This window comes from Caulobacter segnis ATCC 21756, assembly GCF_000092285.1.
Taxonomy (GTDB): domain Bacteria; phylum Pseudomonadota; class Alphaproteobacteria; order Caulobacterales; family Caulobacteraceae; genus Caulobacter; species Caulobacter segnis.
Genome location: NC_014100.1, coordinates 4,054,257 through 4,111,775 on the forward strand (window position 1 = coordinate 4,054,257; position 57,519 = coordinate 4,111,775).

46 protein-coding genes (2 of these 46 running past the window's edge) are annotated in these 57,519 nt (G+C 67.8%); 15 read left to right on the top strand and 31 right to left on the bottom strand.

The genetic code is table 11. The features are described 5' to 3' along the window. From CSEG_RS18565 to rpmB, 3 genes are all read right to left on the bottom strand, one after another. A protein-coding gene (locus CSEG_RS18565; RefSeq protein WP_013080771.1) for a nicotinate phosphoribosyltransferase crosses the window boundary here: on the bottom strand, positions 1 to 303 show its start. It extends 1,086 nt beyond the left edge of the window; only the first 303 of its 1,389 coding nucleotides appear in the window; its start codon is at positions 301 to 303; the stop codon falls past the left edge of the window. Between the two features lie 68 nt (positions 304 to 371). Continuing rightward, positions 372 to 1,412, bottom strand: coding sequence for a bifunctional nicotinamide-nucleotide adenylyltransferase/Nudix hydroxylase (locus tag CSEG_RS18570; protein ID WP_013080772.1), 1,041 nt, complete (start codon positions 1,410 to 1,412; stop codon positions 372 to 374). Between the two features lie 187 nt (positions 1,413 to 1,599). After that, positions 1,600 to 1,899 carry a 50S ribosomal protein L28 gene (gene rpmB, locus CSEG_RS18575; RefSeq protein WP_010918547.1) on the bottom strand — a complete coding sequence of 100 codons (300 nt, stop codon included), beginning with the start codon at positions 1,897 to 1,899 and terminating at the stop codon, positions 1,600 to 1,602. Between the two features lie 252 nt (positions 1,900 to 2,151). On the opposite strand from rpmB, the gene CSEG_RS18580 reads away from it, so the two are divergent. Then, positions 2,152 to 2,610: a DUF3617 domain-containing protein gene (locus CSEG_RS18580; RefSeq protein ID WP_013080774.1), complete on the top strand. Its 459-nt coding sequence runs from the start codon at positions 2,152 to 2,154 to the stop codon at positions 2,608 to 2,610. A gap of 305 nt (positions 2,611 to 2,915) precedes the next feature. On the opposite strand, the gene CSEG_RS18585 is transcribed toward CSEG_RS18580, so the two are convergent. After that, positions 2,916 to 3,539, bottom strand: coding sequence for a methylated-DNA--[protein]-cysteine S-methyltransferase (locus CSEG_RS18585; protein WP_013080775.1), 624 nt, complete (start codon positions 3,537 to 3,539; stop codon positions 2,916 to 2,918). A 79-nt stretch (positions 3,540 to 3,618) separates the two neighbouring features. On the opposite strand from CSEG_RS18585, the gene CSEG_RS18590 reads away from it, so the two are divergent. From CSEG_RS18590 to CSEG_RS18605, 4 genes are all read left to right on the top strand, one after another. After that, positions 3,619 to 5,265, top strand: coding sequence for an amidohydrolase (locus CSEG_RS18590; RefSeq protein WP_013080776.1), 1,647 nt, complete (start codon positions 3,619 to 3,621; stop codon positions 5,263 to 5,265). 130 nt (positions 5,266 to 5,395) lie between these two features. Next, a complete protein-coding gene (locus CSEG_RS18595) occupies positions 5,396 to 5,758 on the top strand; it encodes a CZB domain-containing protein (RefSeq protein WP_083778426.1) in 363 nt (120 codons plus the stop codon). 67 nt (positions 5,759 to 5,825) lie between these two features. After that, entirely contained in the window at positions 5,826 to 8,384 is a 2,559-nt protein-coding gene (locus tag CSEG_RS18600; RefSeq protein ID WP_013080777.1) for a helicase-related protein, read from the top strand. Next, positions 8,381 to 8,674: an RNA-binding S4 domain-containing protein gene (locus CSEG_RS18605; protein WP_013080778.1), complete on the top strand. Its 294-nt coding sequence runs from the start codon at positions 8,381 to 8,383 to the stop codon at positions 8,672 to 8,674. Before CSEG_RS18600 ends, CSEG_RS18605 begins: the two co-directional genes overlap by 4 nt. Positions 8,675 to 8,799: 125 nt before the next feature. Here the strand turns inward: CSEG_RS18605 and CSEG_RS18610 are convergent, their stop codons facing one another. Continuing rightward, the gene (locus CSEG_RS18610) at positions 8,800 to 10,875 is read right to left on the bottom strand and encodes a putative bifunctional diguanylate cyclase/phosphodiesterase (RefSeq protein ID WP_013080779.1); all 2,076 of its coding nucleotides are present in this window, start codon (positions 10,873 to 10,875) and stop codon (positions 8,800 to 8,802) included. A 227-nt stretch (positions 10,876 to 11,102) separates the two neighbouring features. Between CSEG_RS18610 and fdxA the strand changes: the two genes are divergently transcribed. The 4 genes from fdxA to CSEG_RS18630 all read left to right on the top strand — a co-directional run bounded on the left by fdxA (position 11,103) and on the right by CSEG_RS18630 (position 15,145). Next, positions 11,103 to 11,444 (top strand): ferredoxin FdxA, encoded by a 342-nt coding sequence (gene fdxA / locus CSEG_RS18615; protein ID WP_013080780.1) that lies wholly within the window; start codon positions 11,103 to 11,105, stop codon positions 11,442 to 11,444. A 350-nt stretch (positions 11,445 to 11,794) separates the two neighbouring features. Further along, positions 11,795 to 12,298 carry a CarD family transcriptional regulator gene (locus tag CSEG_RS18620; protein ID WP_013080781.1) on the top strand — a complete coding sequence of 168 codons (504 nt, stop codon included), beginning with the start codon at positions 11,795 to 11,797 and terminating at the stop codon, positions 12,296 to 12,298. 188 nt (positions 12,299 to 12,486) lie between these two features. Further along, positions 12,487 to 13,818, top strand: a complete 1,332-nt coding sequence (locus CSEG_RS18625) for a serine hydrolase domain-containing protein (RefSeq protein WP_013080782.1) — start codon at positions 12,487 to 12,489, stop codon at positions 13,816 to 13,818. Positions 13,819 to 13,855: 37 nt separating this feature from the next. Continuing rightward, the gene (locus CSEG_RS18630; protein WP_013080783.1) at positions 13,856 to 15,145 is read left to right on the top strand and encodes a DUF5690 family protein; all 1,290 of its coding nucleotides are present in this window, start codon (positions 13,856 to 13,858) and stop codon (positions 15,143 to 15,145) included. 125 nt (positions 15,146 to 15,270) lie between these two features. Here CSEG_RS18630 and CSEG_RS18635 read toward each other — a convergent pair whose 3' ends face one another. From CSEG_RS18635 to CSEG_RS18655, 5 genes are all read right to left on the bottom strand, one after another. Beyond that, positions 15,271 to 15,639: a hypothetical protein gene (locus CSEG_RS18635; protein WP_013080784.1), complete on the bottom strand. Its 369-nt coding sequence runs from the start codon at positions 15,637 to 15,639 to the stop codon at positions 15,271 to 15,273. Positions 15,640 to 15,833: 194 nt separating this feature from the next. Beyond that, positions 15,834 to 16,037, bottom strand: a complete 204-nt coding sequence (locus CSEG_RS18640; protein ID WP_013080785.1) for a hypothetical protein — start codon at positions 16,035 to 16,037, stop codon at positions 15,834 to 15,836. A gap of 230 nt (positions 16,038 to 16,267) precedes the next feature. Further along, entirely contained in the window at positions 16,268 to 17,875 is a 1,608-nt protein-coding gene (locus tag CSEG_RS18645) for an adenylate/guanylate cyclase domain-containing protein (RefSeq protein WP_013080786.1), read from the bottom strand. A 131-nt stretch (positions 17,876 to 18,006) separates the two neighbouring features. Further along, positions 18,007 to 18,417 (bottom strand): hypothetical protein, encoded by a 411-nt coding sequence (locus CSEG_RS18650; protein ID WP_013080787.1) that lies wholly within the window; start codon positions 18,415 to 18,417, stop codon positions 18,007 to 18,009. Further along, positions 18,410 to 20,470 carry a toll/interleukin-1 receptor domain-containing protein gene (locus CSEG_RS18655; protein ID WP_013080788.1) on the bottom strand — a complete coding sequence of 687 codons (2,061 nt, stop codon included), beginning with the start codon at positions 20,468 to 20,470 and terminating at the stop codon, positions 18,410 to 18,412. The genes CSEG_RS18650 and CSEG_RS18655 overlap by 8 nt, the downstream gene beginning before the upstream one ends. A 35-nt stretch (positions 20,471 to 20,505) precedes the next feature. Here CSEG_RS18655 and CSEG_RS18660 point away from each other — a divergent pair, with 35 nt between their 5' ends. Continuing rightward, a complete protein-coding gene (locus CSEG_RS18660) occupies positions 20,506 to 21,252 on the top strand; it encodes a Crp/Fnr family transcriptional regulator (protein WP_013080789.1) in 747 nt (248 codons plus the stop codon). A 30-nt stretch (positions 21,253 to 21,282) separates the two neighbouring features. Here the strand turns inward: CSEG_RS18660 and CSEG_RS18665 are convergent, their stop codons facing one another. From CSEG_RS18665 to cyoA, 7 genes are read right to left on the bottom strand one after another with little or no spacing between them, the layout of a single operon-like run. Continuing rightward, positions 21,283 to 21,813, bottom strand: coding sequence for a response regulator transcription factor (locus CSEG_RS18665; protein WP_013080790.1), 531 nt, complete (start codon positions 21,811 to 21,813; stop codon positions 21,283 to 21,285). Continuing rightward, a complete protein-coding gene (locus CSEG_RS18670) occupies positions 21,806 to 23,155 on the bottom strand; it encodes an ATP-binding protein (protein ID WP_013080791.1) in 1,350 nt (449 codons plus the stop codon). The genes CSEG_RS18665 and CSEG_RS18670 overlap by 8 nt, the downstream gene beginning before the upstream one ends. Continuing rightward, complete coding sequence (locus tag CSEG_RS18675; protein ID WP_013080792.1) at positions 23,152 to 23,889, bottom strand: SURF1 family protein; 738 nt, start codon at positions 23,887 to 23,889, stop codon at positions 23,152 to 23,154. Before CSEG_RS18675 ends, CSEG_RS18670 begins: the two co-directional genes overlap by 4 nt. Beyond that, entirely contained in the window at positions 23,886 to 24,275 is a 390-nt protein-coding gene (gene cyoD / locus CSEG_RS18680) for a cytochrome o ubiquinol oxidase subunit IV (protein ID WP_013080793.1), read from the bottom strand. The genes CSEG_RS18675 and cyoD overlap by 4 nt, the downstream gene beginning before the upstream one ends. Beyond that, positions 24,272 to 24,898, bottom strand: coding sequence for a cytochrome o ubiquinol oxidase subunit III (cyoC, locus tag CSEG_RS18685; protein ID WP_013080794.1), 627 nt, complete (start codon positions 24,896 to 24,898; stop codon positions 24,272 to 24,274). Before cyoC ends, cyoD begins: the two co-directional genes overlap by 4 nt. 2 nt (positions 24,899 to 24,900) lie before the next feature. Further along, positions 24,901 to 26,898: a cytochrome o ubiquinol oxidase subunit I gene (gene cyoB / locus CSEG_RS18690; protein ID WP_013080795.1), complete on the bottom strand. Its 1,998-nt coding sequence runs from the start codon at positions 26,896 to 26,898 to the stop codon at positions 24,901 to 24,903. A gap of 18 nt (positions 26,899 to 26,916) precedes the next feature. Continuing rightward, positions 26,917 to 27,978 carry a ubiquinol oxidase subunit II gene (gene cyoA / locus CSEG_RS18695; protein WP_013080796.1) on the bottom strand — a complete coding sequence of 354 codons (1,062 nt, stop codon included), beginning with the start codon at positions 27,976 to 27,978 and terminating at the stop codon, positions 26,917 to 26,919. 229 nt (positions 27,979 to 28,207) lie between these two features. Here cyoA and CSEG_RS18700 point away from each other — a divergent pair, with 229 nt between their 5' ends. Continuing rightward, positions 28,208 to 29,548, top strand: a complete 1,341-nt coding sequence (locus tag CSEG_RS18700; protein ID WP_013080797.1) for an MFS transporter — start codon at positions 28,208 to 28,210, stop codon at positions 29,546 to 29,548. Here CSEG_RS18700 and CSEG_RS18705 read toward each other — a convergent pair. The 3 genes from CSEG_RS18705 to CSEG_RS18715 all read right to left on the bottom strand — a co-directional run bounded on the left by CSEG_RS18705 (position 29,545) and on the right by CSEG_RS18715 (position 35,921). Beyond that, positions 29,545 to 31,095, bottom strand: coding sequence for a tryptophan halogenase family protein (locus CSEG_RS18705; RefSeq protein ID WP_013080798.1), 1,551 nt, complete (start codon positions 31,093 to 31,095; stop codon positions 29,545 to 29,547). The two genes, CSEG_RS18700 and CSEG_RS18705, sit on opposite strands and share 4 nt — an antisense overlap. 11 nt (positions 31,096 to 31,106) lie before the next feature. Then, entirely contained in the window at positions 31,107 to 32,642 is a 1,536-nt protein-coding gene (locus CSEG_RS18710) for a tryptophan halogenase family protein (protein WP_013080799.1), read from the bottom strand. A gap of 156 nt (positions 32,643 to 32,798) precedes the next feature. Continuing rightward, a complete protein-coding gene (locus CSEG_RS18715) occupies positions 32,799 to 35,921 on the bottom strand; it encodes a TonB-dependent receptor (RefSeq protein ID WP_083778427.1) in 3,123 nt (1,040 codons plus the stop codon). 635 nt (positions 35,922 to 36,556) lie between these two features. Here CSEG_RS18715 and CSEG_RS18720 point away from each other — a divergent pair. Together CSEG_RS18720 and CSEG_RS18725 are read left to right on the top strand one after the other, a co-directional pair. Further along, positions 36,557 to 37,600, top strand: coding sequence for a LacI family DNA-binding transcriptional regulator (locus CSEG_RS18720; RefSeq protein ID WP_013080801.1), 1,044 nt, complete (start codon positions 36,557 to 36,559; stop codon positions 37,598 to 37,600). 63 nt (positions 37,601 to 37,663) lie between these two features. After that, positions 37,664 to 39,940 carry a beta-glucosidase family protein gene (locus tag CSEG_RS18725; protein ID WP_013080802.1) on the top strand — a complete coding sequence of 759 codons (2,277 nt, stop codon included), beginning with the start codon at positions 37,664 to 37,666 and terminating at the stop codon, positions 39,938 to 39,940. Between the two features lie 103 nt (positions 39,941 to 40,043). Here CSEG_RS18725 and nagE read toward each other — a convergent pair whose 3' ends face one another. From nagE to CSEG_RS18745, 4 genes are all read right to left on the bottom strand, one after another. Beyond that, complete coding sequence (gene nagE / locus CSEG_RS18730) at positions 40,044 to 41,792, bottom strand: N-acetylglucosamine-specific PTS transporter subunit IIBC (RefSeq protein ID WP_013080227.1); 1,749 nt, start codon at positions 41,790 to 41,792, stop codon at positions 40,044 to 40,046. A 5-nt stretch (positions 41,793 to 41,797) separates the two neighbouring features. After that, complete coding sequence (gene ptsP, locus CSEG_RS18735) at positions 41,798 to 44,350, bottom strand: phosphoenolpyruvate--protein phosphotransferase (RefSeq protein WP_013080803.1); 2,553 nt, start codon at positions 44,348 to 44,350, stop codon at positions 41,798 to 41,800. Between the two features lie 22 nt (positions 44,351 to 44,372). Beyond that, positions 44,373 to 46,646, bottom strand: a complete 2,274-nt coding sequence (locus CSEG_RS18740; protein WP_013080804.1) for a beta-N-acetylhexosaminidase — start codon at positions 46,644 to 46,646, stop codon at positions 44,373 to 44,375. A 144-nt stretch (positions 46,647 to 46,790) separates the two neighbouring features. Further along, positions 46,791 to 49,457: a TonB-dependent receptor gene (locus CSEG_RS18745; RefSeq protein ID WP_013080805.1), complete on the bottom strand. Its 2,667-nt coding sequence runs from the start codon at positions 49,455 to 49,457 to the stop codon at positions 46,791 to 46,793. 256 nt (positions 49,458 to 49,713) lie between these two features. Here CSEG_RS18745 and CSEG_RS18750 point away from each other — a divergent pair, with 256 nt between their 5' ends. Together CSEG_RS18750 and nagA are read left to right on the top strand one after the other, a co-directional pair. Further along, positions 49,714 to 50,457, top strand: coding sequence for a GntR family transcriptional regulator (locus CSEG_RS18750; RefSeq protein ID WP_013080806.1), 744 nt, complete (start codon positions 49,714 to 49,716; stop codon positions 50,455 to 50,457). Continuing rightward, complete coding sequence (nagA, locus tag CSEG_RS18755) at positions 50,457 to 51,593, top strand: N-acetylglucosamine-6-phosphate deacetylase (RefSeq protein ID WP_013080807.1); 1,137 nt, start codon at positions 50,457 to 50,459, stop codon at positions 51,591 to 51,593. Before CSEG_RS18750 ends, nagA begins: the two co-directional genes overlap by 1 nt. 68 nt (positions 51,594 to 51,661) lie before the next feature. Here the strand turns inward: nagA and CSEG_RS18760 are convergent, their stop codons facing one another. The 7 genes from CSEG_RS18760 to CSEG_RS18790 form a co-directional block, all read right to left on the bottom strand. Further along, positions 51,662 to 54,490 (bottom strand): TonB-dependent receptor, encoded by a 2,829-nt coding sequence (locus CSEG_RS18760; RefSeq protein ID WP_013080808.1) that lies wholly within the window; start codon positions 54,488 to 54,490, stop codon positions 51,662 to 51,664. A 261-nt stretch (positions 54,491 to 54,751) separates the two neighbouring features. Next, entirely contained in the window at positions 54,752 to 55,222 is a 471-nt protein-coding gene (locus tag CSEG_RS18765; RefSeq protein WP_013080809.1) for a hypothetical protein, read from the bottom strand. Next, complete coding sequence (locus CSEG_RS18770; RefSeq protein ID WP_013080810.1) at positions 55,219 to 55,821, bottom strand: response regulator; 603 nt, start codon at positions 55,819 to 55,821, stop codon at positions 55,219 to 55,221. The genes CSEG_RS18765 and CSEG_RS18770 overlap by 4 nt, the downstream gene beginning before the upstream one ends. A gap of 5 nt (positions 55,822 to 55,826) precedes the next feature. Continuing rightward, positions 55,827 to 56,207 carry a hypothetical protein gene (locus CSEG_RS18775; RefSeq protein WP_013080811.1) on the bottom strand — a complete coding sequence of 127 codons (381 nt, stop codon included), beginning with the start codon at positions 56,205 to 56,207 and terminating at the stop codon, positions 55,827 to 55,829. 4 nt (positions 56,208 to 56,211) lie between these two features. Next, positions 56,212 to 56,781 carry a chemotaxis protein CheD gene (locus CSEG_RS18780; RefSeq protein WP_013080812.1) on the bottom strand — a complete coding sequence of 190 codons (570 nt, stop codon included), beginning with the start codon at positions 56,779 to 56,781 and terminating at the stop codon, positions 56,212 to 56,214. Beyond that, positions 56,778 to 57,167, bottom strand: a complete 390-nt coding sequence (locus CSEG_RS18785; RefSeq protein WP_007675655.1) for a response regulator — start codon at positions 57,165 to 57,167, stop codon at positions 56,778 to 56,780. Before CSEG_RS18785 ends, CSEG_RS18780 begins: the two co-directional genes overlap by 4 nt. A 4-nt stretch (positions 57,168 to 57,171) precedes the next feature. Then, a protein-coding gene (locus tag CSEG_RS18790; RefSeq protein ID WP_013080813.1) for a protein-glutamate methylesterase/protein-glutamine glutaminase crosses the window boundary here: on the bottom strand, positions 57,172 to 57,519 show its 3' portion. The gene runs 681 nt beyond the window's last position; only the last 348 of its 1,029 coding nucleotides appear in the window; the start codon falls outside the window, past its right edge; its stop codon occupies positions 57,172 to 57,174.

The window sequence follows — 57,519 nt, forward strand, 5'->3', positions numbered from 1 at the left end:
GGGCACGGCGCGGATGCGCACCGGCAGGCGTCCGCCGTGGACATCGACGATCCGGCGCCAGCCGGCCTCGTTGAATGGCTCGCCGTGGACGGCCAGAAGCGCAGCGGCCTCGTCGACCATCTCGTGGGTGACCGGCCTGCCCAGCCGGCTCTTGAGGATCGCCTGCAGGCCGAAGAAGACCGTCCGGTCATAGCGCCCGCCCCGGCTTTCCACATACGAGAAGGCCGCGGTCGTGTTGGGCGGGTATTGCAGCCAGTGGCTGGCTTTGTAGCTGTCGGTGTCCAGGATCAGGTTGTCGAACATCGCGGAAGCTCCTTCGCGCGGACCAAGGCCGCGCCGTCTGTCGGCGCGGAGAAACAGGCGGGGACGGCTCAGGCGCCGCCGACGAAATGCTCAAGGATGTGGAAGTGGTCTTCGAAGAACTGCTCCTCCATCAGCAATGCTTCGCCCAGCGGGATCCAGCGAACCCGATCGGCGTCATCGGCCGCGCGAATCTTGGGCAGGTCGCCGGTCGGGAAGTCGAAGTAGAAGGCGTGGGTGATCGTGCGGCCGCGCAAGGAGCGCCCTGGATAGTCAAAGACCTGCTGGCCCTTGATCGATCCGCGCAACACCGCGGGCGGAACCTTCAGGCGCGTCTCTTCCTGCAGCTCGCGGATCGCCGCGTCCCGCACGGTCTCGCCCTGCTCGACGAAGCCGCCCGGCAAAGCCCACAGCCCCTTGCCCGGCTCGGCGCGGCGGCGGACCAGAAGCACGTGGCCTGAGTGCACGACCACTGCGTCGGCGGTGACGAAGGTGGGCGGATAGGGCGCGGCGGCCCAGCTCTGGCGATAGGCCCGCATGAAGGCGTCCTCGCGCGCGAGCTGGGCGTAGGCGGGCGAGCCGGCGCGGAAGGCCTCCAGCATGCCGAACACCCCGGGCGGCGTGTTGGCCTCCACCAGGCGCAGGGCGCCGGCCTCGCCGGAGAACAACCAGGCGCGCAGCTCGGTGGCCGAGAGCACGTCGGTGTGCTGGACATCGACCAGCGGCCATTGCGGGAAGGCGGCGAGATACGCGCCGGTCGCGCCGTCCTTGTCTCGACCGATCAGCCCGACCGTGGCGTCGGGCGCGGCTCCGTCGGCCTCCAGCACCTCTGCGACCAGTCGCTGGACGTCGGCCACCCAGACGGTTTCGTTGTAGAGCCGGTCACGGAGCGGCCGGATCAGCAGACGCTCGGCCTGGTCTTCCGCCGCGGCGCGGATCATCACGGCGCGCTCGCCGACATTGAAGGGATTGCGGGTGGTGCGGGGCTGCCCGGCGCTGCCGATCAGGACAATGACCTTGCCCGCCAGCCGCAGCGCATGCCGCAGCACGCTGAGATGGCCGTTGTGGAACGGCTGGAAACGCCCGATCAGGACGAGATAGTCGTAGCGCATGAGGCTCCCTCACGCTGGGTTGCGTCGCCGGTCTATCCAGCGACACCCTTATGCTAGTTTTGAGCATAAGTGCCGTCAACCGGAAATCGCGACACCCCGACCACGACGAAAAGCCCGCCGGGAATGATCCCGGCGGGCTTTCAAATCGTCAGCCTAGAAGGGCCGTCAGCCTTAGCGGCCTAGAGCCTTAAGCAGCCTGAGCGGCGGCCTTGGCCTTGGCCTTCACCTGGGCCTTGATCTTCAGGGCGCGCGGCGACAGCTGCTCGTCCTTGGCGCCCAGCAGGAAGGTGTCCAGGCCGCCCTTGAAGTCCAGGGTGCGCAGGGCCGCGTTGCTGATGCGCAGCTTGAAGCTCTGGCCCAGCGACTCCGACTGGAGCGTGGCGGGCGACAGGGCCGGCAGGAAGCGGCGCTTGGTCTTGATGTTCGAGTGGCTCACATTGTGGCCGACCATCGGACCGATACCGGTAAGTTCGCAACGGCGCGACATGGTGGTTACCTTGGCTTGGGCGAAGCCCCGCCCCTTGAGAAGAGCCTGGCCCGCTAAGATATGAATTCGGACACGCGATCCGGACGAGCTGGCCGCGCGAGAGCGGGCGATATAGGCGAAGGCCGCCCCCTGAGTCAAGGCGGGCCTGGCCGTTTGTTGACGCTCGCGAGGGAACCCACCGCCTCACGTCCGCCTTCAAGCACGGTTCATCTGGCTCTCTATATATGGGGCCGTATGAAGGAGACACGCCGTATGCGTTCGAGCGCCCTCGCCGCTTCCGTTCTGGCCCTGGCGGCCGCCACCCCTCTGGCCGCGTCCAGCCAGGTCCGCCAAGCCACGACCGCCCCGGCGGCGCGAACGATTCTGCCCGGTCACTGGGAATACGACTATCGGGTCGGCCCGATCCCGGCCGGCAGCGAGAGCAAATGCCTCAAGCCCGCCGACGTCGAGCAGTTCTCGCGCGGCATCTGCACCCGCAAGTACCGCTGCGACTACACGACCAACGTCGTCTCCAACGGCAAGATCAAGCTGAAGGGCACTTGGACCGATAAGAAGGACCGCGTGGCGCCGGTGACGGCCGACGGCTCGTACACGCCCGAGAGCTTCACGCTGAACATCCACATGAAGACGATCAACGGCCTGCCGCTAGCGGGCGTGATGACCGCCAAGCGCGTCTCGGCCGAATGCCCCGCCGAACAGGCGACGAAGTAGCCGTATGGCAAAGCTTCGTTTGTGGTTAACGCGAATTGAGATACAATAGATTGTAGGGAACAAACACTGAATCGGCGAACGTCGCTGATTCGGTCATGATTCGTTTCGCCCCTGTTCGGCTAAGGGTTAGCCGGCGTTAAGGGGTGGGCGACGGCGAGCATTTCCCTTCACCGCATCAGCGCACGACCTTCCCTCTCCCCTCGCGGGAGAGGGTGGCCCGCGAAGCGGGTCGGGTGAGGGTTTGAAGATGGCGTCAGCCGTGGCGATGGGCTCCAGCCACTCAAGCCGATGAGATTATAGCCCCCTCATCCGTCGCTTTCGGCGACACCTTCTCCCGCAAGGGGAGAAGGAACTCGCGCCCCCCGCGGCGGCGCGACCGAGAACTCCAGGTCGAACAGGGTCGGGACCGCGTCGGTCTTGGCCTTTTCCAGCGTCAGCAGCCGGGCCTTGGTGGTCGAGCCGCCGGGCGCCGAGAACCCGCCGATGCCGCCCGAAGCGGACAGCACCCGGTGACAGGGCACCACGATCGGCCAGGGGTTCTCGCCGAGCGCCTTGCCTACGGCCCGGGCCGCGCCCGGCTCGCCCATGGCCTTGGCGACCTCGCCATAGGTCGAGGTCTCGCCCGGCGCGATGGCCCGGGCGATCTCGTAGACTCGCAGATTGAAGGCGGACTGGCCGCCGAGATCCAACGGCACGTCGGCCAGATCGTCGCGCCCGCCCGACAGCAGGTCGCGGATCCGATCGATCACCGCCTCGACCTCGGGCGGAGGCTCGGACTCGACGGCCTCGGGGAAACGCCGCCGCAGCCGCGCCCAGGCCGCGCCGGGCGTGCTCTCGGGCAACTGCAAGCCGATCAGGCCGCTCGCCCCCCAAGCGAGGCCGCAGCGCCCGATGCTGGTGTCGAAAAGGGCGAAACCCTGGGTCGGCATGGGGAAAAAGTAGCAGGCCTGTTGCCGCTGGCGAAGAACCGCCCATACGATTTCCGAGATTTGCCGTCGGAGATCGCCCTTGCGCCGCCTCGCTCTCGCCGCCCTGCTCGCCGTGACGTCACTTTCGACGATCCCCTTCTCCATGGCATGGGCCGGCGACCTCCTGATCCACGGCGGCCCGATCCACACCGGCGTCGACGCCGCGCCGACCGCCCAGGCGGTGCTGATCCGGGACGACAAGATCCTGTTCGTCGGCGACCTGGCCGCCGCCAAGGCCAAGGCGGCCAAGGACGTCCGCGACATCGACCTGAAGGGCGCGGCCGCCTATCCGGGCTTCGTCGACGCCCACGCGCACCTGACCGGCATCGGCCTGCGCGAGCTGACGCTCAATCTCGACCAGGTGAAGTCGGTGGCCGAGCTGGTCGCCGCCGTGAAGGCCTACGCCGCCGCCCATCCCGAAGGCGCGATCTACGGCCGCGGCTGGATCGAGACCCACTGGCCCGAGAAGCGCTTCCCGACCAAGGCCGATCTCGACGCCGCCGCGCCGGGCCGGATCGTGGTGCTGGGCCGCTCGGACGGCCACGCCAGCGTCGCCTCCAGCGCCGCTCTCGCCAAGGCCGGGATCACCGCGGCGACCCCCGCCCCGGCCGGCGGCCAGATCCTGAAGGGCGCCGACGGCCAGCCCGACGGCATGCTGATCGACCACGCCCAAAGCCTGGTGAAGGACGTCATCCCGCCCCCCAGCGAAACCCTCAAGCGCGAAGCCCTACGCAAGGCTGGCCAGCTCTACGCCTCGCGCGGGTGGACGGGCCTTGGGAACATGAGCGTCATGGCCGACGACCTGGCCTTGCTGCGCGACGAGGCCGCCAAGGGCGCCTTCCACATCCGGGTCGACAACTACATGGACCCCAGCGGCGCGGCCGAGGTCCTGGCCAAGGGACCGCAGACCGACGCCACGGGCCTGATCCGCGTACGCGGGATCAAGCTCTACATGGACGGCGCCCTGGGCTCGCGCGGCGCGGCGCTCCTTGAACCCTACAGCGATGCTGAGGGGCTTGGCCTGCAGCTGACCCAACGCGACCAGGGCCTGGCCCTGATGAAGAAGGCCAAGGCGGTCAGCGCTCAGGTCGCCATGCACGCCATCGGCGACCGCGGTAACCGCATGACCCTGGACTGGTTCGAGGAAGCCCTGGCGGGGGATACGAAGGCCCGCTGGCGCATCGAGCACGCCCAGATCGTCGCCGACACCGACCTGCCGCGTTTCGCCAAGCTGGGCGTCATCGCCTCGATGCAGCCCAGCCACGCGATCGGCGACCTCTATTTCGCCCCGGCGCGCCTGGGCAAGGATCGCCTGCACGAAGGCTATCGCTGGAACGACTTCCTGAAGGCCGGCGTGGTGGTCGCGGCGGGGTCCGACGCCCCCGTCGAGGTGGGCGATCCGCGCATCGAATTCTACGCCGCTGTTTACCGTCATTCGCTGGACGGGTTCGCCAACGCCGACTGGCATCTGGAAGAGGCCGTGACCCGCGCCGAGGCGCTGAAGATGCTGACCCTGGCGCCGGCCTACGCCGCCTTCCGCGAGAAGGAGCTGGGCACGCTGGAAGCCGGAAAAAAGGCGGACCTGACGGCCTTCGACCAGGACCTGATGACCATCGAACCCAAGGCGATCCTGACCGCTCAGCCGGTGCTCACGGTGGTGGACGGAAAGGTGGCGTTCGCGCGCTGAAGCGCTTCATCCACAGGCGCGCGAAAAAGGTTCACATCCGGGGTGGGAATTAAGGATCCCTGGTTACGCGGTAGAAACCAGGGTTTTCCAAAAAGTGCGGACCGATGTGAGCCAACCCTAGGGTTTAGCGATGGACCTTACCGAAGAAGCGCACGCGCACGCCCGGATCTATGACGAGCTGGTCGACGCCGTTGCCGACAAGCGCCAAGTCGACGCCGCCAAGCTGCGCGCCGACCGTCAATGCACCACGGGCCAGTGGCTGCATGGACCGCTCCAGCAGCGCTGGGCCGGCAACCACACCTATCTGAACTGCGTAGAAGCCCACCGCGAGTTCCACCAGGCCGCTTTCGAGGTGGCTGAGCTGATCAACCGCGGCGAATACGCCGAGGCCAATCGCCGGCTACGCAACGGCAATCGCCTGTCGATGGCCACCTCGGGCCTGAACACCGCCTTCCGCCGCCTGCGCGTGGCGCTGGATACGGTTACGGCCTAGCCGATCTTTGGAAGGGCGGCGCTCGCTGGCGCTTGCCCCTCCACGATTCCCGCCCCACTTTCGCTCCATGAGTGACCGTTCGACCGGCCTGGCCCCTTCGAAGCTGACCGCGGTCCTGGGGCCCACCAACACCGGCAAGACGCACCTGGCCGTCGAGCGGATGCTGGGTCACGCCTCGGGCATGATCGGCCTGCCGCTGCGCCTGCTGGCGCGGGAGATTTACGACCGTGTCGTCAAGCTGCGCGGCAAAGCCAGCGTCGCCCTGATCACCGGCGAGGAGAAGATCGTCCCGGCCCGCGCGGCCTATTTCGTCTGCACGGTCGAGGCCATGCCGCTGGCGCGGGAGGTCGAGTTCCTGGCCGTCGACGAGATCCAGCTGTGCGCCGATCCCGAGCGCGGCCATATCTTCACCCACCGCCTGCTGCACGCACGCGGCAAGTTCGAGACGATGTTCCTGGGCGCCGGGACCATGGCCCCGCTGGTCCGCCGCCTGCTGCCCGACGCCGAGATCGTCAGCCGCGAGCGGTTCTCCAACCTCTCCTACGCCGGCTCCAAGAAGCTGACCCGCCTGCCTCGGCGTACGGCGATCGTCGCCTTCTCCACCGATGCGGTCTACGCGATCGCCGAGCTGATCCGGCGCCAAAGGGGTGGCGCGGCCGTGGTCATGGGCTCTCTGTCCCCCCGCACCCGCAACGCTCAGGTGGCGCTTTATCAGTCCGGCGAGGTCGACTTCCTGGTCGCCACCGACGCGATCGGCATGGGCCTGAACATGGACGTCGACCACGTCGCCTTCGCCGGCCTGCGCAAGTTCGACGGCAAGCGGACCCGCTGGCTCTACCCGCAGGAGGTCGGCCAGATCGCCGGCCGCGCCGGCCGCTACACCCGCGACGGCACCTTCGGCGTCACCAGCGACTGCGAGGAGATCGACGAGGACCTGGTCGAGGCCGTGGAGAGCCACACCTTCGAGCCGATCGTCGCCGCCGAGTGGCGCAACGCCCGTCTCGACTTTAGCTCCCTGCCGGGCCTGCTGCGCTCCCTGGCCGAGACGCCTCAGCGCGGGGGACTCAAGCTGTCCGACGAGGCGCTGGACGAGCGCACCCTGCGCGCCCTCGCCAAGGACGAAGACGTCATCAAGCGCTGCAAGGCCGACCGCTCGGCCCTGATCCGCCTGTGGGAAGTCTGCCAGACGCCGGACTTCCGCAAGACCACCGATGACGACCACCAGCGCATGGCGCGCACCCTGTTCGACGACTTGACCACGGGCCGCAAGCGCCTGCCGGAAGACTGGGTCAACGCCCAGTTCAAGGCGCTGGACCGCACCGACGGCGAGATCGACAGCCTGGCCGCGCGCCTGTCGGGCGTGCGCACGCTCAGCTACATCGCCAACCGCCCGGACTGGGTGGCCAATCCCGCCCACTGGCAGGGCCTGACCCGTCAGCTCGAGGACCGCATCAGCGACACCCTGCACGAGAAGCTGATGGCCCGGTTCATCGACCGCCGCACCAGCGCGCTGATGAAACAGTTGGGCGAGCGCGAGACGCTCTATGCGGGCGTCGGTCAGGACGGCGAGGTGACGGTCGAGGGCCATGTGGTCGGCCATCTGTCGGGCGTGGCCTTCACCCCGGCCAAGGGCGCCTCGCCGCTGGAGGAGAAGGCCCTGCGCAACGCCGCCCAGCGCGCGGTCGGCCCCGAGATCGCCCGTCGCCTGGGCGTCCTGGCCAGCGAGGCCGACGACGCCTTCGCCCTGACGCCCGACGGCATGATCCTGTGGCGCGGCGAGGCGGCCGGGGCGGTGCGCCGCGACCTGCCCTTGCTGTCGCCCCGCGCGCGCCTGCTGGGCGAGCTGGGCCCCGCCGCCGTGCGCGAGCGAGCCGAGCGGCGGCTGGACGCCTTCCTGGCCTCCGAGGTCGACCGGCATCTGGCGCCGCTGCGCAAGCTGGAGCGGGCCCTGGCCGGCGGCGAGCTGAGGGGCCTGCCGCGCGGCATCGCCCACCGCCTGCTGGAAGCCGGCGGCGTCCTGGACAAGCGCCCGGTCGATCCCGAGCTGAAAGCCCTCAGCCAGGCCGAGCGCCGCACGCTGAAGAGCCTGGGCGTCCGGATCGGCGCCTTCAGCCTCTATAGCCCCAGCGTGCTGCGGGCCGAGGCGGTCGCCTGCGCGCGGGCCCTCAGCCCTTCGGGCTGGCGCGGGGCCCTGACCACGCTGGAGAAGCTGCCCTCGCCCGAGCCCAGCGCCCGCGAGCTGTCGGCCAGCGGTCTGCGGGCCGTGGCCGGCTTCAGCATCCCGGTCGAACAGCTCGAGACGTTGGACGCCCTGCTGCGCGCCGAGCAGCGCCCGGGCGGCGTCATCCTGACCGACGCGGCGCTGGAGAAGCTGGGCTGGACCGCCGCCCAGGCCTCGACCGTGCTGCGCGCCCTTGACTACACCCCCGCCATCCGCGCCAAGCCCGACCAGCCGATCGTCTGGAAGCGCCGGGGCGCGGCCAAGCTGGAGCAGAAGCCGGTCAAGGCGCGGCCGGACTCGCCGTTCGCGGCCCTGGCCAAGCTGACCGAACCACCGCCCGCGCCCGCGCGCCGCAAGCGCCCTCGCCGCCGTAAACCCGCCCCGCCCAAGCTGGCCGCCTCGTGAGCGACGCCGCGTCCTCGAACGACGCCGCCCGCGCCGACGTCTGGCTTTGGCGCGCGCGTTTCTTCAAGACCCGCTCGCTCGCGGCGAAGTTCGTCGACGAAGGCCGCATCCGCCTGACCCGCGCCGGCGCCGAAAGCCGCATCGACAAGCCTTCGCGGACCGTCAAGCCGGGTGATGTCCTGGTGTTCGGCCTGGCCGGGCGCCTGATCGCGATCCGCGTGCTCGATTGCGGCGAACGCCGGGGCCCGGCGATGGAGGCGCGGGGGTTATATGAGGCTGTAGAGGGGTAGACGGCTAGATCCTCCCCCGCGATGCGGGGGAGGTGGCCCAGAGGGTCGGAGGGGGCAGCTCGGCCTATGCCGCATTTGCCCCCTCAGTCGCTCCGCGACAGCTCCCCCGCATCGCGGGGGAGCATCTACGCCCCAAACCGCTCCAGGAACCCCGCCACCTCTTCCGCCGGCATCGGCTTGCCGAAGTGGTAGCCTTGGATCTGGTCGCAGCCGTAGCGGATCAGGGCCGCCAACTGGTCCGGGTCCTCGACGCCCTCGGCCACCACCTTCATGCCCATGGAGGCCCCCAGGGTGATCACGGCCTTCACGATCGCCTCGTCCTCGGCGTTCTGGACGAAGGACTTGTCGATCTTCAGGCGGTCGATCGGGAACTGGCGAAGGTTGGCCAGGCTGGCGTAGCCGGTGCCGAAGTCGTCCAGCGCGATCATGACGCCCGCCGCGTGCAGGCGGCTGATATTGCCGCTGACGAGATCCGAGCCCCAGCCCATATAGACGTTCTCGGTGACCTCGATGGTCAGGCGCGCGCACGGCACGTTCCAGCGCGCCAGACGCTCCTGCACCTCTTCGGCCAGGCGGCCGCTGCGGAACTGGGCCGCGGAGATGTTGACCGCGATGCGGCCGAACTCGACGCCCTGGTCCAGCCAGGCCCGCATCTGGCGTAGCGACTGCTCGAAGGCCAGGTCCCCCAGCCGCAGCGACAGTTCCTGGTCCTCGAACGCCGCCATGAAATGGCCCGGCGTCAGCACGCCCTGTTCCGGATGGATCCAGCGCATCAGGGCCTCGAACCCCACGACCCGCCGCTCGCGGATGTCGACGACAGGCTGGTAGAAGAGGGTGAACTCGTTCGCCGCGACGGCCGCGCGAACGTCGCGCAGCAGCTCGACCCGTCGCTCCAGCTCGGTGCGCATCGCCGGTTCGAAGACGATGCTGCGATTCCGGCCCGCCTCCTTAGCGTGATAGAGGGCGATGTCGGCGTTCTTGATCATGTGGGCCGGGTCGGCCTCGGGATCGCCGTGCAGCGCCGCGCCGATGCTCGCGGTGGCCGTGAAGCTGCGCCCAGCATACTCGATCGGGCGCTGCAGCAGCTCCTGCAGCTTCTGGATAGGCCGCATCATGTCGGCTTCGCCGCGCAGGCCGCGCAGGATCACCGCGAACTCGTCCCCGCCCAGGCGCGCCACGGTGTCGCCCGAACGGAACGCCCGTCGCAGCATGCCCGCCAGGCGCTTGAGCAGCACGTCGCCAGCGTCGTGGCCCAGCGTGTCGTTGATGTCCTTGAAGTGATCGACGTCGATCATGATCAGGCCGAACATCTCGCCCAAGGTCTCGGACGCCGAAACGGCCTCGTTAAACCGATGCTGGAACAGCGCGCGGTTGGGCAGGCCGGTCAGCGGATCCTTGAAGGCCAGGGTCTCGATGGCCTCGGTCTGGCGGCGGCGGTCGGTGATGTCCTTGAACAGGTTCACCAGCTTCTCGGGCTGGCCGTCCTGATCGACAAACACCTTGCCGACCGCGCGGATCCAGGTTTCGACGCCGTCGTCGCGGTTCAGGCGGAATTCGAACACCCGCGCCTCGCCGACTTTTCGGGAGGCGATGACATCGGCGCATTGCTGGCGGTCGTCGGGATGGACGATCTCCAGCGGATCGTCCTTGAACACGCACCACTTCCGCAGGCCAGGCGCGGTGTCGGAGAAGAATATCTCGCCCGTGCGCAGGTCGTATTCGCGCACAAGAAGGTCGTCGAGCTCAAGCGCCATCCTCAGGCGCTGCTCGTCGCGCTCGGCCCGCAGGACGCTTTCGGCGTAGCCGGTGACATCACGGGCGGTGACCATCACCGCATAGACGCCGCCATCCTCCTGCCGACAGGCGCCGAACTCGGTGCGCCAGAACCGCTGCGACCCGTCCTCGGCGACGGCCGGCAGGTAGCGCGAGAAGTCGGCGCCTTCGTACGCGCACGCCAACAGCGCGGCCCGGTCGTCAGGCCCCACGATGCCGCTCGCGTCCGCGCCGATGGTGAGGCTTGGCCCGATCGCCTGGGCCGTCCACGCGCGGCTGACGGCGATCAGCGCCAGATCCGCGCCCAGCAGGGCCGTCGGGAAGGGCGCATCACGGACGAAAGCGCCAAATGCGAAGGCTCGCGCCGCGGCGCGCTCGCGCGCGGCCTCTTCGCCGCCGTCCCCCACCGCCAGCGCGTCCCCCATCATTAAGTCGGCTTCCTGACATTGATTTTGTTGAAGGTTTCAGAAATCGATAGTCACGCCCACTCAATAAGAAATTGTTTTCGGGTCATCGTCGACCACCAAAAGGCGAGCGCCCTGGCCCCGCCTTCAGAATTCCTGAGCCCCTACGCGATCACGCCGCATTGACAAGCCGGCCCCAGGCTTCGAAAACGCGCCCGCCGAACTCCGTCCCGATCTCATTCGAGTTTTCGATGACCTATATCGTCACCGACGCCTGTGTCCGCTGCAAGTTCATGGACTGCGTGGAGGTGTGCCCGGTCGATTGCTTCTACGAAGGCGAGAACTTCCTCGTCATCAATCCCGACGAATGCATCGATTGCGGCGTCTGCGAACCCGAGTGCCCGGTCGACGCGATCAAGCCCGACACCGAGGATGAGCCGGACGGCAAGTGGCTGCGCGTCAACGCCGACTACGCCAAGGTCTGGCCCAACATCACGGTCAAGGGCGTCCCGCCGGAAGACCGCGAACAGTTCGAGCGCGAGACCGGCAAGTTCGAGAAGTACTTCAGCGAAAAGCCCGGCAAGGGCTCCTGATCCCACCGCGAATTCTGAAGCTTGCAACCCCGCCGCGATGCGAAAGCTTGGCGGCGCGCGCACGCACGTCTGGACGCAACCCTTTCTTCGGGCTGAATTTTATGCTATTGTCTTCGCCGACGTGACGGTTGCGGCCATTCGCGACGGTCTGTCTTGGCGAACAAGTCGGCTTCAGAACCAATTCTGGCCGGCGCGCCCGATGAAGGCGAAGGGTGTCTTAGAGCTCTATTCCAAATCCTGACAGGCTTGGCCCCGCGGCCAGTATTCCGCGGAGCGGGAAGCTGTCGCCTTTGGTTTGGGACAGAAGACGGCGTTCGGACCCCGTAGGGTCCGTATTGATGAGGACGAACATGAGCAAGACTGGTCTGGAATTCTCGGTCGGCGATCACGTCGTTTATCCCGCGCACGGCGTGGGCAACATTCAGGCGATCGAGACCCAGGAAGTGGCCGGTATGTCGCTCGAAGTCTACGTCATCACCTTCGACCACGAGAAAATGACCCTGCGCGTCCCGACCAAGAAGGCCAAGACGGCCGGTCTGCGTCCGCTGGCCGAGGGCGGCACCGTTTCGCAGGCCCTGACCACCCTGAAGGGCCGCGCCCGCGTAAAGCGCACCATGTGGTCGCGTCGCGCCCAGGAATACGAAGCCAAGATCAACTCGGGCGACCTGATCTCGATCGCCGAGGTGGTCCGCGACCTGCACCGCGCCGAGAACCAGCCGGAACAGTCCTACTCGGAACGCCAGCTGTATGAATCGGCCCTGGACCGCATGGCCCGCGAAGTCGCCGCCATCGAGCGGATCGACCGCGAAGCCGCGATCGGCATCCTGACCAAGTCGCTGGTCAAGGCCGCCTAAGCTTTCCGAGCGATCGGACCTGAAGACGCCCCTCCCTCGCGAGGGGCGTTTTTGTTTGCGCCCGCTTTTGTTTGCGCCCGCATTGTTTGTGGACGAGGCGGCCGCGCGACGACTTGGGGCCTTGGCTCACCGCGCGCAGGCGCCCATAAGAACAGAAGCTCCCCATCGCCGCCGAGAGTCGATCGCCCGTGCCGGACCCGCAGGACCCGATCTCCGCCCCCAAGATGTCGCGCCGCAAGTGGCTCGCGGCCGGCGGGCTGAGCTTGCTGGTCGCCTGCGGCGCGCTGGCCTTCCACTTCCGCGCCGCGACGCCGATCGCCGACCTGACCTCGGCCCATGCGCCCGTTCCGCCGCCGATCGTGCTGCCGACCAAGCCCGAGGACTGGCGCGGCCGCATCGACTATCGGGCCCTGGACCAGCGCCTTGCGGACCTGACGGCGCAACACTCGATGGAAGGCCTCGCCGTGGCGGTCGTCGAGGACGGGCGTCTCTCTTTCGTGCAGGGCTATGGCCTGACCTCGGCCAAGGACGGCGAGCCCGTCGACGCCCATACCGTGTTCCGCTGGGCCTCGCTGTCGAAGACGGTCGCCGGCGCCCTGACCGCCAAGCTCGCCGCAGACGGCCTGCTGTCGCTGGACGAGCCGCTGGACACCTTCCACACGACCTTGCGCCTGCCGCGCGACGCCCAGCGCGAGCTGACGGTCGAGGCGTTGCTGTCGCAGCGCACGGGCCTGCCCAAGAACGCCTACGACGATCGGCTTGAGGACGGCCAAGATCCGGCGGTCATCCGTCACGCGCTCGGCGACGTGCCGGTGGCCTGCGCGCCGGGGCGTTGCCACACCTACCAGAACGTCGCCTACGACACGATCACCGAGATCCTCGCGACCCGCACCCACGAGGCCTATGACCAGACCGTCCAGCGGCGACTGTTCCAGCCCCTGGGCATGACCAGCGCCACGATCGGTCAGGCCGGCCTGGTCGGCGCCGCGCACTGGGCCCGTCCCCATCGCGAGGGCCGGATCCTGCCGATGTCCGAGGCCTACTACCGGGTGCCGGGCGCGGCGGGCGTCAACTCGACCATCGTCGATCTCGCGGTCTGGATGCAGGCCCAGATGGGCCTTCGCCCCGACGTCCTGCCGCCGGCCGTACTGGACTCCGCCCAGCGCCCGCGCATCGGCACCGCCGCGCCCTATGGCCGCGCGCCGTTCGCCCGGGAGATCAAGCACGCCGGCTATGGCCTGGGCATGCGCAGCTTCACCTATCGCGGCCATCGCGTGATCGGCCACAGCGGCGCGGTCTCGGGCTACCGCTCGACCATGATGTTCGACCCGGCGACCAAGACCGGCATCGTCATGCTGTGGAACAGCGATGCGGGCCTGCCCTTCCGCTTCCAGGCCGAGTTCTTCGACCGCGCCTACGGCTTGCCCTTCACCGATTGGCTGGACCTGAAGAGCGTCTCCGATCGGCGACTGGCCCAAGCGCGCCATCTTCGATTGCGAGAGACGGACGAAGCGGGCTAGCTGAAGGCTGGCAGAAGCCGCTGGAGACGGGACACGCATGGGCGTCACGGCCGAAACCCCATCGACCGGTGGCCGCGTCACCCGCTATCTCGCCTCCGCGCCGCCCTGGCTTTTCGCCCTCTATGGCGGGCTGTCGTCCTTCGCGGTCTATTTCGCCATGTTCGGCTATCGCAAGCCGTTCACGGCGGCGGCCTACGCCGACGCGGCGGGCTGGCCCTTCGCCTTCGACTTCAAGATCGCCCTGGTGATCGCCCAGGTCGCCGGATACGCCACGGCCAAGTTCATCGGGGTCAAGGTGATCTCGGAGATGCGGCCCGGCCGCCGCGCCGGCGCCATCCTGGCCCTGATCGCCGGGGCCGAGCTCTCACTGGTGCTATTTGGCGTCGTGCCCGCCCTGGCCGGACCGCTGGCGCTTTATCTGAATGGCCTGTGCCTTGGCATGATCTGGGGGCTGGTGTTCGGCTTCCTCGAGGGCCGCCGCCTGACGGAGGTGCTGGGCGCGATGCTGTGCGCCAGCTTCATCCTGTCATCGGGCGTGGCCAAGTCGGTCGGCAAGACGCTGCTGCTGGCCAATGTGGACGACCGATGGATGCCCGCCCTCTCGGGACTGATCTTCGCGCCACTGATGCTGATCGCGGTGGCGGCGCTGGCCCAGCTGCCGCCGCCCAACGCCGCCGACGAGGCCGAGCGGGTGCGCCGCGCGCCGATGGACGCCAAGGATCGCGCCGCGCTCTTCGCCGCGCACGCCCCGGCCTTGATCCTGTTGATCGGGGTCTATGTGATGCTGACGGCGCTGCGCGACTTCCGCGACAACTTCTCGGCCGAGATCTGGTCCGAGCTCGGCTACAAGAACGCCGCCGGGATCTTCACCCTGTCGGAGCTGCCGGTGGCGGCGATCGTGCTCGTGGGCCTCGCCGCCCTGATGGGCGTGAAGGACAATCGCCGGGCCGTCGCCTTCAACCTCGGTTTCGTGGCCCTGGGCTTCGTGCTGCTGGGCGGCGCGACCCTGGCCTATCAGCTGCATGTGCTGCCGCCGGTCTGGTGGATGATCCTGGCCGGCGCGGGACTCTACATGGGCTACACGCCGTTCAACGCCATGCTGTTCGACCGGATGATCGCCGCCACCGGCAAGATCGGGACGGCGGGCTTCCTGATCTATGTGGCCGACTCGTTCGGCTATATTGGCAGCATCTCGCTGCTTCTGGTGAAGTCATTCGCTCGACTGGACATTCCCTGGGAGGGGTTCCTGGCCGGCGGGGCCTATGTGGCCTGCGGCCTTGGCCTGGTGGGGCTGATGGCCGCCCACCGCTTTTTGAAGACGCTCTAGTCTTAGGCTCCAAGCGCACCCGCGCCCGCCCGCGAGACGCCGACGAGGTCGGGATGCGCTGTCGGGGCCATTGGCCTTTCGGACGCCTGAGCCGCTCGGCCGCATTCCGGCGGCGGGGACGCGGTCTACTGCGGTCGGTCGCGCAGCGCGTCCAGGATCACGCGATTGGCGGCTTCGCATCGGCTCTCGCCAAACTCGCGCTCGATCTTGACGGTCGGCGCCAGGCGCGCCTCCAGTTCGGCCGCCGTCGCTTGCGCTCGGCCAGCCGCCTGCCGCGTCTCGGCCAAGCGCGCGCGGGTCAGGGCCAGCTCGCCCAGCACGCTGTCGCGGTGCGCGGCCATGCCGTCCGCCTCCTGGAGCGCCTCCGCGAGCTGCGCGCGCAGGCGCAGAACGTAGGCGCCCAACCACCCGGCGACGCCCGCGGCGACGAACGCCAAGACCACGGCGGCCGTGAAGACCACAGGGCTGTCCAGGACGTTCAGCAGGGCGGACATGTCTTTCTCCAGCAACAAGATCAGGCGGCCGGGCTGCGAAGAACCCGGACGGCGACGCCGCCCAGGTCCTCCGTGACGAACTTCACATCGCGGCTCGGCGAGCGATGGCGTTCGTCGACTACCGCCCCAATCCCCACCAGAGCGGCATGTCTCAAAATGGGTGAACCAAGACCGCCTGGCCCCACCCGGGCGGTTTAGGCGCTCAACGCTTGCTGGTGACCGCCGTCGCGAACGGTCGCTTGCGCGAAATCCAGGACGTCGCGGCTGACGGCGGAGAGGTGGGCTTCGGCCACGCCCTGTTCACGGGCCCAGATCATCAGGGCGTGCTTGAGGAAGGTGTTGCCGACATCGGTCTTGGCGAAAGACGCATCACTCAGGGTGACCTTATTCAGGGACATCGCGCGGCTCCCGATCCGACCGGGACGAGGGTCCCGGAAAGGTTTGAGAAAATGGACCCGACCGGCGGGTGGCCGGGCCCCAGTCTGTTCACGCGGCCGGTGGCTCCAGGGCAGAGGCTGCCTGACACCGCCGGTCGACACGCAGACAATCTCCGGTAAGGCCGCGTTTGGATGTGCGGATTTTCACATCGGGAAAAATAGCGGTTTTTCCGCGCGCGGCGACGCGATCGTCAGGCCCGCGAGAGGTTGAAGATGGGCGTGGCCACGAAGCCCTTCCGCCCCTGCGTCCGGCCCACATAGCCGCACCGCACGCGATCGCCGTGGAACGTCGCCAGCGCGCCAGCGAGCGCCTCGCTGACATAGGCCGAGCCCGGCGCCGCGTCCGGCTCGATGCGGGCGGCGACGACCACATGCGCGCCGACCACCGCGGGCGCCTTGGTCAGCGGATTGGTGCCCAGATGCACCGGCCCGTAGTGTCCGCCGATGCGAAGACCCAGGCTTCGGGGCAAGCCCAAGGCGCCGAGATCCACCGCGCGATAGGCCTCCAGCAGGTCCAGGGCCGCCAGCGCCGCGTCGATCGGCTGATCGAAGACCAGGAACAGGCCGTCGCCCCAGGTCTCGATATGGATGGGCGGCGCCTGGAGCGCCTCGACCACCTCGGCCAGACGTCCCATCACGCCTTCCATGAAGGCGGGGATCTGATCGTCCCGCAGCGCGCCAAAGCCCTGTACGTCCGCGAACAGCATGGCCTTCATCGCCCGCGAGCCCGGCGGGGCCGCCGTGGTGACGCGCGCGGCGGGTTGCGGCCTGTCGATCGGGATCACCACCCCTCGCCGCCCGCTCCTGGCCCAATAGGCCATGTCGGCGGATACGCCCGCGGGACCGTGCGCGGCGCGTCCGTCCCACACAGCCAGCTGCACCGCCTCGGTCGCCAGGGTCTGGGCCCGCAGCACCGCGCAGCCCATCGCGAACTGGCTGGCGTAGGCGAACACCTGCTCGTCGCCGAGATAGGGGTCCTGCGAGGCGTAGCGGACGGAGGCCGCGCGGGCCATGCAGCGCTCGAAGCGCTCGCGCCAATTCTCGCCAAACGGCGCGATCGACACCTCGACGAAAGCGGCGCGGTGGATGGGCAAGACCACGTGCAGCTCGCCGCCCGCCTCGAGCAGGGCCTCGGCGAACACGATGTCCGCGCCCGCCGCCAGGCCGCCGTAGCCGCAGCCGATCCGCTCGGCCCTAAGAGCCTCGTCGATGCGCGCGCGAAGGCTTTCGTCGCACACGTTCTGGATATGGCCGGTGAAGTGCGCGCAGGCGGGCGGACGAAACGGCGTGAGCCAAGCCGGGTCGACGCCGAGCTCCTGGCCCAGCATCTCCAGCTGCCGGAGGGTGGAGGCGTGCGCGGCATAGGCCCGCGGCGCCAAGGCGAGGGCCTGCTCCATGCGCCGGCGCGCGGCTTCCAGATCGCCGACCAGGAAGAGCGCCTCCGCGCGGCTTGCGGCTTCGTAGTAGGCCGCCTCTCCGACCAGTCCGCTCGGCGGCGGCGCCTGCAGCACGGCCGTCGCGCGCTGCGCCGCACCCGCGGGATCGCCCGCGACCAGCGTCATGGTGGCGGCGTTGATCGCGCCGTAGAGGCCGCCGAAACGGCCGGACAAGGCCTCGTAGCGACGAAGAGAAGCCTTTGCGAAAGCGATGCGGCGAGCCCCCCGGCTGGCCAGGGCGACATCCTTCAGCAGCCGCGCGCCCAGAGCGATCGTGTCGGCGTCCTCGTCGGCGGCGAGCCCGAGGCGGACATACTCCGAGCGGGCGAAATCCAAGGCCCCGGCCCGCGCCAGGCAAAGCACCGCGGCATAGGCCGCGCCCGGTGGCGCGTTCTCCCCCTCGAGCGCGGCGTGGGCGATATCGTAGGCTGCGAGGATCTCGCCGCGCCGGATCAGCGCGGCGATCTCCTGGCGGTCGAACGGTCGGTTCTGGCTCAGGGAAGCTGACCCGTGCCGTTCTCGACGTCGGGATCCAGATCGAGCTTCTGTTCCAGCGGATCGAGCATGAACAGGCTGTAGGTGTAGATCCCCATCCGATTGCATTCGTAGATGATCTTGAATGCGCTGTGCGGGGGCAAGATGGTGCCGTCCGGCAGCTGGTTCACCCACATATAGCTGGAGAAATTGATGCCGTAGTCGTCCGTGATCTTGATCGGCCGTCCCTGGAACCGCCAGCCATGGTTCATCAGCTCGTCGGTGAATCTGAAGAACAGTTCGCACCGTTCGGTCAGATCCAGCGTGAGCCGGGTCGGATTTTCTTGATCGGCATAGTTGAGGAAGTTGTACAGCGGCCCCTCGATGCCGATGACGATCTCAACAATCTTGGTAGGTGTGGGTTCAGTCACTTTGCGCCTCCCGAGTGGAAGCTCCACCAGAAAGAGAGTCTCTCCAAAACGCAAGGAAACCGGGGTGCGCGTAGCCCTGACGCGTGAGATCCCGCACGATGGCGGCGGCTTCATCCTTGCGTCCGACGGCGGCGAGCGCGCGCGCCAGGGTGTCACGGGCGCTCGGCGCCAAGAGCGCGCGTCTCGACCACAAGATATCGATCGCCGATGTCGGACGTCCCGCGGCCAGTTCACCGGCCGCATACTGGCCCGCCGCGCCAAGGTCCTTCCGCCAGTCCGTGGCCTTCGCACGGGCTGAGAACGCCTCGGCCAAGGCTCGCGCCTTCTCCGGCTCCCCGCCGTGTTGCGCCAGCAGCACGGCCTGGAGGCCCAGGCGGCCTTCGTAGTTGTCGCTCCACGTCGCGCCTTTTTCGCCGATGCGACGCGCGGCCACCAATTTTTCCGCTTCGGCGTACGCGACCCTGGCCTCGCGCAGCCGTCCCGTCCCGACCTCCAGATCGACCGTATCCGCCAAGCTCGCGGCCATATATTCGCGCCAGCGCGCGTTCGTGGGATCCAGGGCCGCCAGGGCGCGAAGCCTCTTGAGGTTCTCTTCGGACCGCGCGCGCACCGCCGCCAGACGCCCCAGATCCAACTCGAGCCGCGTCAGCGCCACCTGGGCCGCGACGGCGCGCGCGGTCAGGCGCTTGTCGGCGGGGTTCTTGGCGAGCGCCCCCGTAAGAAGTTGGACAGTCGCTTCGCGCTCGACCAACGCCTCGCGCAACCTGCCGAGCCGCGCCAAGCAATCGGCGCTCCAGGCGCGCGAATTGGCGACGCCCTGCAGGAGGGTCTGGTCGTCTGGCGCGCGAGCGCGCTCGCCCTCGAACACCGCCCGGGCGGCCTGGAAGCTCTTCAGGGCTTCCGCGGGGCGCCCTTGTTCAAACAACAGGGTGCCCAGATTGTTCTGGGCGTAGGCGACTTCCTTGCGCCACTCAGGACGATTGGGGTCGAGGGTCACCAGCCTGCGGGCGAGCTCGTCATAGCGCCTGAACCGCCGCTCAGCGCCCGCCACGTCATCTCGCCGCCACTGGACATAGCCCAGCCAGAAGACATTCTGCGCTTCGTCGAACACATAGTCGCCGTTCTGCGGATTGCGCTGGACCAGGGTGTGGGTGGTCGCCGCGGCTTGCGAGAAGGCGTGTTCGGCGCCGACGAGATCGCCGCGCTGCTCGCGGATCGTCCCCAGCAGGGTCTGGGCCTTGGCGCGCTGGCCCAGGGCCTTGTCGTCCAGCCGGTCCGTCTGCGCCTTGGCGTAGTAGACCAACACCTTGGCGCTGACGCTGTCGAGCACGTCCAGTCGTCCGACCGGTTCGAGCTGCTCTCTCAGGTCGCCCAGCATGAAGGCCACCAGCGCCTCGGTCTCGTCTCGCTGCTGTCGCGCGATCTGGCGGGACTTGAGGGTCACCGCCGTCATTGCGGCCATGACGATCGCCAGGATCATCGCCGCGGTCGTGAACGCCGCCATCACCTGCAGGCGGCGCCGCGCGTCCCGCTGGACCAGCTGATCGAGGCTGACGCCCAGCAGCCGGGCGGCGATCTTCAGGCGCGCCAGTCGCCGCCCGTCGCCGTTGGGACGCAGATCGACGGCCAGAGGCTCGACGCCCGGCGGCAGGGCCGCGCGCAGCGACGGGGGAAGGATCGCCGCCAGGTCGGTGTTCGCGCCGACATCGGGCGTGATCACGTAAATGATCCGCTCGGGCGGCGCGCCCCTCAGGAAATATTCGACTTCCTGGTCCACCCAGCGGGAAGCCGCCGAGGCCTCGGAACAGAGCACGATCAACGCGTCGGACTGTTCGAGCGCCGTGCGAATGGCGCTGTTGAGGTCAAGGGACGCGCTCAACTCGTCCCGGTCGCGGAAGATGGGACGCAAGCTGGCGTCGGAAAGACCAACTCCCCCCTTGGACAGCAAACGCGGCGGGCGATAGGTCTCAAGCACGCGGTGCAGCCATTGAGCGGCTTTGCGATCGCGATGACTATAACTGATAAACGCCTTGTACCGCTGTCGGCTATCCATCTATCGCCCCCGATCGACAGCAGGAGCGTCTTTCGATGAAAACGTTTTCACCATCGCTCGCCCCCGCGCCGTCCCATACGCCGAAAGAAGCTGGGCCTAAAGACTATCGCGCAAATCGTGTATTTCGATACATGTCTCGCCAAGAAGTGGAATCACTTGCCGGCGCTGTCGAGCAACTAAGCTATGACAAGGGCGAGATGATCCTCCAGCGCCACGACCAGGAGGGCGGCATCTATCTGCTGCTGGAGGGCGTCCTCTTGGCCAATCAATACGCCAAGTCCGGCCGCGAAGTTGGCTACAGGCGTATCATGGCGGGCAGCTACTTCGGCGAAATCTCGGCCATCGACGGCCTGCCGCGTTCGGTCAATATCGTGGCCCTGGAGGACTCGCGCATCGCGCGGCTGCCCCAGTCGCTGGTGCGCCGGCTGTTCGAGGAGTCGCCGCACTTCATGAAGGCGCTGCTGGAGGACATGGCGGGCTTGGTGCGCTCCTTGACGGATCGTCTGTTCGAACTGACGGCCGTGTCGGTGGCCTGCCGCGTCGACATCGAGTTGCTGCGGATGGCCAGCGCCGCCAGCGCCGACGGACGGCAGGCGGTGATCAATCCCTGCCCGACCCACGCCGAGCTGGCCGCACTGCTTGGCAGCCAGCGCGAGCCCGTGACCCGCGAGCTGAACCGGCTCGCCGGGCTGGGCATCCTTCGCCAGACCGGCCGTACGCTGCACGTCCTCGACCTTCCGGCCCTGGCCGACGAGGTCGAACGGATCGGCGGCGAGGTCTGAGGCCCGCCGAAGCCTAAGCCCGCTCGAACCCTAGGCGATACGGCGCTTCTCCAGCTTCCTGGCCAGCGTGCGACGATGCATGCCCAGCCGGCGCGCGGCCTCGGAGATGTTGAAGTCCGTCTCGACCAGGGTCTGGTGGATGCGCTCCCACTCCAGGTTCTTGATCGAGGTCGCCCGGCCGCCGATCGTCGCGCCGACATCGCCTTCCCGCTTTTGGAAAGCGGCCTCGATGTCGTCGGTGTTGGACGGCTTGGCCAGGTAGTGGCAGGCGCCCAGCTTGATGGCCTCGACGGCGGTGGCGATGCTGGCGAAGCCCGTCAGCACCACGATCAGCATGTCGGGATCCCGTTCGGCCAGGGCGCGGACGCAAGCCAGTCCCGACTCGCCCGCCAGCTTGAGATCGATCACCGCATAGCGCGGCGCGAACGTCTCCAGCGTGGCGAGGGCGTCTTCCAGCCCGCCGACATGGGCCACGACATACCCGCGTCGCTCGAGCGAGCGTTTGAGGGTGGCGGCGAACTTGTCGTCATCCTCGATGAGGATCAGTCGGCGCTCAGCCATTTCGCGTGATCTCCAGCGCGGACAGGGGCAGCTGCATCACGACGCGCGCGCCGCCTTCGGGTGGGTTCGACGCTTGGGCCGAGCCGCCCAGCTTGCGCAGCACGTTGACGACCAGGAACAGGCCCAGCCCGCCGCCGACCCGCCCCTTGGTCGAATTGTAGGGCTTGCCGAAGTCCTCGAGCGCGCTGGCGGCGAAGCCCGGTCCGTCGTCCTCGACCTCGATCAGAACCCAACCGCCGCGCACCGACGCCCTGAACCGGACGGTGGTGGCGGCGGCCTCGAGCGCGTTGTCGAGGACATTGTGCACGCCCTGCTTGAGCGTTGATTCCGCGACGATCGGCGTGGCGTCCAGCAGGTCGGTCTCGTAGATCAGGTTGGGATCGTTGCGGGTGGTCCGCCACTCGCCGATCACCTCGTCCATGAAGCCACGCAAGGTGCTGGCGCGCACTTCGCCACTGCGCGCCTCGCCCGCCGACTGCAGGACGCCGGTGACGATGGACTTGCAGCGCCGCACCTCGCCGCGCATGTCCTCCAGCTCCTGTGCGAGCTCGGGGTTGGCGTTGAACAGGGGCATGCGGCGCCAGTCGCCGAGGATGACGTCCAGGGTCGCCAACGGCGTGCCCAGCTCATGGGCCGCCCCGGAGGCCAGAAGACCCATGCGGATGATATGGGTCTCCTCGGCCGCCCGCTGGCGCAGCTCGGCCAGCCGCGCGTCGTGCCCGCGCAGGTTGGCGTTGATCCGGCCCACGAAGGTCACCAGCAGCAGGGCGTCCAGCACGACGCCGATCAGCATGCCCATGATGAACAGCTCGAAGAACGCCTGGTCGCTGAGCCCGGACGCGACGATCGGCCGATTGAAGGCGATCAGGCCGACGAAGCAGAAGCTGATCAGCGCCACGATCGCCCAGGTCGCCCAGGCCTCGAGCAGAACGGCCCCCAGGATCACGTGCAGCAGATAGAGGGTGGTGAAGGGGTTGGTGGCCCCGCCGCTGAAGTAGAGCTGGATCGTCAGGGCCAGGGCGTCCAGCGCGAGCGCCGTGAACAGGTCGTAGGGTCCGAGGGGTTCGGCGCGCTTGAGGCGGAGCAGGCTGAACAGGTTCAGCGCCACCAGCGCCGCCAGGACCAGCATCATCTCCACCAGCGGCAGCTTGAAGCCGAGGCTGAAATGCACCGCCAGGATCGTCACCACCTGGCCGGCCACGGCGATCCAGCGCAGGTGGATCAGCTGCAGCATGTTCTGGCGCGCGATCGCGTCGGCCGGGCCGTTGGCGTTCTCGGCCGCGCGCGCGCCCGACAGCCAGCCCGACACGCCGGAGATCAGGATGCTGGCGCTGGGCGTCATTCGGCTCCTCCCACGCGGGTCCGGCGCGCGTCGGCCAGGACATAGACCGCCGCCCCGCCCGTCAGCAGGGCCAGACCGAACCAGGTCAGGGCATAGATAAGATGGCTGTTGGGAAAACGCACGACCGTCAGTCCGCCGCGCGGCCAGCCGCCGGGATTGGGCGTCGCATCGGCGTCGACGAAATAGGGCGCCACGCCCGACAGGCCCTTGGCCTGGGCGATCGCCGCGACGTCGCGAGAGTACCACCGCTCCTCGCCCGGCAGGTTGCGACGAAGAAAGCCGCCGCGCGGCTCGCTGAGCCGCAGGAGACCGACGATGGTGACCAGGCCCTGGATCTGTCCCGCGCTCCGGGTCTCCGGACGCTTGCGCGCCGTCGGCGTGAAGCCGCGATTGACCAGAACCGTGACGCCGTTGTCGGCGCGCAGGGGCGTCATGACCCAGAAGCCGGGCCCCAGATCGGTGACCGCCTGAACGAGGGTCTCGCGACCATGATCGTAGACGCCGGTCAGCCGCACCCGGCAGTAGGCGTCGGAGGCCTGCGAAAGGTTCGCCCACGCCGCCGGCCCCGGCGCGGCCGTCGGCGTGGCGTGGATGCGACGTTCGACCTGGGCGATCAGCTCGAGCTTCCAGGCGCGGCGCTGAACCTGCCAGAGGCCCAGCGCCGAAAAAAGAACCGTGAAGGCCACGCAGAGGCCGACCAGAAAGGCCGTCCGCGCGCGCAGGCCTTGGGTCACGGCATCTGCTGCATGTCGTGCGCCATCGTCGGCATCATGTGGGTGTTCAGGTTGTGCATCACCCACAGCGAGCCGCTCAGCGTGATCACCACCAGGATCAGGGTGAACATCAGGGCCAGCAGGGTCCATCCGCCCTCCGAACGCGAGTTCATGTGCAGGAAGTAGATCATGTGGACCAGCACCTGGATCACCGCCAGCCCCATCACCGCCACGGCGGTCATCTGGGCGGTCGGCAACACGTTCCCCATGACCAGCCAGAACGGTATGGCCGTCAGGATCACCGCCAGGACGAAGCCGATGACGTAGTCCTTCAGCGAGCCGTGCGCGCCGCCGTGATCGTCGTGTTCCTCATGCGCGTGGTGCGCGTCATGGCTGGCCGCGCTCATTTCAGGACTCCGAGCAGGTAGACGAACGAGAAGACGCCGATCCAGATGACGTCCAGGAAGTGCCAGAACATCGACAGGCACATCAGGCGGCGCTTCATCTCGGCGCCGAGGCCGCGCTGGGCGACCTGGACCATCAGCGTGACCAGCCAGATGACGCCGAAGGTCACGTGCAGGCCGTGCGTGCCGACCAGCACGAAGAACGACGACAGGAACGCACTGCGCTGCGGGCCGGCGCCTTCGTGGATCAGGTGATGGAACTCGTAGAGCTCCAGCGACAGGAAGCCGAGACCGAGCAGGCCAGTGACGGCCAGCCAGGCCAGGACCGGCTTCACCTTCTTGGCCTGGGCCGAGATCATCGCGAAGCCGTAGGTGATCGACGACAGAAGCAGGAGGGCCGTGTTCACGGCCACCAGCGGCAGGTCGAACAGGTCCGCGCCGGACGGGCCCGCCGCGTAGTTGCGACCGAGCACGGCGTAGCAGGCGAACAGCACCGCGAAGATCAGGCAGTCGCTCATCAGGTAGATCCAGAACCCCAGCAGGGTCCCGTTCTCCGGATGGTGCTCCTTGGTCATGTAGAAGCGGTCCTTGTCGGCCGCCGTCAGGGCATGGGCTTGAGAGGCCATGGTCAGGTCAGGCTCCGCAGGGCTTCGGTGCGCGCGTCCTCGACGCGGACGACCTCCTCGGCCGGGATGTAGTAGTCACGCTTGAAGTTGAAGGTGTGGGCGATCGCGCCACCGATCAGGGCGACGAAGGCGACGGCCGCCAGCCACCAGACGTGCCAGATCAAGGCAAAGCCGAGCACCGTGCTGATCCCGGCCAGGACCACGCCCGCGCCGGTGTTGGCCGGCATGTGGATCGGGATGAAGCCGGCGGTCGGCCGCTCATAGCCGCGCTGCTTCATGTCCCACCAGGCGTCCAGCTGATGGACGACCGGCGTGAAGGCGAAGTTGTAGGCTGGCGGCGGCGACGAGGTGGACCATTCCAGCGTCCGGCCGCCCCAGGGGTCGCCGGTCGTGTCGCGCAGGGCCTCGCGGTTGCGGATGCTGACGAAGATCTGGACCAGGAAGGCCAGGATGCCGAACAGGACGATCACCGCGCCGATGGCCGCGATCACGAACCAGATCTGCAGCGACGGATCCTCGAAGTGGCTGACGCGACGGGTCACGCCCATCAGGCCCAGCACGTAGAGCGGGGTGAAGGCGACCCAGAAGCCGATCAGCCAGCACCAGAACGAGACCTTGCCCCAGAACGGGTCCAGCTTGAAGCCGAAGGCCTTGGGGAACCAGTAGTTGATGCCGGCGAACATGCCGAACACCACGCCGCCGATGATCACGTTATGGAAGTGGGCGATCAGGAACAGGCTGTTGTGCAGCACGAAGTCGGCGGGCGGGACGGCCAGCAGCACGCCGGTCATGCCCCCGATCACGAAGGTGACCATGAAGCCGACGGTCCACAGCATCGGGACCTCGAACCGGATGCGGCCGCGGTACATCGTGAACAGCCAGTTGAAGATCTTCGCCCCCGTCGGGATCGAGATGATCATCGTCGTGATCCCGAAGAACGAGTTCACGCTCGCGCCCGAGCCCATCGTGAAGAAGTGGTGCAGCCAGACGATGTAGGACAGGATGGTGATGACCGCGGTGGCGTAGACCATCGAGCTGTAGCCGAACAGGCGCTTGCCGCAGAAGGTCGACACGACTTCCGAGAACACGCCGAAGGCCGGCAGGATCAGGATGTAGACCTCCGGGTGACCCCAGATCCAGATCAGGTTCACGTACATCATCGGGTTGCCCCCGAAGTCGTTCGTGAAGAAGTTGGTCAGCAGGTACCGGTCGGCGGTCAGCAGGGCCAGGGTGGCGGTCAGGATCGGGAAGGTCGCCACGATCAGGACGTTGGTGCACAGCGAGGTCCAGGTGAAGACCGGCATCTTCATCAGGCTCATGCCCGGGGCGCGCATCTTGATGATGGTCACGACCAGGTTGATGCCCGAGAGCGTCGTCCCGACGCCCGCGACCTGCAGCGCCCAGATGTAATAGTCGACCCCGACATCGGGACTGTAGGCCAGGTTCGACAAGGGCGGATAGGCCAGCCAGCCGGTCCGCGCGAACTCGCCCACGAACAGCGAGGCCATCACCAGCACGGCGCCGCCGACGGTCATCCAGAAGCTGAAGTTGTTCAGGAACGGGAAGGCCACGTCGCGGGCGCCGATCTGCATCGGCACCACGAGGTTCATCAGGCCCGTGACCAGGGGCATGGCCACGAAGAAGATCATGATCACGCCGTGGGCGGTGAAGATCTGGTCGTAATGGTGCGGCGGCAGGTAGCCGGCGACCTCGCCGAACGCCATGGCTTGCTGGGCGCGCATCATCAGCGCGTCGGCGAAGCCGCGCAGCAGCATGACGATCGCCAGGATGATGTACATCACCCCGATCTTCTTGTGGTCGACGCTGGTCAGCCACTCACGCCACAGATAGCCCCACAGCTTGTAGCGGGTCAGCAGCGCCAGCACCGTCAGGCCGCCGAGGGCGACCATGGCGAAGGTGACGAGCAGGATGGGCTCGTGCAGCGGAATGGCGTCCCAGGTGAGACGGCCGAAGATGAATTTGACGAGGTCCGGGGACATTAGGCGTCTCTAAGGAAATCAGCGCGCCGGGGAGCCGGCGAAGGGAGCGCACAGCGCGGCGACGAACGAGCGGAAACCACCGCCCTCCCCGCGCCGGGTGCGCTTGTCGTATTCGAGGGTGGTGACGTTGTAGACGCCGGCCATGCCGAGGCCGCCCTTGGCGTCGATGGCCATCATGTCGTGCTGGCACATCTTGCCCGGCTCGACGCAGCGGTTGACGGCCTTGTGGAACAGGTCCGCATCCACCTGCGCGAAGCGTTGGGCCGGGACCTTCTCGCTGGGCTTTTCCAGGACGAGGTAGCGCGAGCCATCCAGACGACCGCCGCCCTTGCGCACCTGCTCGGTCCAGCGCGCGAACTCGGCCTCGCTCATGCCGTGGAACTTGAAGCGCATGTGCGAGAAGCCCTCGCCGCTGTAGTTGGCCGAGAAGCCTTCGAACTGGCCGGGCTTGTTGATGACCGCGTGCAGCTTGGTCGTCATGCCGGGCATGGCGTAGATCTGCCCCGCCAGAGCCGGCACGTAGAACGAGTTCATGACCGACGAACTGGTCAGCTCGAAGTTCAGCGGGCGATCGACCGGCGCGGCCATCTCGTTGACCGTCGCGATGCCCAGTTCCGGGTAGATGAACAGCCACTTCCAATCGAGGGCCACGACCTGGACCTTCAGCGGCTTGATGTTCTCGGCCGAGCGGCCCGGCGCGATGCGGTCCAGCGGGCGATAGGGGTCCAGCAGGTGGGTGCTGGTCCAGGTGATGGCGCCCAGAATGGTGATAATCACCAGCGGCGCGGCCCAGATCACGATTTCCAGGCGCGTGGAGTGGTGCCAGTCGGGATCGTACTTGGCGCTTTCGTTCGAGCGCCGGTACTTCCAGGCGAAGAACAGCGTCAGCGCGATCACCGGCACGATGATCAGCAGCATCAGCACGGTCGCGACGATGATCAGGTCGCGTTGCTGGGCGGCGATGTCGCCGGACGGGTTCATGACGACCCAGTCGCACCCGCCCAGCGCCAAGAGAGCCGGGGCGAGAGCGAGCATTTTCAGCGGGGTCGAGCGCGGCGGGAGCCTGAATTTCGGTCGCATGGGCGCGGCTGTTACGCGAGGGCGCCGCGCCGCAACATTGGACCGTTTGTCCTAGGTCAATAACCGCCTTGTCGTTGATCAATCGTGCGTCGCGAATTCGACAGGTCGGAGCCAGAAAGCCGTCAAAGGCGTTTGCCAGACCAGCCCCGTCCGCTGCATGCTCGCATCCAGACCGTCGGTAAGGCGGCGCGATGCTGGGACGGAAACCAAGGACAAAGGCGCGTACGACATGGCCCACGAATTCGCAGTCCCGACCTCTTCAGGACTAGAGCGCGACGCGCGTCGCCTCCACGCCGACCACAAGGGCGTCCGCCCCGGCGAGATCGCCCTGGGCGTGGTCATCGGTCGGACTTCGGAGTTCTTCGACTTCTTCGTCTACGCCATCGCCTCGGTGCTGGTGTTCCCGCAGTTGGTGTTTCCGTTCGTCGATCGGCTGACCGGCGTCATGCTGGCCTTCGGGCTGTTCTCCCTGGCCTTCGTCGCGCGACCGTTCGGCTCGGCGATCTTCGGCGCCATCGATCGCCGCTATGGACGCGGGGTCAAGCTAACCATCGCGCTGTTCCTGCTGGGCGGCTCCACCGCCACGATCAGCTTCCTGCCCAGCTACGCCGCCGTCGGGCCGCTGGCCATCTGGGCCCTGGCGGCCTGCCGGATCGGGCAAGGTCTGGCGCTGGCGGGCGCCTGGGACGGGATGGCCTCGCTGCTGGCCCTGAACGCGCCCGAGAAGAAGCGCGGCTGGTACGCGATGATCCCGCAGCTGGGCGCGCCCTTCGGGTTCATGCTGGCCAGCGGGCTCTTCGCCTATTTCGTCGCGACCCTGGCGCCGGGCGACTTCCTCGACTGGGGCTGGCGCTATCCGTTCTTCGCCGCCTTCGCGATCAATGTCGTGGCGCTGTTCGCGCGGCTCCGCATCGTGGCGACGGAAGAGTTCGGCGCGCTGTTCGAGGCGCGCGAGCTTCGGCCCGTGCGGATCGCCAGCCTGATGCGGGCCGAGGGCGGCAACGTGCTGATCGGCGCCTTCGCCCCGCTGGCCACGTTCGCGATGTTCCACCTGGTGACGGTCTTCCCGCTATCCTGGGTCGCCCTGCACGACGACCACCAGGCCCTGACCTTCCTGCGCATCGAGGTGGTTGGCGCGCTGTTCGGCGTGGCCGGCATCCTGGCCTCGGGCTGGATCGCCGACCGCATCACGCGCCAGAACCAACTGGCTCTCTCGGCCCTGCTGATCGGCGCGTTCAGCCTTCTGGCGCCGCGCCTGCTGGACGGCGGCTCGGTGGGGCAAACGGCCTACGTGATCGTCGGCTTCATCATCCTGGGCCTGTCCTTCGGCCAGGCGGCCGGCGCGGTGAGCTCGGGCTTCTCCAAGCGCTATCGCTACACGGGCGCGGCGGTGACGTCGGACCTGTCGTGGCTTATCGGCGCGGGCTTCGCGCCCCTCACCGCCCTGGCTCTGGCCAGCCTGTGGGGGCTGCCCGCCATCGGCCTCTACCTGGCGTCGGGCGCCGTCGCCACGCTCGTGGCGCTGACCATCGACCGAAATCGCCGGCGTCAGACGGCGCCTCTTCCCTAAGCCACCGTCTTGAACGGCGCGACCGGAGCCGCCGGCGGCGGCGCGGGGCAGTGCTTGGCCAGGAACTCGCCATGGCTGGGCAGGCCCGCGACCTGGGCCGCCAGCATCGGCGCCGACTGGTCCAAGGTCTGGCTGATCACGTCGTACGGGATCGTGTCGACCAGCGGCTGATAACGCTGAGGCCGAACGCCCATGCCCTCCATCACCGATTGCCAGGAGGGGTTGCGGAACATGTCGTCGACGCCTTCGCGCAGCACGCCGCTGGCCTCGAACAGGGCCATGCGTTCCTTCAGGCTCTCGGGGATCGGCGCCGCGCGGACCGCGCGCCAGAACGGCGTGTCGTCGCGCTGGGTCTTGCAGTAGTGCAGGACGATGAAGTCCCGGATCTCCTCGTAGTCGGCGACCATGCGACGGTTGTATTCCTCCCGCAGCGCCGGATCGAAGTCGCGGTCGGGGAAGAAGCGCAGCAGGAAGTCGACGCCACGATAGATCAGGTGCAGGGCCGTCGATTCCAGGGGCTCGATGAAGCCGCCCGAGAGGCCCACGGCCACGACGTTCTTCTCCCAGAGCCGCTGGCGCACGCCCGTCTTGAACGGGATGAACATCGGCTCCATCAGGGCCCGGCCCTCGAGCTGGCCCAGCAGGGTGGCGCGGGCCTCGTCGTCGCTGACGAACCGCGAGCAGAAGACATAGCCGTTGCCCGCCCGGTGCTGCAGCGGGATGCGCCAGCGCCAGCCGCCAGCCTCGGCCTTGGACAGCGTGTAGGGATGCGGCGCGCCGACGTTCTCGGTCTGCACCACCACCGCGCGGTCGCACAGCAGCATGTCGGACCAGTCGTCGAACGGCGTCTCCAGCGTCTTGCCGATCAGCAGGCCCCGGAAGCCCGTGCAGTCGATGAAGAAGTCGCCCTCGATCTCGCGGCCGTCCTTCATCCGCACCTTGGCGACCGAGCCGTCGGCGTGGGTGATCACGTCCGAGACGATACCTTCGGTCCGCTTGACGCCCCGCGCCTCGGCGTAGTCGCGCAGGAAGCGGGCGACCAGCCGCGCGTCGACGTGCAGGGCGTAGTTGGCGCCGCCGATCAGGGTGCGCTCGGCCTTGAACGGCAGCATGAACTTGCCCTGCTCGGCCATCACCGCGCCCGGCGCGAAGTCGTGCAGGCCCGACGGGTGCCCCGCGGCCTTGGCCCGCAGCCAGCACTGGTAGAACTCGTGCGGACCGAACGGCCCGCCGATGACCCCGAACGGGTGCATGTAGCGGTCGCCGACGCGCCGCCAGTCCTCGAACCGGATGCCCAGCTTGAAGCTGGCCTGGGTGGCCTGGATGAATTCGCGCTCGTCGATCCCCAGGCTGGCCAGCAGGCGCAGGAACGGCGGGATGGTCGACTCGCCGACGCCGATCGTGCCGATCTCCTCGGACTCGACCAGCTCGATTCGGCAGCCTCCGGCCTGGAAATAGTGGCTGAGCATGGCCGCCGTGATCCAGCCGGCGGAGCCGCCGCCGACGATGACGATCTTACGGATGGCGTTGGGATGGGTGTGGGACATCGCGTCAAATCCTACTGCGCGGCCACAGGGGCGGGACGGCAATACTGGTCGAGGAAGGCGGCGTGCGGCGGCGCCGAGGCCACGACCTCGGCGATGGCCTTGCGCATTTCGGCGAGCGGGGCGCTCAGCGCCTGGGCGTCGATCCCGTCAAGCGCCGGATCGACCATCTCGGGCAGCAGTTCGAAGCCGGCGTAGATCGCCATCCAGCTGGCGGGCTGGAACATCTCCCAGCGGTAGCGGACGAAGTGGCCGCGCTGGCGGAAGAGCTCGACCTTGCGGCGCAGGCTGTCGGGGAGGGTCACGGCGTTGCAGTCGCGCCAGAAGGCGGTGTCGCTCCCCTCTCCCCTGGACCGCTGGTTGGCCCAATAGTGCAGGATGATGAAGTCGCGTACGCGCTCCATCTCTCGGCGCGACCAGTCGTTGAACTCGTCGACCAGCTCGGGCGCGAAATCCTTGTCGGGGAACAGCGCCTTGATCTTCTCGACGCCCGTCTCGATCAGCGCGATCGAGGTGCTCTCCAGCGGCTCCAGGAAGCCGGACGAGAGACCCAGGGCGATGACGTTCCGGTTCCAGGCCTGCTTGCGCCGGCCGGGATTGAAGCGGATCAGGCGCGGCGCGTGCAGCAGGCGGTCGGGGACGGCGGCCTTCAGCTCGGCCAGGGCGTCTTCGTCGCTGATATGCCGCGAGGAGAAGACATAGCCGTTGCCATAGCGGTGCTGCAGCGGGATCCGCCAGCGCCAGCCGGCCGACTGCGCCTTGACCTCGGTGTAGGGCGCGGGATCGCCGACGCCTTCGCTCTGGACGGCGAAGGCGCGATCGCAGAACAGCAGGTCGCTCCAGGACTCGTAGCCGGTCTGCAGCGCCTCCTCGATCAGCAGGCCCCGGAAGCCCGAGCAGTCGATGAACAGATCGCCCTCGACGGTGGCGCCGGTGTCGAGGTCGAGCGACGCGACGAAGCCGTCCTCCGGTCTCAGATTGACCTTGGTGATCCGCGCATCGATGCGGCGCACGCCGTTGTCCTCGGCGACGCGGCGCATCAGCTGGGCGAACAGGCCCGCGTCCAGGTGCAAGGCCCAGTCGAAGATCGACAGGCTGTTGGCCGGATTGCGCGGCGGGGCCATGAACTTGCCCGCCGCCGCCAGCGATGCGCCCAGGGAGTAGTCCTGGATGTTGGTCGGCTCGCCGCCCTGGGCCAGCTTGCGCCAATAGTGATGAAACGGGACGCCCCGCAGGTCCTGGCCGAACAGGCCGAAGGGGTGGATGAAGGCGTGGCCTTCGCGCAGCCAGCCGTCGAAGCGGATGCCCAGCTTGCAGGTCGCCTGCGTCGCCCGCATGACCTCGATGTCGGAGAGGCCCAGCTGCTGATAGAAGCCACGGATCGTGGGGATGGTCGCCTCGCCCACGCCGATCGTGCCGATCTCGGAGCTTTCGACGAGGGTGATCTCGAGCGGTCCGCCCTGGAAATGCCGACGCAGCGCCGCAGCCGCCATCCAGCCGGCGGTGCCGCCGCCGACGATCACGAGCTTGCGGATTCTTTTGTCCTGCATCGGACGTTCCCCAATGACTGTTCAGGATCCGGATCTGGCGCCCGGTTATGTCGAGGCTAGCGGTTCGCCGCGTCGCCCGACAGGTCTCGCCTCAAGGAAAAAAGCGGCCGCCGCAAGGGGGAAGCGCGGCGGCCGGCAGGAGGTGAGAGGAAACGCTTACCAGCGCGCGCGGAGACCCAGCGTGTAGCGGGGTTCGAACTCGTTCTGGCTGGAGTACTGGGTCTTACCCTGGGCGAAGCGGAGGTAGTAATCCTCGATCTCGCCGGTGACGTTCGACCCGTTGAAGTAGATCGTGACGTTGTCGCGGATGTTGTAGCTGACGTTCACGTCCACATAGCCCGTCGACTTCTGCATGACCGGGATCACGCGGTTGCCGCCGCCGCCCATCGTCCCCGAGAGGCGATCGGTGCGGTAGTTGTAGGCGACGCGGGCCTGCAGCTTGTCGTCCTGGTACCACCCCACCAGGTTGAACTGGTGCTTGGAGTTGTCGAAGAACGGGATCTCGTCGCCGGCGAGGTCCAGGCGGCTCTCGTGGCTGGGCGAGTAGGTGTAGTTGCCGTCCACACCGAAATTCGACAGCAGGCCCATGTCGGGCAGCACGTCGGCGAAGGCGACCTTGGCGCCGACCTCCACGCCCTTGACCGAGCCGCCGTCGCCTTGCAGCGGCAGGCTGACGTCGACCTCGCGGCGGATCACGCCGTCCTGGTCGGGGAAGCGGCCCTTGATCGTGCCGCCGGTGACGAAGCTGTCGATCTTCAGCTGGAAGGCCGAGATGTTCAGCATCGAGGCGCGGCCGAAGTAGTACTCGACGGCGCCGTCGAAGTTCGACGCCCGCCACGGGTTCAGGTTCGGGTTGCCCGACGAGCTGGCGCCGGTGACGCAGCGGATGTTCAGGCCGTTGCCGCAGTCGGCGGTGAAGATCGACAGACCGCCGCCGTAGTTGCCCAGGTCGAGCGGCTGCATCGTCTTGGCGTAGGCCGCGCGCAGCTTGATGTTGTCGGTCAGGTCGTAGACCGCGTTCACCGACGGCAGCCAGTCGGTGTACTTGCGCTTGGTCACCTGGTCGCCCGCGTCGGCGTTGGTGTCGCCGTAGTTGCGGACATCGCCGGTCAGGTTCTGCTTGACGTTCAGCTCGGTCTGGATGACGCGCAGGCCGATGTCGCCGTGCAGGTTGCCGATCTCGAAGTCGGCCGAACCGTAGGCGCTCTGCTCCTTCAGCGTCACGTCGTAGGTCTGGCCCGGGACGATCACGCGGATGGCGCCGCCGAACACCTTCTTGTGGAAGGCCTCGGCGTCGTCGAAGTCGCGCGGATCGATGGCCCAGAAGCCCGGAATGCCGCTGGTCACGCCGCCCAGGTCGTCGACCCAGATGGTGTTGTTGTAGGTCGTCAGCTTGGTCGGACGATTGACCGTGTAGCCTTGGAACACCGGCGCGCCGGTGATCGGATCGGGCACGAACTCGCCCGCCTGGCACTGGTTCTGGTTCATCACGACGTCGATGGCCTTCCACTGGGCCTCGCAGCCGCCGGCCGGCACGGGCGAGCCGTTGGCCTGCACCGCGCCCGGGACGCCGCCGTAGAAGCCCGAGAACAGGTGGAACTGCTCGACGTCGACCGAGCGATCGCTCTGGCGCACGCCGGCGTCGATCTTGGTGATGAAGCCCAAGAGCTTGTCATCGAAGCGATAGTGACCCTCGGCCCGGAACACGTTCATGTCCGAGTTCACTTCGTTGTTGCCTTCCGACGAGAAGGCCCCGATGGCGTAGCTGTCCTTGTTCGCCATGTAGTCCTTGAGGGACTTGCCGGCGCCCAGGCCGCCCGTGATCGGACGATCGAAGCCGCTCCACACCGGGTGATCGCCGGCGATGTTGTAGTGCAGCTGCGGGTTCTGGCCGTAGCCTTGCGGGTTCGGGTTCAGGTAGCAGCCGCCGGCGCTGCCGACGACGGCGTTGGACCGCTGCCCGGCCGGATACTGGTCGCAGATCGCCTTCGGATAGAACGTGCCGCGGGTGCGGTCGTTGGCGTCGCGGAACAGGTTGAAGCGGCCGGCGCCGTACTGCCAGTTCGACAGGTCGCCCTGGGCCTGGCCGTTCATGCTGAGACGGTCGCCGGTGGCGCGGATGGCGCGGACTTCCGAGGTGAACGGTCCGCCGTTGTCGTACTTCAGTTCGAGATTGTAGTTCTTGGACTCGGACTTGGTGGTGCGGTTGACGCTGAACGAGTTCACCCACCAGGCGTCGATGTCGTACTCGTCGACCGAGACCCACGGGCGGCCGTTGCCGCCGTTGGTGGTGGGGGCGTTGACGCCGGTCGGGTCGAACACGGTGGGCTTGGTCCAGACGCCGAAGGCGCCGCCGTCCCAGCGGTTGGAGATGTTGATGCCGGCGGCCCGGTTGTATTCGTCGAGCTTGGCGTAGAAGCCCTCGGCGATCAGGGTGAAGCCTTCGCCCAGCTTGGCCTCGAAGGCGACGTTGACGCCCAGGCGCTTGCGCTCGACGACGCGGTTGAAGCTCTCGAAGCCGTGCGGCGAGACGAAGTTATTGGGATTGCTGCCGCCCCAGTCGTTGTTGCCCGACAGGCTGGCGACGCCCGAATAGTTGTTGCCCAGGTTCGACTTGCTGGAAGCCGCGCCGATCATCAGGCCGACGTTGTCGTTGCGCCAGTTGACGACGCCGTTGACCAGGTAGTCGTCCTTCTTGGTGCGATCGCCACGCTGGGCCTCGGCCGCGCCGGTGAAGGTCAGCCCCTCGCCGAACTGGAATGGGCGGCGGGTCTTCAGGTCCAGGGTGCCCGAGATGCCCGACAGGGCGTTGCGCGGGTTGGTCGACTTGTAGACCAGCACCTGGTTCATCAGCTGCGAGGGCACGTCCAGCAGGTTCGGCTGGGCCGAGCCCATATTGCCGGCGCTGAGGTACTGTTCGCCGTTGAGCAGGGTGATGACCTGGGCCAGGCCGCGGATATTGACCGTCGCGCCCTCACCGGCGTTGCGCTGGATCTGCACGCCCGAGATGCGCTGCAGGGAGTCGGCGATGGTGACGTCCGGCAGCTTGCCGATGTCTTCCGCCGAAATGGCGTCGACGATGGCCGATTGCCTGCGCTTGATGTCCACCGACTTCATCTGCGAGCCGCGGACGCCGGTGACGACGATCTCCTCGACCTGCGTGTCGGCGGCTCTTTCCTGCGCGAAGGCGCCCGTGGTCAGCGCCAATTGCGATGCGCCGGCGACGAGCGCCAGCGTCAGGCCGCGCGTGAGCACGGCTTTCCTTGCTTCCTGAGACAATTCCTCGCTCCCCAATAGATCGTTCTTATTGGCCACCCGCCCCGTCCCGCGCCTGCGCTCCCGCGCCGGTCAGCGAGCCGCGTCAGGGGCTTCGCCGGGCTTGCCCAACCGCCTGACCGACGATTGTCCAAGTCCTTGGCGCCCCCAGCGCCCGGACATTCGATTCTGGTCTTTCGCCTTCACCGAACGCTGGCACATTTCAGAAATGTCCCACCCAAGTCAACAAGAATGTCAACGTTGTCATTGTTGCGAGACAAGGCGTTATACGCCGTAACCGTGCCTGCGCCAGGAAGGTACCGGTCACATGGCGCATCCGCCGACGCCCCGCGAATATCCCTTACAGGGCTGGAAAAACGGAGGTTCTACCGCCTGACCCCGCGCCCCGGCCTCATTGCGCGGCCCCGAAAAGACTGACCACCACGACTCACCACGAGCGCGCGGAATCCGGAGCGTAAACCAGCATGACAGGCGGCCAATTTGTCTTGCCCATGTCCACAAAAATGGCTCACGAATGTCCCAAGGCATGACAGGCGGGACATCATCGGCTAGAGCAATCGGCGTTCGTCGTCTCGCGGGCCGCCTTTCAATGGGGGGACGCCCGGCTTAGCTTGACGCCCGAACGGACGCGGGGACCCATGACGACGATCAATGACGTGGCTGAACGGGCGGGCGTTTCGCCCAAGACCGTCTCTCGCGTTCTCAATGATCATGAGAGCGTCAGCGCCAAGACGCGCGATCGCGTCCAGGCGGCCATGCGCGACCTTGGCTACCAGCCCAGCGCCGCGGCCCGCGGCCTTCGCTCTCAGGGCTCCGGCTCGGTCGGCGTGCTGATGGGCGACCCATCCGGCGGCTATCACACCCGCATCCACCACGCCCTGCTGCTGGCCTGCGTCGAAACAGGACGCCATCTCACGGTCGATCTGTCAGATGGATTGGCGCCCGGCTGGCAAGACCGTCTCCACGCCTTTATCCGCGACAGCGGCGTGCGCGAGATGATCCTGCTGCCGCCGGAGTGCGACTTCGGGGCGATGAAAGACCTTCTGCGCGAGCTGGACGTCCGCTGCGTCCTGATCTCGCCGACCACGCCCGATCCTCGCTTTCCAGCCATCGCGATGGACGACCGGGCCGCGGCCCGCGAGGTGGTCGAACACCTCTTCTCGCTGGGGCACACGCGGATCGGCCACATCGCCGGCCATCCCGACCATGCGGCCAGCACGCACCGGCGCAACGGATTCTATGAGGCCTATGCGGCGCGCGGCCTTCCGCGTCCTGGGCCCGAGTTGGTCGTCGGCGGCGAGTTCACCTTCAAGACGGGCCTCGAGGCGGCCAAGACCCTGCTCGACATCGCCGATCCGCCGACCGCGATCTTCGCGGCCAACGACGAGATGGCCGCGGCCACCTGCATGGAGGCTCAACGTAGGGGCCTGCGGATTCCCGACGACATCTCGGTGGTGGGCTTCGACGACCAGCCGATCGCCAGCGTGATCTGGCCCAGCCTCACCACCATTCGCCAACCGTTCGAGCAGATGGCCCTGCGCGCGTTGCAGACCTTCGCGGCGTGGAACGCCAACGAAGGCGCGGGAAAGACGAACGCCCCCTTCCTCGCGCGCCATTCCCTGGTGGTGCGCGAATCCACCGGTCCTGTCGGAAGCGGCTCGCCGCCTCCCAGAAAGCCCTGACACCCGACACGCCCTCAACGCGGCGCGGCGAACAACGAACAAGACGAATACGACGGAGGAAACATGACCCGGACGACCTTGCGCGGCCTGACCCTGGCCCTGCTGATCGGCGCCTCCGCGCCGACCCTGACCGCCACCGCCGCCCTGGCCCAGACCCCGGCCGCCGCCCCTTCGGCTCGTCCCTGGCTGGACGCCAAGCTGGACGCCGACAAGCGCGCCGACCTCGCCGTGGCCGCGATGACCAACGACGAGAAGTTCACGGTGATCTTCGGCTACTTCGGCGCCGACATGAAGCCGAAGTACACGCGCCATCCGGACTCCCTGGACGCGTCGGCCGGCTATGTGGCGGGCGTGCCGCGGCTGGGCATTCCGGGCCAATGGCAGACCGACGCCGGCGTCGGCGTCGCCACCCAGGGCGCGCGCCAGGACCTGCGCCAGCGCACCGCCCTCCCCGCCGGCGTCGCCACGGCCGCCACCTGGAATCCGGAGCTGGCCGAGAAGGGCGGGGCCATGATCGGCAAGGAAGCCCGCGACTCCGGCTTCAACGTCCAGCTTGCCGGCGGCGTGAACCTGGTGCGCGAGCCGCGCAACGGCCGGAACTTCGAGTACGGCGGCGAGGATCCCTGGCTGGCCGGCGTGATGGTCGCCGCCCAGATCCGCGGCATCCAGTCGAACAACATCATCTCGACCATCAAGCATTACGCCCTGAACGCCCAGGAGACCGGCCGCTTCGTGGTCAGCTCCAACATCAGCGAGACGGCCGCCCGCACCTCCGACCTGCTGGCCTTCCAGTTCGCCATCGAGCAGTCGGACCCGCACTCGGTCATGTGCGCCTACAACCGCGTTAACGGGACCTACGCCTGCGAGAACGACTGGCTGCTGAACACGGTCCTGAAGAAGGACTGGGGCTACAAGGGCTATGTCATGTCCGACTGGGGCGCCGACCACTCGTCGGCCAAGGCGGCGAACGCCGGCCTTGACCAGGAGTCGGCGGGCGACGCCTTCGACAAGCAGCCCTTCTTCGGCGCGCCGCTGAAGGCCGACCTCGCCGCCGGCCGCGTGAGCCAGGCTCGGATCGACGACATGGCGCGCCGCGTGCTGCGCGCCCTGTTCGCCAGCGGCGCGGTCGATCATCCCGTCCCCACACCCACCTCGCACGACCTGCCCGCCGCCACCCTGGCCGCGCACGCCAAGGTCACCCAGGCCGACGCCGAGGAAGGCATCGTCCTGCTGAAGAACGACGGCGGCCTGCTCCCCCTGGCCAAGACGGCCAAGACCATCGCCGTGATCGGCGCCCACGCCGACGTCGGCGTACTGTCGGGCGGCGGGTCGTCCCAGGTCTATCCGGTCGGTGGCCGCGCGGTGAAGGGCCTGGAGCCCGCCACCTGGCCGGGCCCGGTGATCTACTATCCGTCGTCGCCGCTGAAGGCGCTGCAGGCGCGCTATCCCAACGCCAAGGTCGTCTATGACGACGGGACCGATCCGGCGCGCGCCGCCAAGCTGGCCGCCGACAGCGAGCTGGCGCTGGTGTTCGCCGACCGGTGGACCACCGAGTCCGTCGACGTCGAGACGCTGAACCTGCCCAAGAACCAGGACGCCACCATCGACGCGGTCGCCTCGGCCAACAAGAAGACCGTGGTCGTGCTGATCACCGGCGGTCCCGTGGTCATGCCGTGGCTCGACAAGGTCGGCGCCGTGGTCGAGGCCTGGTACCCCGGCACGGCGGGGGGCGAAGCCATCGCCCGCGTCCTGACCGGCGAGGTCGACGCCTCGGGCCGCCTGCCCGTCACCTTCCCCAGGAGCGTGGCCGACCTGCCCCGCCCGACGCTGGACGGCGATCCCAAGACGCCCGAGGCGCTGTTCGACGTGAACTACGACATCGAGGGCGCCGCGGTCGGCTACAAGTGGTACGACCTCAAGAAGATCGAGCCGCTGTTCCCGTTCGGGCACGGCCTGTCCTACAGCAAGTTCGCCTATTCGAACCTGACGGCCGCGGCCGCCGGCGACAAGGTGACCGTCAGCTTCGACGTCAAGAATGTCGGCGCCCGCGCCGGTAAGGACGTGCCGCAGGTCTATGTCTCGCCGAAGGCCGGCGGCTGGGAAGCGCCCAAGCGTCTGGCCGGCTTCAAGAAGGTGTCGTTGGCGCCGGGCGCGACCCAGCGCGTGACCGTCACGGTGGATCCTCGCCTCCTGGCCTCCTGGGACGACAAGGCGCACGGCTGGTCCATCGCCGCGGGCCAGTACGATATCGCGCTGGGCTCATCTTCGAGGGCCCTGGTCGCCAGCACGCCGGTCACCTTGACCGGCGCCAAGCTGCCGGTGTCGCCGAAAGGGCGCTAAGGAGCCGGATCCCCGGCGCGCTCGACAGCCTCGCCCGCGCGTGATCAAGCGCCTGTGCGAGGCTGGTTTCCCCTCACTCCCGCGCTGCGTGCGGGGTTTGGGGTTAGAGCTTTGCCTGGATGGCCCTCCCTACGGCGTCGGCGTCTGGGCCGAGGATGACGTGGACGAGGGTGTCGGTGATGTGGACGAGGCCTCGGGCGCCGGCGTTGGCGAGGGCGGCCTGGTCCAGGGCGGCGGGTTTTTGCAGGACCAGGCGCAGGCGGCTGGAGCCGGCTGAGAGCTGGCGCAGGTTGCCGGGCCCGCCGAGGGCGGCCAGCAGGGCCTTGGCCTTGGCCTCGTCCTGGGCGCTCGGGGCGCTGGACGCGACCTGGGACGACTGAGCCTGGACCGGAGGCTGGACCTTGGGCGCGGGCGCTCCCAGGGCGGCGCGGATCTCGCCGGCGACGGCGTCGGCGATGGGGCCCAGCACCACCTGCAGGGCCTTGTCGGAGGGACGGACGATCCCGCGCGCGCCCAGCGCCTTGAGGGCGGCCTCGGAGACGGCGGCCTGGTCGGCGACGATCAGGCGAAGGCGCGTGGTGCAGGCGTCGACGCTGGCGAGGTTCGTGGCCCCGCCCAGGGCCTGGACGAAGTCGGCCCCGCGCCCGCCGCCGGTGGTGACGGCCTGGATCGGAGCGGCCTCGTCGTCCTCGCGGCCGGGGGTCTTGAGGTCGAACCGGGCGATGGCCAGGCGGAAGAGACCGTAATAGACGCCGGCGTAGACGAGGCCGATCGGGATCAGCCACAGCGGCCGGCTGGCCTTGCCGAAGTTCAGCACATAGTCGAACAGGCCCGCCGAGAAGGTGAAGCCCAGCTTCACATGCAGCATGTCCAGCAGCGCCATGGAGACGCCTGTCAGGATGGCGTGGATCGCATAGAGCGCCGGGGCCAGGAACATGAACGAGAACTCGATCGGCTCGGTCACCCCGGTCAGGAACGAGGTCAGGGCCAGCGAGGCCAGCATGCCGCCGACGGCCTTTTTCTTCTCGGGCTTGGCGGCGTGGTACATGGCCAGGCACGCGGCCGGCAGGCCGAACATCATCACCGGGAAGAACCCGCTCATGAACGCCCCGGCGCTGGGGTCGCCGGCGAAGAAGCGGCGAAGGTCGCCGGTCGCGCCGTGATAGTCGCCGACCACGAACCAGGCGATGTTGTTGAGGATGTGGTGCAGGCCGGTGACGATCAGGATCCGGTTGAGGAACCCGAACACCACAAGGCCGATCTCGCCCGAGCCGACCACGGCCCGGCTGGCCGCGTCGACCCCGCCGTTGATCGCGTCATAGCCCAGGCCCAAGAGGACAGCGATGGCCAGACCCGCCAGGCCCGAGACGATCGGCACGAACCGCCGGCCGCTGAAGAAGGCCAGATACTCCGGCAGCTTGAAGCCGGAGAAGCGGTTGTAGAAGAGGCCGCCGATGATCCCTGAGACGATGCCGATCGGCACGCTGAGCTTCGCCAGCGCCTTGGCCTTGTAGGCGGCGCTGGCGAGATCGGCGTGGGCCTGGACGAGGCCCGCCGTGACCTCGGCCGGGACATGCAGCAGGGCCTTGGCGCCCTCGACGGCGATCAGGAAGCAGACCACGCCCGCCAGGCCCGCGGCGCCATTGTTCTCGCGGGCCAGGCCCACGGCCACGCCGATGGCGAAGAGCAAACCGAGGTTGGAGAAGATCGCGTCCCCGGCCGCGGCCATGAAGCCGATGTTCAGGAGGTCCGGCTGGCCCAGGCGCAGCAGCAGCCCCGCCACCGGCAAGACCGCGATCGGCAGCATCAGGGCCCGGCCCAGCGGCTGGAGGATCTCAAGCGGAGACTTCATCTGGGTCAGGCTCCGAGGCTGGCTTGGACGAGGCCGCGCACGGCCTCGGGCGAGGTCTGGGCCAGGGCCCGGGCGGCCAGATCCTGGCAGGCGAGGAGATCCAGCGCGCGGACGCGGGCCTTGACCTCCGGAGCGATGGCGGCGGTGGTCGAGAGCTCCGTGACCCCCAGGCCCAAGAGGATCGGCGTGGCCACGAGATCCGAGGCCAGGCCCCCGCAGACCCCGACCCAGCGGCCGTGGGCCTTCGCCCCCTGGCAGGTCTGGGCGATCATCCGCAGCACCGCCGGGTGCAGGGCGTCGATCCGCGCGGCCAGCTCCGGATTACCCCGGTCCATGGCCAGGACGTATTGGGTGAGATCGTTGGTGCCGACCGAGAGGAAGTCGGCCTCGGCGGCGATCAGGTCGGCGGTCACAGCCGCGGCCGGGGTCTCGATCATCACGCCCAGTTCGACGTGATCGGTGACGCCCAGCTCGCGCTTGGCCTCTTCCAGCACCGCCCGCACGGCGCGCAGCTCATCGAGGCTGCCGATCATCGGGACCATGATCTTGCACTGGCCTTGAGGAACGACCCGCAGGATGGCGCGCAGCTGGGTCTTCAGAAGGTGCGGCCGCCAGAGGCTGACGCGCACGCCGCGCAAGCCTAGCGCCGGGTTCTCCTCGGCCGGGATCGGCAGGTAGGGCGCGGCCTTGTCACCGCCGACGTCCAGGGTGCGCACGATCAGCGGCTTGCCTTGAAGGGCGTCGGCGATGGCCTGGTACTGGCGGGCCTGCTCGTCCTCGTCGGGCGGGGTCTGGCGGTCCAGGAACAGGAACTCGGTGCGAAGAAGCCCACTGCCCTCCGCGCCGTTCTCGATCGCCGCCAGGGCGTCCTTGACCGAGCCGGTGTTGGCGAAGACCTCGATGCGGGTCCCGTCGCGGGTCACGGCCGGCTCAAAGGCGGCGGCCTTGGCGGCGGCCTTGCGGGCCTGACGGCCGGCCAGGGCCGTCTGGGCCGCTTCCAGGGCCGGGGCGTCGGGGGCCACGCGCAGGCTCCCGCCGTCGGCGTCGAGGATCAGGGCCGTTCCGTCGGCGATGCTCAGCGTCGCGCCGCCCAGCGCCACCAGGGCCGGGATCCCCATGGCCGCGGCCAGGATCGCCACGTGCGAGGTCGGACCGCCCCGGGCGGTGGCGAAGCCGGCGATGACGCCAGGGTCCGCGCCCATCAGCTGCGAGGGCAAGAGCTCGTCGGCCAGCAGGATCGCGCCTGGCGGCAGGACCGTGGCCTCGTCGTCTTCTCCGGCCAGCGCCCTTAGAACCTGGCGCTCGAGGTCGATCAGGTCGTCGACCCGCTCGGCCATCCGGCGATCCCCCAAGGCCCGCAGCGCCTCGACATAGCCGCCCACCGCCGCGCGCCAGCCAAAGCCGGCGCTCTTGCCCGCCGCGATCAGGCTCCTGGCCTGGGCGAGAAGCTCGGGATCGTCGAGGAAGGCCAGGTGCGCGGCCAGGATCGCCTTGCGGGCCTTGTCGCCTTTAGAGGCGCTGGCCTCGATCTTGGCGCGGACCTTGTTCAAGGCGGCCAGCAGCGCGGTCTCTTCGTGCGCCGCGCCCTGGCCCTCTTCGCGCACGGCGATGTCGGTCGAGGCCAGGCGCACGGCCTTGCCGATCGCCAGGCCCGGCGCGGCCAGCACGCCCTTCAGCACCCCGTCGGCCGGCAGGGCCGCTGGAGCCAGGGGCGCTTCGGCGGCGATCGGCGCGGGAGCCGAAGTCGTCTTGGCCGAGGTCTTCTGGGCCGAGGTCTTCTGGGCCGGAACCGGCGCCCCCTCGCCCATGCCGCTCTCGATCAGGTCGGCGATGGCGTCGACGGCGGCCTTCGCGTCCGCGCCCGAGGCCAGGACTTGAATCTCATCGCCGTGGCGCGCGGCCAGGGCCATCAGTCCCACCGGGCTCCTTGCGCTCGACCGACGGCCGCCCACGGCCAGCGCGGTCTCGGCGGCGAAGGTCTTGGCCAGCTCGGCGATCCGCGCCGCCGGTCGCGCGTGGATCCCGTGCATCAACGGCACGGTCACCGCGCGGGAAATCTCGTTGGTGGGTTCGGCGGCGTCCGAGACGCCCGCGCCGCCCAGCGGCCGCAGCTCCATCAGGAACCCGCCCGCCTCCACGGCCATGTCCTGGTCGCGGCGCACGATCTCGAAGGCTTCGGGATTGGTGATCACCACCGGGGTGATCAGGCTCTTGGCCCGCTGGGCCAGCAAATCGAGGTCAAAGCTGATCAGCGGCTGCCCGGTCTTGACCGCCTGGCCCTCGCGCACGTGGACCTCAAAGCCCTCGCCGCCCAAGGCCACCGTCTCCAGGCCCACATGCATCAGGATCTCGGCGCCCGCCGTCGATCGCAGCGTCACCGCGTGACCCGCCCGATGCGCCGACACCACAACCCCGTCGCACGGCGCCACAAGCTCCCCGCCCAACGGATCGATCGCCACCCCGTCACCCAGCATCCGGCCCGCGAACACCGCGTCCGGAGCCTCCGACAACGACGCGATCCAGCCCTTGAGGGGCGAGGCGAGAACGAGGTTGGACAAGGGCTTCGGCTCTTCTTGAAAACTAGTTCGCGGGCGTCAGGGTCACGCGATCGATCGCCCAGAAGGGATCGACGCTCTTGGCCGTGAAGCTCAGGCAAAGATCGACCTTACCCCGACGCGCGGGCAAACGGCTGGTGATCGTGGACAGGCCCGGATTTTTCGTCGCCTCGCCCAGCGGAATGGCGGCCAGGCGTTCGCCCGCGCAGCCGGCGCGCACCTCAAGCTCGCCGCCCGGCGTCGCGGGCGCGCGCAGCGGAATGCGGTCGCGGTCGGCGCCGACCTGGAAGTTGAAGGGGATCTGACTGGCGCGGACGCTGAGGATCGCGCCCTTCGTGAGGTCCGCGCTCTCCCAGATCCAGCAGGGATTGAGGATGTCGACGAACATCATCGCCCGCCGCTCGAAGGCGCGCGGGGCGTCGTCGACCATGGTCAGGGGCACCTTCTCGGTGCAGAGCTTCAGTTGCGCGCTCAGGCGGGTGTGCAGCAGGGTCGGCGTGAGGGTCCACGATCGCTCGCGGCCCAGGGCCTGGCCGTCCAGGAAGGACCGGGCCTTCACCGTTGTTCCCGCCGGCAGGTCCAGCTCGTCGGCGTAAGGCGTCGAGACTGTGGTCGGCGCCTTGCCGTCGAGCGTGTAGCGGATTTCGCCAAGCCCGAGCCCCGTGGACAGCGCCAGCCGCGTCTTGCCCCCTTCGCCTTCCGACAGCGTCGGTTGCGGCTCGAACGGGACGGTGTTGGCGGCGACGCCGAGGATCTTCAGCCGCGCCATCTCGGCGGGCAGGCGGCGGGCGAAGTCGCTCCAGTCGGCGCCGCCCTCCGGCGTCCAGCCCCGCTCGGCCAGGGCGACGGCGCGCGGGAAGGCCATGGCCTGCATCCGCGCGTCGGTCTGCATGTGCTCGGTCCAGACATTGGCCTGGACGCCGAGGATGTGCTGGCGCTGGTCGGCGGTCAGTTGGGCCGGCGCGGGGTCGAAGGCGTAGACATCCTTCAGGCTGACCACCTTGCCCCGGCCGGTCGGCTCGTCGGGCGAGGCGCTCTGACGGTTGTCGAGATACAGCGTCGGGTGCGGCGACAGCACGGTGTCATGGCCCGCCTTGGCCGCGGCGATCGCGCCGTCGATCCCGCGCCAGGACATCACCGTGGCGTTGGGCGCGAGGCCCCCCTCCAGAATCTCGTCCCAGCCGATCAACCGGCGGCCGCGCTTCTCGAGGGTCTTGCCGACGCGCTGGATGAACCAGCTCTGCAGCTCGTGCTCGTCCTTCAGCCCCAGTTCCTTGATCTTGGCCTGGATCTTGGGACTGGCCTTCCACTGGTCCTTGATCGCCTCGTCGCCGCCCACGTGGATGAAGGTCGAGGGGAAGAGGTCCATCACCTCGTTCAACACGTCGTCGAGGAAGGCGAAGGTCGCGTCGTCGGTGTTGTAGAGCCACGGGAAGACTCCCCAGTCGCCCATCTTCGACGCATCGGGCGGCGCCGAGCCGAGCTCCGGATAGGCGACGATCGGCGCGAGGGCGTGGCCGGGGGTCTCGATCTCGGGGACGATGGTGATGTTGCGGGCGGCGGCGTAGGCGACGAGGTCGCGGACCTGGTCCTGCGTGTAGAAGCCGCCGTACTTCGGATAGGCGCGCGCCGCGCCGGGCTCCACGCGCCAGGCGCCGACCTGCGTCAGCTTCGGATACTTCTTGATCTCCAGCCGCCAACCCTGGTCGTCGACCAGGTGCCAGTGGAAGGTGTTGAGCTTGTGCGCCGCCATGGCGTCGAGCGTCGCCTTCAGCGTGGCGATCGACTGATAGTGCCGGGCGCTGTCGACCATCAGGCCGCGCCAGGCGAAGCGCGGGGCGTCCTCGATGACGGCGGCCGGAATGGCGACGGGGCCCTTTGTCTCGTCGGGCGTCGCCAACTGCCACAGAGACATGGCGCCATAGAACAGGCCCGCGCGCTGGGCGGCGGCGATGGTCACGCCGCTCGGCGAGACGTCGAGCTTGTAGGCTTCGCCAGAAGGGCCCTCGCGGGTGAGGACGATGGCGCCAGCGGTCGGTCCGCCTTCGACGACGGCGGGTCGGAAACCGCGCGAGCGGCGGATCAGGTCGGCGAGCTGGTTGGCGACGCCTCGGGCCTCGACATCGCCCTTGGCGACGTGGATGCGGGTGGCGGCGGAGAGCTTGAAGGCCCCCTCGGCGCGGACCGCCTTGGCCGGCGCGGGGGTGAGGGTCAGGTCGGCGGCGCCCGCCGGCGTGGCGAAGGCGGCGGCCAGGGCGAGAGCCGAGACGACGACGGTGCGGAGCGGGGTCAGGGTCACGCGGCCTCGCGAAAACTCAGGCGGCAAAAAGCGGGCGGAACAGCTGGGCTGTCCCGCCCAATCTCCATGCTTGCAGTCAGGAGGGGATCGGATCAATGCGCATGGGCGGAAGCTCGGGGCGCCCGAGCCTCCGCCCCTGACGCGCTAGAAGCTCACGTTCAACGTGGCCTGCAGCTTGCGGCCCGTGCGGTAGACGCCGCGCGGCAGGGCCGTGGTGTTGGCGTAGGCGTAGTACTCGCTGTCCAGCAGGTTCTGCGCCGACACCGAGGCGGTGATGTTCTTGGTCACCGCGTAGCCGGCCGTCACGTCCAGCGTCTTGGAGGCGCGGACGAACATGTTGTCGCCGCGGTCCACGCCGGTGAAGTACTTCGACCGCCAGGTGAAGGTCGCCCGGGCCGAGAACGGACCGTGCTCGTAGAAGGGGCTGACATTGACCTGGTTCTTCGAGCTGTAGGGCAGCGGCGCGCCGTCCTGGCCCGAGGCGTCGGCGTAGGTGTAGTTGGCCAGCAGGCCAAAGCCGTAGGCGTAGGTCTGCTGGTAGGCCAGCGCCACGCCCTTCACTTCGGCCGAGCCCGCGTTGAACGGACGGCTGATCTGGTAGGTCGTGACCTTGCCCTGGGACTGGTTGAAGTACGACTCCGGCTGCGTGCGCTGCAGGATGTAGTTCGAGATGTCCTTGTAGAAGACCTCGGCCGACAGGATGGCCTGGGGCTGGAAGTACCACTCGGCCGAAGCGTTGAAGTTGCTCGACTTGTAGGGTTCCAGCGCCGGGTTGCCGCCGCCGCCGGTCAGGATGCCGTCCGACAGCCAGAAGTAGTTGGTCATGTCGGCGTAGTTCGGACGGGCGATCACCTGGGCCGCGGCGAAGCGGAACACGAGGTCCTCGCGCGCGTCGACGATGATGTTCACGCTGGGCAGGACGTTGTCGTAGCTCTTCTTGGTGACCTGCCAGGTCCAATCGGCGGCCGCGTTGCACGGCGCGCCGGGCTTGCAGACATAGCCGGCGCTGTTCACCGAGGTCTTCACGTAGCGGACGCCGAAGTTGCCGCGGATGTTGTCGGCCTTGAAGTTGGCCTGGGCGTACGCGGCGTCGATATCTTCCTGGATGTTCCAGTTGCCCGCCGTGAACTCTGCGGCCGCGAAGATCGAGGGCTTGGGCAGAGAACCGCCAGTCGGTAGCCACTTTCCGCTCTGAACGTAGTCCACCATCGACGGACCGCTGATCCGGAAGCGGTTCTTCATCTGGTCGCCGACACCGTCGAAGCCCTTCAGATAGTTGCTGGGGACTTCGCTGGGGCTGAACAGGGAGGCCGGAGCGGCGACGCCGGTGATGGCGATGCCCGCATACTGCTGTCCGGTCTCGTGCTCACGACGCTTGTAGCCGACCTGGACGCGCTGGATGACGCCATCGAAGTCCTTGCCCAGGTCGATCTGGGCGTACTTCTCTTCGTCGGAGGTCGGCTTGGAGACGAGGTTGCCGCTCCAGCCCGGATCGGTCGCGAAGGCGGCCGGGTTGCCCATCACATTCGTCGTATAGGTCAGGCTGCCGGCGCTCTTGGGCGCGCCGCTGATGTCGACGGTGTAGTTGGCCCAGTTCAGGAACTCGAGGAACACCTGGCGCTTGGTGCCGCCGTCGGCGGTGGACTTGCCGATCTCGCCGTTCAGGTCCCAGCCGTCGCCCTTATAGCCGCCCTTCAGGTGATAGGTGTCGGAGTTCAGCTCGGCCTCGCGATACTGGACGTCCAGCACCGACAGGGCGTTGTTGAACGAGGCCTTAGTGACGACGCCGTTATTGACCTCGATGCCGGTCAGGGCGCCCAGGCTGTTCCAGGTGTTGCCTTGGAAGGCGTACATCGACTGGTTGGTGTTGTCGTAGTCGGCCTTGATCTTCAGCCAGTTGAACTCGAACGACAGAGCGTCGGTCGGCTTCCACTGCAGCGCCGTGGTGTAGGTCGTCCGCGTGCGGTCCTGCTCGAAATAGGAGGCGCCGAACGCGTTCGGGCTGCGGGCCGTCAGGTTGGACGTCAGGGTGCTGGCGCAGGTTCCGGTGCAGCCGCGAGTGCGGGAGTCGACCGGATTGTCCGGATTGCCGCCGGCCCACTGGTTGGCGGCGATGGTGCCGTAGCTCTCGACACCGTCGCGGCGCAGCTGGTCTTCGGCGCGCTGGACCGAGAAGCTGGCCCCGAAGGTCTGGTCGGCGTTCTTCCAGCTGACCAGCAGCGAGCCTTGGGCGTCGCCCTTCTTGGAGCGGTCGTTATAAAGATAGCTCACCGCGCCAGCGATCAGGCCAGACTTCAGGTCCAGCGGCTTGCGGGTGTTGACGATGACCGTCCCGCCGATGCTGCCTTCGTCGATGCGCGCTTCGGGCGACTTGTAGATGTCGACCTTGCCGACGATCTGCGGGGCCAGGAGAGCGTAGTTGAAGGTGCGGCCGGGGGAATCGAGAATGAACCAGTCAGCGGAGGCGACGGTCTGGCCGTTCAGCAAGGTGCGGTTCAGCGCGGGGTCGGTGCCCAAGATGCTGACCTTCTCGCCTTGACCGAAGGCGCGGTCCACGGTCACGCCCGGCACGATCGTCAGGGCTTCGGCGACGTTCGCGCTCGGGAACTTGCCGACGTCCTCGGCGGTGACGACATCGATGATGGCGTCGGCGCGGCGCTTGGATTCGATGGATTGCAGCAACGAGGCGCGGATGCCGGTGACAACCACCTGCTCGACGGCGTTGCTGTCTTGCGCCAGAGCCGGAGCGGCGGCCGCGACGGCCATGGCGCTGACGGATGCGGCGAGGACGGACTTGTGGAAACTTTTCATACTCGGCTTCTCCCCATTATGCCGGGCCGCTTGGACCCGGAGCCGAACCCCAAGCCCAATCTGGTACCAATTTTCTGGGAGGATCCGCAGAAATGGGTACTTCTCAGGCCTCGGGAGAGAACTGTGACGGAAATTTTTCGGATGACAAGGCCAAAAAGAAACCAATTACGGACCAAGTTGCGATTGGTATGAAAATGGTCATATGCTATCGGAATGGGCGGCGACCGCCGACGACTTGCGTGGGGAGAGCTGGGCGATGACATTCGCGGAACGGATCGGGCGGCTGGACCCCGCCACCGATCACGCCCCCCTCTACAAGCAGCTGCAGCGCGTCCTGCGCGAAGCGATTCACAAGAAGGTCCTGGGGCCGGACGACGCCTTGCCCGCCGAGCGCGACCTCGCCGACGAGTTCAAGATCTCGCGCATCACGGTGCGTAAGGCTCTGGATGGACTGGTCAGCGAGGGCCTGCTGACCCGCCGCCAGGGGGCCGGCACCTTCGTCGCCGCGCGGGTCGAAAAGAGTTTCTCCAAGCTGTCCTCCTTCACCGAGGACATGATCTCTCGCGGGCGGGTGCCCCGGAGTGAATGGATCAGCCGCAGCGAAGGTCAGGTGACGCCCGAGGAGTCGCTGACCTTGGGCCTGTCGCCGGGGACTCCGGTCTATCGCTTCGCCCGCATCCGCTATGCCGACGGATCGCCCATGGCCGTGGAGTACACGACCATCGCCGCCTTCGCCCTGCCCTCGGTCGAGGCGGTGGGGGTCTCGCTCTACGAGGCGCTGGAGGCGACCGGCCACCGCCCCGTTCGGGCGCTGCAGCGCTTGCGGGCGGTGCTGTTCGCCGCCGAGCAAGCCGACCTGCTGGGCGTGCCCGCCAAGGATGCGGGGTTGCTGATCGAGCGCCGAGGTTTCCTCAAGGACGGCCGGGCGGTGGAAGTCACCCAGTCCTACTATCGGGGCGACGCCTATGACTTCGTGGCCGAGTTGAACGCCCTGTCCTGATGCTGGTCGCGCTTGTCCATGGCCGGGTGCTGACGCCGGCCGGTCTTGTCGAAGACCAGGCCGTCCTCGTCGAGGGCGGCAAGGTGGCCGCCGTGGTTGCGATGGCCGAGGTCCCCGCCGGGGCCGAGCGCCAGGATCTGGCCGGCGGCCTGCTGGTCCCGGGCTATATCGACACCCAGGTCAATGGCGGCGGCGGCGTTCTCTTCAACGACGCCCCGACCGTCGAGACCATCGCCGCCATCGGCGCGGCCCACCGGGCCTATGGCACGACCGGCTTCCTGCCGACCCTGATCAGCGACGATCTGGATGTGGTCGACAGGGCCCTGCGCGCCACCGAGGCCGCCATCGAAGCAGGCGCGCCCGGCGTGCTGGGCGTCCACATCGAGGGGCCGTTCCTCAATCCCAAGCGCAAGGGCATCCACGACGAGGCCAAGTTCCGGGTCATCGACGAGGACGCCATCGCCCTGCTCTCGTCGCTGAAGCGCGGCAAGCTGCTGCTGACCCTGGCCCCCGAGCGCACCACGCCCGAGATCATCGCGCGCCTCTCGAAGGCCGGCGTGATCGTCGCGGCCGGACACACCAACGCCCGCTACGAGACCATGCGCCAGGCCATCGACCAGGGCCTCTCGGGCGTCACCCATCTCTTCAACGCCATGTCGCCGCTGACCAGCCGCGAGCCCGGCGTCGTCGGCGCGGTGCTGGAGGACCAGAGCGTCTGGGCCGGGATCATCGTCGATGGCCGCCACGTCGATCCGGTGACCTTGAAGATCGCCCTGCGCGCCCGGCCGCTGGACCGGTTCATGTTGGTCACCGACGCCATGCCGACCGTGGGCATGGTCGACAAGCGCTTCACCCTGCAGGGTCGCCAGATCACCGTCCGCGACGGCGTCTGCGTCGACGATCACGGCACCCTGGCGGGCTCGGATCTCGACATGGCCGCCGCCGTCCGCAACGCCGTTTCGATGCTGGGCCTGTCCTTGGCCGACGCCGTCATGATGGCCTCGGCCGCCCCCGCCGCGTTCCTGGGCCTTGGCCGCCAACGCGGCCAGATCGTCCCCGGCTTCGCCGCCGACTTCTGCCTGCTAGACGACGACCTCAACGTCGCGAAAACCTGGATCGACGGGACTGCCGCCTAGCCCCTTTCGGCAAAGAAAAAGGCCGCCGGTCACCCGGCGGCCTTCTCCGTCCATGCCTTTCGGCGGGACTACATCTTGTAGCGGACCCCGAACATGATGGTCCGGCCAAAGTGGTTGTACTCGTAGTTGCGATTGGCCTCGAGGTCGGTGAAACGATCGCGGTACTCGTCCGTCAGGTTCACGCCTTCCAGCGAGACTTCGAAGTTGTCGTTCACGCGATAGCGCATCGAGGCGTCGACATTGATCGAGCTGTTATAGCCCTCGAACACATTGCCGGTGTCGCTGGCGGCGTCGGTGTAGCCGCTACGATAGGCGACCGAGGTGCGCGCGCTGAACTTGTCGCCCTCATAGTAGAGCGTCGCGTTGAAGGCGCGCTTGGACAGGTCGAACAGGCTCGAAGACTCGTCCCGAGCAACGAGCTGCGGGAATGAAAGCTGTGCGTTCGTCGTAGGATTGCGAGGATCGGCGACAGTGGCCGCGCCATTAACCCGGTAGTTCACATTAGAATCGACCAGGGTGACATTGGCGATACCGCCGAACTTCGACCAGAAGCCAGGCAGGAAGCTGAACGGCCCCTGCACCGCGAACTCGACACCCTTCAGCGAAGCGCCCTTGCCATCGATTGTCGTGCCGATCGTCCAAGCCCGCGCTTCGGGATTCGCGGCGGCCGGGGAGCTGGCCAGGATCAGCGACAGCGGCAAACCGGTCGACGCATAGGTGCCCTGGACCGAGGTCGAGAGCGGGAAGCTGGCGATATCCTTCTTGAACAGGGCGATCGAGAAGATCGATTCGCGGGCGAAGTACCATTCGACCCCCGCGTCGTAAGCGTTGGCGCGGTAGGGCTTCAGCTGGGGATTGCCCGTGGTGATGCGGTAGTTGAAACCATCCACCGAGCCTCCCGGCGTCAGCGCCCCCAGATTGGGACGGGTCATGACCTTGGCGGCGGAGGCGCGGACGATGACCTTGTCCATCGGATAGAGGACCAAGTTGGCCGCGGGGAGCCAGTCCTCGTAGGTGCGGTCGACGGTCAGGTTCTGGCCGCTGTTGAGGCCCGTCGAGGACTGCTCGGTCTTCACATATCGAACGCCAGCGTTCAGCGCATAGTCGAGATCGCCGACTTGGCTCTTCACATCCATCTGCAGGAAGGCGCCGGTGTCCTTCTCGGTGACCGAGCGGGTATTGCCAGCCTGAACGAGCAGCGGGCGCTGGTAGAGGTTGATCAGCGCGGTGGCGGCCTGCAGGTTCGGCGCGGCCCAGCTGGTGGTCGTGCCGGCGGGAGCTTCCGCGCCCGAAAGTGTGAAGTTCGTGGTCAGCGCCGAGGTGACCGGCGCGCCATAGGTCCCGGCCGCGCAGGTGAAAGCCGCGCAATAGGTGGAGTCGCGGGCTCCTTCACGCAAGTCGAGGTCAAACTGACGGAACACGGCGCCGGCCTTCAAGGTCACGGCGTCGGTCAACGCCCAGTCGCCGTTCAGGCCAAAGGTCTTGAACTTGTTGGTGTTGTTCGACGGGCGGTCGCGGAACTCCGCGAACTGGAAGTTCGTCGGCTCGCTGATGCTGGTGCCGAAGGCCAGCACCGGCTTCTTCATGTTCGTATAGTCGTAGCTGTATCCGGTCGCGTCACGATCGTCGAAGATGATCGTGGTCTCGTACGGGATGTCGGCGTCCGACTTCGAGAAGCCGGCCAGCGCTTGAACCTTGAACCGGTCGGAGAACTCGTGCGTCAGGTTGGTGCTGAGTTGGTAGAAGGTCGTGTCCAGCTTGCGCTCGTAGTGCTCAAGGCGAACCCATGCGTTATCGAACGTGCCTTTAATCAGGTTGTTGTTGCTGTCGATCGTATAGTCGCGAACGTTGATCGAGCGCTCGTTCGACCGGAACAGGACCTCAGCCCACTTCTCGTTCCGGATGGCGGTGTATTTCGAATAGAGGCCGTCCACCGACAGCTTGGTGCGATCGGTCGGGGCGAACTGCAGGCTGCCGGTGACGCCCAGGCGCTCGCGGTCGTGGTTGACCTCGCCATAGCGCGGAATACGCGGGTGGAACGCCAGGGCGACTTGGTCGCAGGCCGCGCTCGGCACGTAGCTCCCGCCGGAGTTTTGGGTGGTGAAGCAGTTGGTCGTTCCAACGCGGTTGAAGCGGGCCTGAGCCCAGCGAACCGTGTTGTTGGTCGACTCGATCTGGTTCTGCTGCGAATAAGCCGCCGACACCGACGCGGCCCAGAAGCCGCTCGGGGCGCGGTAGTTGATCAGGCCCGCCACCCGGGGGCCCAGGTCCTTGCTGAGGCTGTTGTATTGGCCCTGCGCGCTGAGGGCCATGGTGAAGCCGTCCTTGCCGCGCATGGGGTTGCCGGTGTTCAGGTCGACCACAGCGCCCAGCGAACCTTCGTCCAGCGAAGCCTCGGCGGTCTTGTGCACGACCAGCGAGCTGAAGAGCTCCGAAGCAAAGACGTTGAAATCGAAGCCGCGCTCGCGGTTGGCGCTGGCGCCGTCGGAGGTGGTGGCGACGGCTTCCATCCCGTTCACGCGCACGCGGGTGAAGCGGGAGCCCAGGCCACGCACGGTGATCGCGCGGCCTTCGCCGCCGTCGCGGACGATCGAGATGCCGGGAACGCGCTGCAGCGACTCGGCGAGGTTCTGGTCAGGGAACTTGGCGATGTCTTCGGCGACGATCACGTCGACCGACGAAACGGAGTCGCGCTTGGCGTTCAAAGCCGCGTCCAGCGACTTGCGGAAGCCGGTGACGACGACTTCCTCGACCACCGCCTCCGCCGGATCGGCGGCCTGCGCCGCCGGGGCGGTCTGCGCCATGGCGCCGCCGGCCATCATCAGCGTCAGCGCCAGCGCCCCGCCAGAGACACCGTAGTGAAGGGCGCGCGCTCGCGCCGTGAACTTCTTGGACATATAGCCTCCTCCCGTGTCGACCATCGGCGATTGCGCCCTGGTGGCCGTTGATCCGCTTCGCGACCTTCCCTCGCGAAACGAGCCCCAGCCGGTAAGTCTTATTTTTGCTACCGGTGTCAAAAGCGATCTGTGTTTTTGACACCGGTGGCACAGTGCTAACAAAGGCCGGGTCGCGCCACAAGGCCGCAATATGGCCACAGGTTCCGGAACTGGGCGCCCCGTTGCGTTTCCGACACATAGCGCCGTTCGCCGACGGCGGTGTCAGGCCTCGTCGGGACGGTAGTTGCTCACTTGGTAGAGGCCCTGCAGCATGGCGTCGCGCTGATCGACGGGCAGGAGCGCGCCATGGGCGCGCAGCAGGCGAAGGGCGTCGATGTGGACGTCCACGGCGTCCCAGCGCCAGTAGCCGGCGCCCTCGCAACTGTCGACCAGGGTGCAAAGCGACACCGCCGCCTTGTCGATCCCCGCATCGGACACGAAGGCGCTGACGTCGATGATCCGCGAGCCAAGCACGTAGAGCCCCTCATAGGCCTCGGAGACGCGCTCGGGCGTGTCCTTGCCGAAGCGGCGCTCGATCTCGGCGATCGCCTCGTCCAGCGCGGCCATCGAGGACTCGCGCAGGCTCTCCACCCCGGCTTCAGCGGCGGCGATAGCATCCTTGGCCATGATCCCGCCGCGCTCCTTGATCAGCGCGGTCAGGCGGTTGGGGGGACGGAACTTGCGGACTTTCATATCTGCACCTTGGCTGGGCGCATCAGGTTTGCGATTTCGTCGTCGGACATGTTGGGCGTCTGCGCCTCGCCCACCTCCGGCGGAAGGTCGTCCTTGCGCCGCCCGTCCGTGCCCGGAGGCGGCCCTTCATGCTTGAAGCGCCGATCGGGCCCGACATAGGTGTCGCATTCGATGAAGGCGCGGTCCTCGCGCGCCACCCAGAAGATGCGTTCGAGCAGCACCTTGGGCGTAATCGGCTTGGCCACCATGAAGTTCGCCCCGGCGTCCCGCACCTTGAAGATCTGCGAGGTTCGGGTGTGACCGGTGACCAGGATGACGGGAATGTAGCGATTGCTTTCGCCCCCCTCCCGCCGAAGCCATTGGATGAATTCGATGCCGTCCGTCGTCGGCATCTGCACGTCGCTGATGATCAGGTCGAAGGTCTTGGTGCGGACCAGGGTCTGGGCGTCGGCGACGCTTTCAGCGCGGAGCAGCTGCTTGACGCCGAAGCCGGAGACGACCTGCGACAGGATATCCAGCGAGGGACCATTGTCATCCAGTACGAGCACCGTCGCCCGCTCGAGATTGATCCGTGTCGAGGGGAGAAGCGCGTCGCTCATCGGCGCTAGAAGAAATCGAGTTCGCCGGCGACCTGGCGTTCATCGGTCTGCTCTTCGGCGCGCAGGCGCTGGGCCATGTCAGCCAGGCCAAGACCGTTGAGAACCGGGGTGATCGACATGCTCCATTCGCCCGAGGCGTGATGGCCGATGCGTTCGAGTACTTCCGAGAGGCCATGAAGGCGCTGGCTCAACTCATCCAGGGCCTGCAGCCGCGCGAGGTTCTCGACCGAGGCGCCGCCCTGAGCCAGATCGCCAGCCAGATGCTCGCAGTCCCGGCAGATCGCGGCCGCCGAAGCCAACTCCGCCGCCAGGCGACGCGACAGTTCACTGACCGCGAGATGCTCGGTCGTGTCGGTCGTCGGCGTCGGGAGCGGCGAAGCTTGCATAAGGCTAGAACAGATCCACGTCGCCGCTGGAGGCGGCGGGCATAGGGACGGGAGCGGGACGACGGACATCCTGCGGCGCGTTGTCGACAGCCACCAGGCGCTGACGGACGCGACCAGAGGCCGGCCAGAACTCGACCCGGCGAGCGGAGACGCCGCCCGTGCTGGACGAGACGATCGGAATGCCTTCGTCGCGCAGGAAGCGCTCGGCGAACGCGGAGTTGCTGGCGCCGACGTCCGACAGGCCATCGAACAGCTTGGCTCCGCCGAAGATCTTGGCTTCCAGCCGCTCGCGGCGGGCGCCCTTCTTCAGCAGTTCGTTGATCAGCAGTTCCATGGCGTAGGCGCCGTAGCGGACCGCGTCACCGCCGGTCCCGCGTCCGTCGCCGGAGTCGGGCAGCAGGAAGTGGTTCATGCCGCCGACGCCCGATTGCGGGTCGCGGATGCAGGCGGCGATGCACGAGCCCAGCACCGTGGTCATGACCACGTTGGGATCGGTCGTCACATGGCTCTCGCCCTGGGTGACGTGAACCTTGATCGCACGCTCGGTATCTTCGGAGGGGTTGTGGTGCGTCATGTCAGCTGCCCGAACACCTGTTCGATCTTGTCACGCAGTCCCTGGACGGTGAACGGCTTGACGCAATAGTTGTTGACGCCGAACTGCACCGCGCGCTGGACAAGTTCCCTGTCGGCGCGGCCCGTCAGCATGACGAAGGCCGTCTGGCGGATCGGCGGGTGCGATCGCACCGCGCGCAGCAACGCCAGGCCGTCCATCTTCGGCATGTTGAAGTCCGAGATGACGAGGTTGGCCGGCTTGGCCAGGAGGTTCTTCAGAGCCTCCTCGCCGTCCGGGGCCTCACGGATGTCCTTGAAGCCGATCTGCTGCAGAGCATTGCGGATCAGCGCCCGCATGGTCAGCTGGTCGTCGACGACGAGAACGGAGATGGTGCTTGCTTGTGGCATGGGTTCAGCGCCTCGCCGAGGCCAGATCGAGAATGGACTGGCCCATGGAGGACAGGGACACCTGTTTCTCCACCGCGCCAATTTCGAAGGCGGCTCGCGGCATGCCGTAGACGACGCAACTAGCCTCGTCCTGGCCGAGCGTACGCGCCCCGGCCTTTCGCATGGCCAGAAGGCCTTGAGCTCCATCGCGGCCCATGCCGGTCAGGATCACGCCGACAGCCTTGTCGCCCAGGGTCTGGGCGACCGAGTTGAAGAGCACGTCCACCGACGGGCGGTGACCGCTGACGGGGTCGCCTTGGACCAGACGGCACCGCAGGCCGGCCGAACGGACGACCTCCAGGTGCGTGGCGCC

Excerpts from the sequence above, each read along its gene's own strand:
- CSEG_RS18775 (WP_013080811.1), bottom strand. The coding sequence starts at position 56,207 with ATGCAAGCTTCGCCGCTCCCGACGCCGACGACCGACACGACCGAGCAT.
- CSEG_RS18585 (WP_013080775.1), bottom strand. The coding sequence starts at position 3,539 with ATGCCGACCCAGGGTTTCGCCCTTTTCGACACCAGCATCGGGCGCTGC.
- CSEG_RS18665 (WP_013080790.1), bottom strand. The coding sequence starts at position 21,813 with ATGGCTGAGCGCCGACTGATCCTCATCGAGGATGACGACAAGTTCGCC.
- cyoA (WP_013080796.1), bottom strand. The coding sequence starts at position 27,978 with ATGCGACCGAAATTCAGGCTCCCGCCGCGCTCGACCCCGCTGAAAATG.
- CSEG_RS18725 (WP_013080802.1), top strand. The coding sequence starts at position 37,664 with ATGACCCGGACGACCTTGCGCGGCCTGACCCTGGCCCTGCTGATCGGC.
- fdxA (WP_013080780.1), top strand. The coding sequence starts at position 11,103 with ATGACCTATATCGTCACCGACGCCTGTGTCCGCTGCAAGTTCATGGAC.
- CSEG_RS18710 (WP_013080799.1), bottom strand. The coding sequence starts at position 32,642 with ATGCAGGACAAAAGAATCCGCAAGCTCGTGATCGTCGGCGGCGGCACC.
- CSEG_RS18780 (WP_013080812.1), bottom strand. The coding sequence starts at position 56,781 with ATGACGCACCACAACCCCTCCGAAGATACCGAGCGTGCGATCAAGGTT.
- CSEG_RS18600 (WP_013080777.1), top strand. The coding sequence starts at position 5,826 with ATGAGTGACCGTTCGACCGGCCTGGCCCCTTCGAAGCTGACCGCGGTC.
- CSEG_RS18630 (WP_013080783.1), top strand. The coding sequence starts at position 13,856 with ATGGGCGTCACGGCCGAAACCCCATCGACCGGTGGCCGCGTCACCCGC.
- nagA (WP_013080807.1), top strand. The coding sequence starts at position 50,457 with ATGCTGGTCGCGCTTGTCCATGGCCGGGTGCTGACGCCGGCCGGTCTT.
- CSEG_RS18770 (WP_013080810.1), bottom strand. The coding sequence starts at position 55,821 with ATGAGCGACGCGCTTCTCCCCTCGACACGGATCAATCTCGAGCGGGCG.
- nagE (WP_013080227.1), bottom strand. The coding sequence starts at position 41,792 with ATGAAGTCTCCGCTTGAGATCCTCCAGCCGCTGGGCCGGGCCCTGATG.
- cyoB (WP_013080795.1), bottom strand. The coding sequence starts at position 26,898 with ATGTCCCCGGACCTCGTCAAATTCATCTTCGGCCGTCTCACCTGGGAC.
- rpmB (WP_010918547.1), bottom strand. The coding sequence starts at position 1,899 with ATGTCGCGCCGTTGCGAACTTACCGGTATCGGTCCGATGGTCGGCCAC.
- CSEG_RS18670 (WP_013080791.1), bottom strand. The coding sequence starts at position 23,155 with ATGACGCCCAGCGCCAGCATCCTGATCTCCGGCGTGTCGGGCTGGCTG.
- CSEG_RS18760 (WP_013080808.1), bottom strand. The coding sequence starts at position 54,490 with ATGTCCAAGAAGTTCACGGCGCGAGCGCGCGCCCTTCACTACGGTGTC.
- CSEG_RS18620 (WP_013080781.1), top strand. The coding sequence starts at position 11,795 with ATGAGCAAGACTGGTCTGGAATTCTCGGTCGGCGATCACGTCGTTTAT.
- CSEG_RS18640 (WP_013080785.1), bottom strand. The coding sequence starts at position 16,037 with ATGTCCCTGAATAAGGTCACCCTGAGTGATGCGTCTTTCGCCAAGACC.
- CSEG_RS18745 (WP_013080805.1), bottom strand. The coding sequence starts at position 49,457 with ATGAAAAGTTTCCACAAGTCCGTCCTCGCCGCATCCGTCAGCGCCATG.
- CSEG_RS18610 (WP_013080779.1), bottom strand. The coding sequence starts at position 10,875 with ATGATGGGGGACGCGCTGGCGGTGGGGGACGGCGGCGAAGAGGCCGCG.
- CSEG_RS18720 (WP_013080801.1), top strand. The coding sequence starts at position 36,557 with ATGACGACGATCAATGACGTGGCTGAACGGGCGGGCGTTTCGCCCAAG.
- CSEG_RS18595 (WP_083778426.1), top strand. The coding sequence starts at position 5,396 with ATGGACCTTACCGAAGAAGCGCACGCGCACGCCCGGATCTATGACGAG.
- CSEG_RS18765 (WP_013080809.1), bottom strand. The coding sequence starts at position 55,222 with ATGAAAGTCCGCAAGTTCCGTCCCCCCAACCGCCTGACCGCGCTGATC.
- CSEG_RS18700 (WP_013080797.1), top strand. The coding sequence starts at position 28,208 with ATGGCCCACGAATTCGCAGTCCCGACCTCTTCAGGACTAGAGCGCGAC.
- CSEG_RS18660 (WP_013080789.1), top strand. The coding sequence starts at position 20,506 with ATGAAAACGTTTTCACCATCGCTCGCCCCCGCGCCGTCCCATACGCCG.
- CSEG_RS18785 (WP_007675655.1), bottom strand. The coding sequence starts at position 57,167 with ATGCCACAAGCAAGCACCATCTCCGTTCTCGTCGTCGACGACCAGCTG.
- cyoC (WP_013080794.1), bottom strand. The coding sequence starts at position 24,898 with ATGGCCTCTCAAGCCCATGCCCTGACGGCGGCCGACAAGGACCGCTTC.
- cyoD (WP_013080793.1), bottom strand. The coding sequence starts at position 24,275 with ATGAGCGCGGCCAGCCATGACGCGCACCACGCGCATGAGGAACACGAC.
- CSEG_RS18580 (WP_013080774.1), top strand. The coding sequence starts at position 2,152 with ATGCGTTCGAGCGCCCTCGCCGCTTCCGTTCTGGCCCTGGCGGCCGCC.
- CSEG_RS18570 (WP_013080772.1), bottom strand. The coding sequence starts at position 1,412 with ATGCGCTACGACTATCTCGTCCTGATCGGGCGTTTCCAGCCGTTCCAC.
- CSEG_RS18705 (WP_013080798.1), bottom strand. The coding sequence starts at position 31,095 with ATGTCCCACACCCATCCCAACGCCATCCGTAAGATCGTCATCGTCGGC.
- CSEG_RS18635 (WP_013080784.1), bottom strand. The coding sequence starts at position 15,639 with ATGTCCGCCCTGCTGAACGTCCTGGACAGCCCTGTGGTCTTCACGGCC.
- CSEG_RS18750 (WP_013080806.1), top strand. The coding sequence starts at position 49,714 with ATGACATTCGCGGAACGGATCGGGCGGCTGGACCCCGCCACCGATCAC.
- CSEG_RS18655 (WP_013080788.1), bottom strand. The coding sequence starts at position 20,470 with ATGGATAGCCGACAGCGGTACAAGGCGTTTATCAGTTATAGTCATCGC.